The 54,590-nt window shown below is 67.7% G+C and carries 62 protein-coding genes and 1 pseudogene (2 of these 63 only partly in view); 18 read left to right on the forward strand and 45 right to left on the reverse strand.

The window, feature by feature from the left end:
- Positions 1-727, forward strand: the 3' portion of a protein-coding gene (locus OJF58_RS02890) for an ABC transporter ATP-binding protein (protein ID WP_300781568.1). 254 nt of this gene lie to the left of the window's left edge; the window shows 727 of its 981 coding nt (coding positions 255-981); its start codon lies beyond the left edge, outside the window; the stop codon is at positions 725-727.
- Between the two features lie 39 nt (positions 728-766).
- On the opposite strand, the gene OJF58_RS02895 is transcribed toward OJF58_RS02890, so the two are convergent.
- A complete protein-coding gene (locus OJF58_RS02895; protein ID WP_300781569.1) occupies positions 767-2,758 on the reverse strand; it encodes a protein-L-isoaspartate(D-aspartate) O-methyltransferase in 1,992 nt (663 codons plus the stop codon).
- Positions 2,759-2,898: 140 nt separating this feature from the next.
- Here OJF58_RS02895 and OJF58_RS02900 point away from each other — a divergent pair, with 140 nt between their 5' ends.
- Genes OJF58_RS02900 through OJF58_RS02910 form a run of 3 tightly spaced genes read left to right on the forward strand, consistent with a single transcriptional unit; the run spans position 2,899 to position 6,850 of the window.
- The gene (locus OJF58_RS02900; protein WP_300781570.1) at positions 2,899-4,161 is read left to right on the forward strand and encodes a cytochrome c; all 1,263 of its coding nucleotides are present in this window, start codon (positions 2,899-2,901) and stop codon (positions 4,159-4,161) included.
- Positions 4,158-4,643 (forward strand): (2Fe-2S)-binding protein, encoded by a 486-nt coding sequence (locus OJF58_RS02905; RefSeq protein ID WP_300781571.1) that lies wholly within the window; start codon positions 4,158-4,160, stop codon positions 4,641-4,643. The genes OJF58_RS02900 and OJF58_RS02905 overlap by 4 nt, the downstream gene beginning before the upstream one ends.
- Complete coding sequence (locus tag OJF58_RS02910) at positions 4,640-6,850, forward strand: molybdopterin cofactor-binding domain-containing protein (RefSeq protein WP_300781572.1); 2,211 nt, start codon at positions 4,640-4,642, stop codon at positions 6,848-6,850. The genes OJF58_RS02905 and OJF58_RS02910 overlap by 4 nt, the downstream gene beginning before the upstream one ends.
- A 3-nt stretch (positions 6,851-6,853) precedes the next feature.
- On the opposite strand, the gene OJF58_RS02915 is transcribed toward OJF58_RS02910, so the two are convergent.
- Entirely contained in the window at positions 6,854-7,135 is a 282-nt protein-coding gene (locus OJF58_RS02915; RefSeq protein ID WP_300781573.1) for a hypothetical protein, read from the reverse strand.
- A 132-nt stretch (positions 7,136-7,267) separates the two neighbouring features.
- Between OJF58_RS02915 and cyoA the strand changes: the two genes are divergently transcribed.
- Genes cyoA through OJF58_RS02940 form a run of 5 tightly spaced genes read left to right on the forward strand, consistent with a single transcriptional unit; the run spans position 7,268 to position 11,263 of the window.
- Entirely contained in the window at positions 7,268-8,062 is a 795-nt protein-coding gene (gene cyoA, locus OJF58_RS02920; protein WP_300781574.1) for a ubiquinol oxidase subunit II, read from the forward strand.
- 1 nt (position 8,063) lies between these two features.
- The gene (gene cyoB, locus OJF58_RS02925) at positions 8,064-10,043 is read left to right on the forward strand and encodes a cytochrome o ubiquinol oxidase subunit I (RefSeq protein WP_300781575.1); all 1,980 of its coding nucleotides are present in this window, start codon (positions 8,064-8,066) and stop codon (positions 10,041-10,043) included.
- A complete protein-coding gene (cyoC, locus tag OJF58_RS02930; protein ID WP_300781576.1) occupies positions 10,040-10,675 on the forward strand; it encodes a cytochrome o ubiquinol oxidase subunit III in 636 nt (211 codons plus the stop codon). Before cyoB ends, cyoC begins: the two co-directional genes overlap by 4 nt.
- Complete coding sequence (gene cyoD / locus OJF58_RS02935) at positions 10,668-11,054, forward strand: cytochrome o ubiquinol oxidase subunit IV (protein ID WP_300781577.1); 387 nt, start codon at positions 10,668-10,670, stop codon at positions 11,052-11,054. The genes cyoC and cyoD overlap by 8 nt, the downstream gene beginning before the upstream one ends.
- Positions 11,055-11,074: 20 nt before the next feature.
- Positions 11,075-11,263 (forward strand): hypothetical protein, encoded by a 189-nt coding sequence (locus OJF58_RS02940; RefSeq protein ID WP_300781578.1) that lies wholly within the window; start codon positions 11,075-11,077, stop codon positions 11,261-11,263.
- Here OJF58_RS02940 and OJF58_RS02945 read toward each other — a convergent pair.
- Positions 11,256-11,987: a 3-oxoacyl-ACP reductase family protein gene (locus tag OJF58_RS02945; protein WP_300781579.1), complete on the reverse strand. Its 732-nt coding sequence runs from the start codon at positions 11,985-11,987 to the stop codon at positions 11,256-11,258. The two genes, OJF58_RS02940 and OJF58_RS02945, sit on opposite strands and share 8 nt — an antisense overlap.
- Before the next feature lie 71 nt (positions 11,988-12,058).
- On the opposite strand from OJF58_RS02945, the gene OJF58_RS02950 reads away from it, so the two are divergent.
- The gene (locus OJF58_RS02950) at positions 12,059-13,297 is read left to right on the forward strand and encodes an LLM class flavin-dependent oxidoreductase (RefSeq protein WP_300781580.1); all 1,239 of its coding nucleotides are present in this window, start codon (positions 12,059-12,061) and stop codon (positions 13,295-13,297) included.
- A 32-nt stretch (positions 13,298-13,329) separates the two neighbouring features.
- Positions 13,330-13,827, forward strand: a complete 498-nt coding sequence (locus tag OJF58_RS02955; protein ID WP_300785147.1) for a gluconokinase — start codon at positions 13,330-13,332, stop codon at positions 13,825-13,827.
- 2 nt (positions 13,828-13,829) lie between these two features.
- Here the strand turns inward: OJF58_RS02955 and OJF58_RS02960 are convergent, their stop codons facing one another.
- The 3 genes from OJF58_RS02960 to mtnN all read right to left on the reverse strand — a co-directional run bounded on the left by OJF58_RS02960 (position 13,830) and on the right by mtnN (position 16,014).
- Positions 13,830-14,255 (reverse strand): hypothetical protein, encoded by a 426-nt coding sequence (locus OJF58_RS02960; protein WP_300781581.1) that lies wholly within the window; start codon positions 14,253-14,255, stop codon positions 13,830-13,832.
- Between the two features lie 137 nt (positions 14,256-14,392).
- Entirely contained in the window at positions 14,393-15,244 is an 852-nt protein-coding gene (locus OJF58_RS02965) for an SDR family oxidoreductase (RefSeq protein WP_300781582.1), read from the reverse strand.
- A gap of 11 nt (positions 15,245-15,255) precedes the next feature.
- Positions 15,256-16,014, reverse strand: a complete 759-nt coding sequence (gene mtnN / locus OJF58_RS02970) for a 5'-methylthioadenosine/S-adenosylhomocysteine nucleosidase (RefSeq protein WP_300781583.1) — start codon at positions 16,012-16,014, stop codon at positions 15,256-15,258.
- A 44-nt stretch (positions 16,015-16,058) separates the two neighbouring features.
- Between mtnN and cysQ the strand changes: the two genes are divergently transcribed.
- From cysQ to OJF58_RS02990, 4 genes are read left to right on the forward strand one after another with little or no spacing between them, the layout of a single operon-like run.
- Complete coding sequence (cysQ, locus tag OJF58_RS02975) at positions 16,059-16,853, forward strand: 3'(2'),5'-bisphosphate nucleotidase CysQ (protein ID WP_300781584.1); 795 nt, start codon at positions 16,059-16,061, stop codon at positions 16,851-16,853.
- Positions 16,850-17,827: an L-threonylcarbamoyladenylate synthase gene (locus tag OJF58_RS02980; RefSeq protein ID WP_300781585.1), complete on the forward strand. Its 978-nt coding sequence runs from the start codon at positions 16,850-16,852 to the stop codon at positions 17,825-17,827. Before cysQ ends, OJF58_RS02980 begins: the two co-directional genes overlap by 4 nt.
- A 23-nt stretch (positions 17,828-17,850) precedes the next feature.
- The gene (locus tag OJF58_RS02985) at positions 17,851-19,320 is read left to right on the forward strand and encodes an FAD-binding oxidoreductase (RefSeq protein WP_300781586.1); all 1,470 of its coding nucleotides are present in this window, start codon (positions 17,851-17,853) and stop codon (positions 19,318-19,320) included.
- On the forward strand, positions 19,317-20,759 hold the full coding sequence (locus tag OJF58_RS02990; protein ID WP_300781587.1) for an FAD-binding oxidoreductase: 1,443 nt from the start codon (positions 19,317-19,319) through the stop codon (positions 20,757-20,759). The genes OJF58_RS02985 and OJF58_RS02990 overlap by 4 nt, the downstream gene beginning before the upstream one ends.
- Before the next feature lie 3 nt (positions 20,760-20,762).
- On the opposite strand, the gene OJF58_RS02995 is transcribed toward OJF58_RS02990, so the two are convergent.
- The 6 genes from OJF58_RS02995 to OJF58_RS03020 all read right to left on the reverse strand — a co-directional run bounded on the left by OJF58_RS02995 (position 20,763) and on the right by OJF58_RS03020 (position 26,141).
- Positions 20,763-21,050 (reverse strand): hypothetical protein, encoded by a 288-nt coding sequence (locus OJF58_RS02995; protein WP_300781588.1) that lies wholly within the window; start codon positions 21,048-21,050, stop codon positions 20,763-20,765.
- Positions 21,047-21,916, reverse strand: coding sequence for an isocitrate lyase/PEP mutase family protein (locus OJF58_RS03000; protein WP_300781589.1), 870 nt, complete (start codon positions 21,914-21,916; stop codon positions 21,047-21,049). The genes OJF58_RS02995 and OJF58_RS03000 overlap by 4 nt, the downstream gene beginning before the upstream one ends.
- Before the next feature lie 135 nt (positions 21,917-22,051).
- On the reverse strand, positions 22,052-22,609 hold the full coding sequence (locus tag OJF58_RS03005; protein ID WP_300781590.1) for a glycine zipper domain-containing protein: 558 nt from the start codon (positions 22,607-22,609) through the stop codon (positions 22,052-22,054).
- The gene (locus OJF58_RS03010) at positions 22,606-24,447 is read right to left on the reverse strand and encodes a protein kinase (RefSeq protein ID WP_300781591.1); all 1,842 of its coding nucleotides are present in this window, start codon (positions 24,445-24,447) and stop codon (positions 22,606-22,608) included. The genes OJF58_RS03005 and OJF58_RS03010 overlap by 4 nt, the downstream gene beginning before the upstream one ends.
- Before the next feature lie 15 nt (positions 24,448-24,462).
- Entirely contained in the window at positions 24,463-25,359 is an 897-nt protein-coding gene (locus tag OJF58_RS03015) for an adenylate/guanylate cyclase domain-containing protein (RefSeq protein WP_300781592.1), read from the reverse strand.
- Positions 25,360-25,367: 8 nt separating this feature from the next.
- Positions 25,368-26,141: an enoyl-CoA hydratase/isomerase family protein gene (locus OJF58_RS03020; protein ID WP_300781593.1), complete on the reverse strand. Its 774-nt coding sequence runs from the start codon at positions 26,139-26,141 to the stop codon at positions 25,368-25,370.
- Between the two features lie 76 nt (positions 26,142-26,217).
- On the opposite strand from OJF58_RS03020, the gene OJF58_RS03025 reads away from it, so the two are divergent.
- Together OJF58_RS03025 and OJF58_RS03030 are read left to right on the forward strand one after the other, a co-directional pair.
- The gene (locus tag OJF58_RS03025) at positions 26,218-28,008 is read left to right on the forward strand and encodes an acyl-CoA dehydrogenase (protein ID WP_300781594.1); all 1,791 of its coding nucleotides are present in this window, start codon (positions 26,218-26,220) and stop codon (positions 28,006-28,008) included.
- A gap of 83 nt (positions 28,009-28,091) precedes the next feature.
- Positions 28,092-29,273 (forward strand): cytochrome P450, encoded by a 1,182-nt coding sequence (locus OJF58_RS03030; protein WP_300785148.1) that lies wholly within the window; start codon positions 28,092-28,094, stop codon positions 29,271-29,273.
- Positions 29,274-29,476: 203 nt separating this feature from the next.
- On the opposite strand, the gene rplQ is transcribed toward OJF58_RS03030, so the two are convergent.
- The 31 genes from rplQ to rpsL form a co-directional block, all read right to left on the reverse strand.
- Complete coding sequence (gene rplQ, locus OJF58_RS03035; protein WP_300781595.1) at positions 29,477-29,902, reverse strand: 50S ribosomal protein L17; 426 nt, start codon at positions 29,900-29,902, stop codon at positions 29,477-29,479.
- A 21-nt stretch (positions 29,903-29,923) separates the two neighbouring features.
- Positions 29,924-30,940: a DNA-directed RNA polymerase subunit alpha gene (locus OJF58_RS03040; RefSeq protein WP_300781596.1), complete on the reverse strand. Its 1,017-nt coding sequence runs from the start codon at positions 30,938-30,940 to the stop codon at positions 29,924-29,926.
- A gap of 113 nt (positions 30,941-31,053) precedes the next feature.
- Complete coding sequence (gene rpsK, locus OJF58_RS03045) at positions 31,054-31,470, reverse strand: 30S ribosomal protein S11 (RefSeq protein WP_300781597.1); 417 nt, start codon at positions 31,468-31,470, stop codon at positions 31,054-31,056.
- Positions 31,471-31,488: 18 nt separating this feature from the next.
- Entirely contained in the window at positions 31,489-31,866 is a 378-nt protein-coding gene (gene rpsM, locus OJF58_RS03050; RefSeq protein WP_300781598.1) for a 30S ribosomal protein S13, read from the reverse strand.
- A 121-nt stretch (positions 31,867-31,987) separates the two neighbouring features.
- On the reverse strand, positions 31,988-32,638 hold the full coding sequence (locus OJF58_RS03055) for an adenylate kinase (RefSeq protein ID WP_300781599.1): 651 nt from the start codon (positions 32,636-32,638) through the stop codon (positions 31,988-31,990).
- 10 nt (positions 32,639-32,648) lie between these two features.
- On the reverse strand, positions 32,649-33,995 hold the full coding sequence (gene secY / locus OJF58_RS03060; RefSeq protein WP_300781600.1) for a preprotein translocase subunit SecY: 1,347 nt from the start codon (positions 33,993-33,995) through the stop codon (positions 32,649-32,651).
- 71 nt (positions 33,996-34,066) lie between these two features.
- Positions 34,067-34,546 carry a 50S ribosomal protein L15 gene (gene rplO / locus OJF58_RS03065; RefSeq protein ID WP_300781601.1) on the reverse strand — a complete coding sequence of 160 codons (480 nt, stop codon included), beginning with the start codon at positions 34,544-34,546 and terminating at the stop codon, positions 34,067-34,069.
- 28 nt (positions 34,547-34,574) lie between these two features.
- On the reverse strand, positions 34,575-34,769 hold the full coding sequence (gene rpmD / locus OJF58_RS03070) for a 50S ribosomal protein L30 (RefSeq protein WP_300781602.1): 195 nt from the start codon (positions 34,767-34,769) through the stop codon (positions 34,575-34,577).
- A gap of 11 nt (positions 34,770-34,780) precedes the next feature.
- Positions 34,781-35,362 (reverse strand): 30S ribosomal protein S5, encoded by a 582-nt coding sequence (gene rpsE / locus OJF58_RS03075; RefSeq protein ID WP_300781603.1) that lies wholly within the window; start codon positions 35,360-35,362, stop codon positions 34,781-34,783.
- A 15-nt stretch (positions 35,363-35,377) separates the two neighbouring features.
- Positions 35,378-35,740, reverse strand: a complete 363-nt coding sequence (gene rplR / locus OJF58_RS03080; RefSeq protein ID WP_300781604.1) for a 50S ribosomal protein L18 — start codon at positions 35,738-35,740, stop codon at positions 35,378-35,380.
- 11 nt (positions 35,741-35,751) lie between these two features.
- Positions 35,752-36,285: a 50S ribosomal protein L6 gene (rplF, locus tag OJF58_RS03085; protein WP_300781605.1), complete on the reverse strand. Its 534-nt coding sequence runs from the start codon at positions 36,283-36,285 to the stop codon at positions 35,752-35,754.
- A gap of 2 nt (positions 36,286-36,287) precedes the next feature.
- The gene (gene rpsH / locus OJF58_RS03090) at positions 36,288-36,686 is read right to left on the reverse strand and encodes a 30S ribosomal protein S8 (protein WP_300781606.1); all 399 of its coding nucleotides are present in this window, start codon (positions 36,684-36,686) and stop codon (positions 36,288-36,290) included.
- A gap of 16 nt (positions 36,687-36,702) precedes the next feature.
- Positions 36,703-37,008, reverse strand: a complete 306-nt coding sequence (gene rpsN / locus OJF58_RS03095) for a 30S ribosomal protein S14 (protein WP_300781607.1) — start codon at positions 37,006-37,008, stop codon at positions 36,703-36,705.
- A gap of 15 nt (positions 37,009-37,023) precedes the next feature.
- Positions 37,024-37,566 carry a 50S ribosomal protein L5 gene (gene rplE, locus OJF58_RS03100; RefSeq protein WP_300781608.1) on the reverse strand — a complete coding sequence of 181 codons (543 nt, stop codon included), beginning with the start codon at positions 37,564-37,566 and terminating at the stop codon, positions 37,024-37,026.
- Between the two features lie 11 nt (positions 37,567-37,577).
- Positions 37,578-37,901, reverse strand: coding sequence for a 50S ribosomal protein L24 (gene rplX / locus OJF58_RS03105; RefSeq protein WP_300781609.1), 324 nt, complete (start codon positions 37,899-37,901; stop codon positions 37,578-37,580).
- Between the two features lie 3 nt (positions 37,902-37,904).
- Positions 37,905-38,273: a 50S ribosomal protein L14 gene (gene rplN / locus OJF58_RS03110; protein ID WP_300781610.1), complete on the reverse strand. Its 369-nt coding sequence runs from the start codon at positions 38,271-38,273 to the stop codon at positions 37,905-37,907.
- A 17-nt stretch (positions 38,274-38,290) separates the two neighbouring features.
- A complete protein-coding gene (gene rpsQ, locus OJF58_RS03115; protein WP_300781611.1) occupies positions 38,291-38,539 on the reverse strand; it encodes a 30S ribosomal protein S17 in 249 nt (82 codons plus the stop codon).
- Between the two features lie 10 nt (positions 38,540-38,549).
- Positions 38,550-38,741: a 50S ribosomal protein L29 gene (gene rpmC, locus OJF58_RS03120; RefSeq protein ID WP_300781612.1), complete on the reverse strand. Its 192-nt coding sequence runs from the start codon at positions 38,739-38,741 to the stop codon at positions 38,550-38,552.
- Between the two features lie 11 nt (positions 38,742-38,752).
- Positions 38,753-39,172, reverse strand: coding sequence for a 50S ribosomal protein L16 (rplP, locus tag OJF58_RS03125; RefSeq protein ID WP_300781613.1), 420 nt, complete (start codon positions 39,170-39,172; stop codon positions 38,753-38,755).
- 6 nt (positions 39,173-39,178) lie between these two features.
- A complete protein-coding gene (rpsC, locus tag OJF58_RS03130; protein ID WP_300781614.1) occupies positions 39,179-39,898 on the reverse strand; it encodes a 30S ribosomal protein S3 in 720 nt (239 codons plus the stop codon).
- The gene (gene rplV / locus OJF58_RS03135; protein ID WP_300781615.1) at positions 39,898-40,284 is read right to left on the reverse strand and encodes a 50S ribosomal protein L22; all 387 of its coding nucleotides are present in this window, start codon (positions 40,282-40,284) and stop codon (positions 39,898-39,900) included. Before rplV ends, rpsC begins: the two co-directional genes overlap by 1 nt.
- A gap of 6 nt (positions 40,285-40,290) precedes the next feature.
- Positions 40,291-40,569 carry a 30S ribosomal protein S19 gene (gene rpsS, locus OJF58_RS03140; protein WP_300781616.1) on the reverse strand — a complete coding sequence of 93 codons (279 nt, stop codon included), beginning with the start codon at positions 40,567-40,569 and terminating at the stop codon, positions 40,291-40,293.
- A gap of 23 nt (positions 40,570-40,592) precedes the next feature.
- Complete coding sequence (rplB, locus tag OJF58_RS03145) at positions 40,593-41,423, reverse strand: 50S ribosomal protein L2 (RefSeq protein ID WP_300781617.1); 831 nt, start codon at positions 41,421-41,423, stop codon at positions 40,593-40,595.
- 16 nt (positions 41,424-41,439) lie between these two features.
- Positions 41,440-41,760 (reverse strand): 50S ribosomal protein L23, encoded by a 321-nt coding sequence (locus OJF58_RS03150; RefSeq protein WP_300781618.1) that lies wholly within the window; start codon positions 41,758-41,760, stop codon positions 41,440-41,442.
- The gene (gene rplD, locus OJF58_RS03155; RefSeq protein WP_300781619.1) at positions 41,757-42,377 is read right to left on the reverse strand and encodes a 50S ribosomal protein L4; all 621 of its coding nucleotides are present in this window, start codon (positions 42,375-42,377) and stop codon (positions 41,757-41,759) included. Before rplD ends, OJF58_RS03150 begins: the two co-directional genes overlap by 4 nt.
- A 10-nt stretch (positions 42,378-42,387) precedes the next feature.
- Entirely contained in the window at positions 42,388-43,113 is a 726-nt protein-coding gene (rplC, locus tag OJF58_RS03160; protein ID WP_300781620.1) for a 50S ribosomal protein L3, read from the reverse strand.
- A gap of 37 nt (positions 43,114-43,150) precedes the next feature.
- Positions 43,151-43,465: a 30S ribosomal protein S10 gene (rpsJ, locus tag OJF58_RS03165; protein WP_020695005.1), complete on the reverse strand. Its 315-nt coding sequence runs from the start codon at positions 43,463-43,465 to the stop codon at positions 43,151-43,153.
- Positions 43,466-43,492: 27 nt separating this feature from the next.
- Positions 43,493-44,683, reverse strand: a complete 1,191-nt coding sequence (tuf, locus tag OJF58_RS03170; RefSeq protein ID WP_300781621.1) for an elongation factor Tu — start codon at positions 44,681-44,683, stop codon at positions 43,493-43,495.
- Between the two features lie 35 nt (positions 44,684-44,718).
- Complete coding sequence (fusA, locus tag OJF58_RS03175) at positions 44,719-46,824, reverse strand: elongation factor G (protein ID WP_300781622.1); 2,106 nt, start codon at positions 46,822-46,824, stop codon at positions 44,719-44,721.
- A 36-nt stretch (positions 46,825-46,860) separates the two neighbouring features.
- Positions 46,861-47,331 carry a 30S ribosomal protein S7 gene (gene rpsG, locus OJF58_RS03180; RefSeq protein WP_300781623.1) on the reverse strand — a complete coding sequence of 157 codons (471 nt, stop codon included), beginning with the start codon at positions 47,329-47,331 and terminating at the stop codon, positions 46,861-46,863.
- A 14-nt stretch (positions 47,332-47,345) separates the two neighbouring features.
- Complete coding sequence (gene rpsL, locus OJF58_RS03185) at positions 47,346-47,717, reverse strand: 30S ribosomal protein S12 (RefSeq protein ID WP_296387760.1); 372 nt, start codon at positions 47,715-47,717, stop codon at positions 47,346-47,348.
- Positions 47,718-48,300: 583 nt separating this feature from the next.
- Here rpsL and OJF58_RS03190 point away from each other — a divergent pair.
- Positions 48,301-48,876, forward strand: coding sequence for a GNAT family N-acetyltransferase (locus OJF58_RS03190; RefSeq protein ID WP_300781624.1), 576 nt, complete (start codon positions 48,301-48,303; stop codon positions 48,874-48,876).
- A 104-nt stretch (positions 48,877-48,980) separates the two neighbouring features.
- Here the strand turns inward: OJF58_RS03190 and ltrA are convergent, their stop codons facing one another.
- Both ltrA and rpoC read right to left on the reverse strand, forming a co-directional pair.
- The gene (ltrA, locus tag OJF58_RS03195; RefSeq protein WP_300778228.1) at positions 48,981-50,234 is read right to left on the reverse strand and encodes a group II intron reverse transcriptase/maturase; all 1,254 of its coding nucleotides are present in this window, start codon (positions 50,232-50,234) and stop codon (positions 48,981-48,983) included.
- A 756-nt stretch (positions 50,235-50,990) separates the two neighbouring features.
- Positions 50,991-54,590 (reverse strand): annotated as a pseudogene (gene rpoC / locus OJF58_RS03200) (DNA-directed RNA polymerase subunit beta') (its annotated part continues 483 nt past the right edge of the window); the annotation flags it as partial.

Consider the following 54,590-nt stretch of genomic DNA (forward strand, 5'->3'; position numbering starts at 1 on the left):
CGAGGCGCTGCGGCTCATGCGCCGCCGCCTGCAGCTCATCTTCCAGGATCCGATCGCCTCGCTCAATCCCAGGCGCTGCATCGGCGACATCGTGGCCGAGCCGCTGATCATCGCCGGCGTCGCCGACCGGGCCGAGCGCGAGCGGCGCGTGCGCGAGGTCCTGGCGGCGGTCGGCCTCGATCCGGACGTCGTCTGGCGCCGCCTGCCGCACGAATTCTCCGGCGGCCAGTGCCAGCGCGTCTGCATCGCCCGCGCGCTGATCCTCGAGCCCGAGCTCGTGATCTGCGACGAGCCCGTGTCGGCGCTCGACGTGTCGATCCGGGCCCAGATCCTCAATCTGCTCGAGGAGATGAAGCGACGCTACGGACTGACGCTCCTTTTCATCGCGCACGACCTCGCCGTGGTGAAGGCCGTCAGCGACCGCATCGCAGTGATGTATCTCGGCCGGCTGTGCGAGATCGGGCCGACCGAGCGGGTCTTCGGCCGCCCGGCTCATCCTTACACCTCACTGCTCCTGGAAGCGATCCCGCTGCCGGATCCGACGGTTGCGCCGGCGACCAACGTCGCGGCCGGAGAGCCGCCCTCGCCGCTCGATCCGCCGTCCGGCTGCCGCTTCCGCACCCGTTGCCCGCGCGCCGACGCGATCTGCGCCGAGAAGGTGCCCACGCTGCGCCCCGTCGCCGGCGGGCAGATGGCCGCCTGTCACCATCCTTTGACCGAGGGTTAGTCGGGAACGACTCTGCGCACGTCGGCTGGCCGCCAGGCGTCAGACGCCGTAGGGCCAGGTGTCCGGAACGCCCGGGCCGGCGCTCGCCGCCAGCGGCTCGACCGCGTTCGTCCGATCGAACCAGACATAGGCGTCGAGCTGTCCCGGCAGCTCGACATGTGCATAGTGGCTCTGCAGCTCGGTCTCGGGGCGATAGATCACGCCGATGAAGCGCTCCAGCCGTTCCGCGCTCAGGCGGTCCCGCAGCTCACCCGCGATGTCGCCCAACATCAGCACGCCGCGGCCGATCCGGCCGTCGTGGAACTGGCGCTCGATGCTGTCGGGCCGCGACGGCCTCACTTCCATCACTTCCATCGGCCCGCCCCAGCCGTGTGCAGCCGCCACGGTGCCCGCATGGGTGCCGAAGCCGATCAGCGCGACCTGATCGCCGAAGCGCTCGCGGCAAAGCTGCCCGAGATTGAGCTCGTCGCGCACGCGGCCCATGTCGGTGAAGCGGGCATCGCCGATATGCGAATTGTGCGCCCACACGACCGCCTTCGAGCGCGGGCCGCGATGCTCCAGCAGCCGCAGCAGCGTGTCGAACATATGCCGGTCGCGCAGGTTCCAGCTTTCGGCGCCGCCATAGTACATCGCACGGTAGTAGCGCTCGGCGGTGGCCACGAGCTGCGCGTTCTGCACCGTGTCGAAGAAGCGGTCGTCCTTCGCGGCGCGATCGAGGCGGGTGGACAGGAGATCGGCGAGCGTCGCGACCACTGCCGCCTCGCAGTCACGATAGCCCTGGCTCAGCACCGCCCGGCCGTAGGCGGCCGGATCGCCCTGCCAGGGCGTCAAGCAGCCATAGCGCTCGCGCGCGATGCGCGCGGCGTCCCGATCGGTGCGATCGAGATAGTTCAGCACGGCCTCGATCGAGTCGGACAGGCTGTAGATGTCGAGGCCGTGGAAGCCGATCCTCTTCTCCTCGACATAGGGCAGGTTGTAGTCGCGCAGCCAGCCAATAAAGGCCTCGACTTCCTTGTTGCGCCACATCCAAGTGGGAAAGCGCCGGAAGGCCGGACGATCGCCGGCCGGCTGCGGCAGATGTCGGACATGCCGGTCGAGCGCCGCCGCATCCGGCCAGTCGGCTTCGACCGCGACCATCTCGAAGCCGTGGCGCTCGATCAGCCGACGCGTGATCCGGGCGCGGGCGCGGTAGAACTCCCGCGTGCCATGGCTCGCCTCGCCCAGCAGCACGATCCGCCGCCCAGCAAAGCGGTCGAAGATCTCGGCGAAAGCGGGATCGGCCGGATCGGGCAGGGCCTGCGTGGCGTCGGCAATCAAGGCCGGCAGGGAATGCGTCGTCGCCGGCGGCGGGTCCGCGATGCGCCCGTCGTCTCCCTCGTCGACGCTGCCGGCGGCCCAGCCTTCCGCGCCGATCAGCGGCACGAACATGACCTTCTCCAACGTCTCCTGCTCGAAGCTCGTCTTCCCCGTGCGGGTCACGCGGATCAGATGCTGCCGGCTGCGCGTCTCCCCGACCGGGATGACCAGCCGCCCGCCGATCGCGAGCTGGCGCCGCAGCGCTTCGGGAACGCGCGGCCCGCCGGCCGAAGCGATGATCACGTCGAAGGGTGCCGCTTCCGGCCAGCCCAGCGTGCCGTCGCCGGCCCGGACATCGACATTGCCATAGCCCAGCGACCGCAGCCGGCTCTCCGCCAGTTGCGCCAGCGCCGCGTGGCGCTCGATGGCGTAGACGCGGGCGGCGAGTTCGGCAAAAACGGCAGCGGCGTAGCCGGAGCCTGCGCCGACTTCCAGCACGCGATCGCCCGAGGCGATTTCCGCCGCCTCGGCCATGCGCGCCACGATGTAGGGTTGCGACATGGTCTGGCCTTCCTCGATCGGAAGCGCCGTGTCCTCATAAGCGAATTCGCGCATCGCCTCCGGCAGGAAGGCTTCCCGCTCGACCTTGCGCATGGCGGCCAGCACGCGCGGATCGCGGATGCCGCGACGCTCGATCTGACGGCGGACCATCCGTTCCGAGTTGGTGACGGCCATGCAGGGGCAACGACGATCTTTCTGCCGGGTTGCAGCCTTCCCGCGGGCCGCCATCAATTGGACAAATCCTGAGGCTTGAAATCCGACGCGGGGAGACGCTACTCCCGGCCCGACCTGAACTGCCCTAATGGAGCTGGAACTTGACTCGAGGCGGTTGGCTCCTTGCGGCGATCGCGCTGGGGCTTGTCGCAATCACGGCAGCGGCGGCGCTGCTGATCTGGGAGCCGGCCCTGCCGCCGATCCCGCCGCCTGCCGCCACGAGCTTCGACCACACGACGGTTCTGCATGGCGAGGCGCTTGCCCATCTCGGCAATTGCAGGACTTGCCACACCGCCCCCGGCGGACAGCCTTTCGCCGGCGGCCGGGCGCTGCGGACGCCCTTCGGCACGATCTACACCACCAACATCACCCCCGACCCCGAGACCGGCATCGGGCGCTGGTCGGCTGCTGCCTTCGCGCGCGCGATGCGCGAGGGCGTGTCGCGGGACGGCCGCTTTCTCTACCCGGCCTTCCCCTACGACCATTTCGCGCGCGTAAGCGACAGCGAACTCGATGCGCTTTACGCCTTCCTGATGACCCGCCCGGCGGCGCCGGCAAAGACCGCGGAAAATCGACTCGACTGGCCGTTCGGATATCGGCCGCTTCTCGCGATCTGGAACCTTCTCTTTCTATCGAGCGAGCCGACCGGAGATGGCGATCGCGGACGCTCTCTCGCCGAAGGGCTGGCGCACTGCGGTGCCTGCCATACGCCGCGCAATCGGTGGGGAGCGGAGATCAGCGGGCGCGCCTACGACGGGGCCTGGACCGAAGGCTGGTACGCACCGCCGCTCAATGCCCGGTCGCCGGCGGTGCGGCCCTGGACCGCCGACGAGCTGTTCATCTACCTGCGCACCGGCGTCGGCCGAACGCACGCGGCGGCGGCCGGGCCAATGAGGAATGTGACGCGCGAATTGGCCGCGGCGCCGGAGGCCGACGTGCGGGCGATCGCCGCCTACTTTGCCGGCCTGATGGCCGATGCACCCGCGGCGAAAGGCGACGCAATGCTGCAAGACAGGCAAGACCACGCCGATCAGGCGCACGCCGAAGGTGCGATCCTGTTTGCCGGCGCATGCGCTGCCTGCCACGAGACCGGGGCGCCCCTGATGCAGCAGGGACGGCCGCCGCTCGGCTGGACGACCTCGCTGCAGGAGAAGACACCGCACAACACGCTTCACGTGATCGTCCAGGGTCTCACGCCGCCTCCCGGCCGGGCCGGCCCGTCGATGCCCGGCTTCGGCAACGATTTCAGCGACCGCCAGCTCGGCGAGATCGCCGCCTACCTGCGGGCCCGCTACACCGATCTGCCGCCGTGGCAGGACCTCGACGCAGCGGTCGCCGACGTGCGCAAGGCAGCCGGCGAATGATCGGCCTCAGCGTGAACGGGATCGCACACTCCCTCGATGTCGACCCCGACACGCCGCTGCTCTACGTGCTGCGCGACGAGCTCGGGCTGAACGGCGCCAAGTTCGGCTGCGGTCTCGGCCAGTGCGGCGCCTGCACCGTCCTGGTCGACGACCGTCCGGCCTTTTCCTGTCTGCTGCCGGTCGCAGCCCTTGAGGGCCGCAAGGTGCGCACGATCGAGGGTCTGGGAACGCCCGACAAGCCGGGGGCTCTCCCGGCTGCGTTCGAAGCCGAGCAGGCTGCCCAGTGCGGCTACTGCATCGCCGGCATGATCATGCGCGCGCACGCCCTGCTCGAGCGCAACAACCGCCCGACCGAGGCCGAGCTGCGCGGCCATCTCGCGCCCAATCTCTGTCGCTGCGGCACCCATATGCGGATCCTGCGTGCGGTGAGGCGGGCCGCCGTTGCCATGGGCGGCGGGGTCAAGGAGGAAACCGCGCTGTGACCGGCCTCACGCGACGGACCCTGCTGGCCAATGGCGGCCTCGCGGTCGCCTTCGCAAGCGCGCCGCGCGGGCAGGCGCAGGAGCTTGGCGATTCCGCCAGGCTGCCGGGCGATCTCGACCGATATCCCTTCCTCGATTCCTGGATACGCATCGATCCGGCAGGCAATATCACCGTATTCACCGGCAAGGCGGAACTGGGCCAGGGGCTGAAGACGGCCCTGGTGCAGATCGTCGCCGACGAGCTCAGCGTGTCGCCGGCCGCCATCATGCTCATCACTGCCGACACCGGCCGCACGCCCGACGAGGGTGTCACCGCGGGAAGCCATTCGATGCAGAACAGCGGCATGGCGCTCCGCAACGCCGCGGCGAACGTACGCGTGCAGCTCACGCAAGCGGCGGCCTGGCGATTCGCGACCTCGATCGATCAGGTCGAGTTGCAGGACGGCAGGGCCTACGGACCCCGCAGCCAGCATCTCGGCTATGGCGATCTGGCGGCCGGCTTGTCGCTGCACGTGATGGCGAAGCCCGATGTGCCGCGGCGCACCAAAGGCCGCCGCCTGATCGGGGAGAACGTGCCGCGGATAGACCTTCCGGCCAAGGTGAGCGGCGGCGCCGCCTACGTGCAGGACATCCGTGCCCCCAACATGCTGCATGCCCGCGTCGTTCGCGGCCCGAGCGACGGCACGCAACTGAAACAGGCGGACATCGACGCCGCGGCCAAGATGCCCGGCATCGTACGCGTCGTGCGCGAGGGGCGCTTCCTGGCAGTGATCGCCGCCAAGGAGTGGCACGCCGTCAAAGCCTTGCGCCGGCTGCAGGCGGCGGGATGGGAAAGGCGCGGCGTCCCGCTCCCTCCCGCGGATCTGCGCGAGGCGATCCGTGGCTTGCCTGCCCGGGAGATCCCGATCTTCGCCTATCCGGGCCCGCCCGCGCCCGCCGACGCGCGGCTGCTGAAGGCGCGCTACAGCCGTCCCTTCCTGATGCACGGCTCGATCGGGCCGTCGTGCGCCGTCGCGCTGTGGCAGGACGACGGTCTCATGGTCTGGACGCACAGCCAGGGCGTTTCGCCGTTGCGCAAATCTTTGGCGGAGCTGCTGCACCTGCCGTTGGACAAGGTCCGCTGCATCCATGTCGAGGGCTCGGGCTGCTATGGCCACAATGGCGCCGACGACGTTGCCGCCGACGCGGCCCTTGCAGCGCGCGCCGTCCCGGGCCGGCCGGTGCGCCTGCAATGGACCCGCGAGCAGGAGCATGGCTGGGAGCCGCTGGGCTCGGCCATGGTGGTCGAGCTGCAGGGCGCGCTGGGCGCGGACGGCCGCATCGTGAGTTGGCGGCACGATGTCTGGAGCCATGCGCACAACGGCCGGCCGACCAGCGCCGGCGGCCTTCTGGCCGGCGCCGAGCTCGAGCCGGCCTTTGCGCCGCAGACGCCAAAGCCGATTCCCATGCCGGAAGGCGGCGGCGACCGTAACGCCAATCCGATCTATGCCCTTCCGAACGCGCGCGGCGTCTATCATTTCGTCGAGCGGGCGTCGGTGCGCGTCTCCGCGCTGCGCTCCCTCGGCGCGCACATGAACGTGTTCGCCATCGAAAGTTTCATGGACGAGCTGGCGGCAGCGGCAGGCATGGACCCGGTCGATCTTCGACTCATCCATCTGACGGACGAGCGTGCGCGAAAGGTCGTCGAGACCGCCGCCAACCGCTTCGGCTGGAAGCGGCGCACGAAGCGCGCCCGCCCCGGCCGTGGCTGCGGCTTCGGCTTCGCCCGCTACAAGAACCTCGGCGCCTACTGCGCGGTCGCCCTCGAGATCGAGGTCGAGCCCGATACCGGCGCGGTCGAAGTACGGCGCGCCGTCGCCGCGGTCGACAGCGGCGAAGCGGTCAGTCCCGACGGCATCCGCAACCAGATCGAGGGCGCGATCATCCAGTCGTTGAGCTGGAGCCTGCTGGAGTCCGTCACGTTCGATACCAGCCATCGCACGAGCTTCGACTGGAGCGCCTATCCCATCCTGCGCTTCCCGGGCGTGCCGGCCGCGATCGACGTCCATGTCGTCGACCGGCCGGGCGAGCCGTTCCTCGGCACGGGGGAAGCCGGTCAGGGACCGACGGCGGCGGCGCTCGCCAATGCGATCGCCGACGCGCTCGGCCATCGCCTGCGCGACATGCCGTTCACGCCCGACCGCATCAGGGCCGCCCTTCGAAGCTGAGAGTCAGTCGAGCCAGGAGGTGTCGCGCGATTTTCGACCGTAGTGCCGTTCGCCCTCGGCCGACGGCGCGGTCTCCTCGGATCTCGCCGACGTTTCCTTCGGCCGGCGCTGCGGCGCGCTCGCGAGCACCTCGCGCCCCAGGGCAGTGATCTTCCATCCCTGCGGCGTCTCGTCGATCAGCTTGTAGAGGGCAAGGCGGCCGCGCAACGGCGGATCGAGCCCGCGATCCGGCCCGAAGGCCGCCAACTGCTCGAGTGCCGCCCGTTCGTCGTCCATCAGAGCCATGGCAACCATAGCCGAAGAAACGGTTGTACTGATTTCCGGTTGCGACGCTTTGATGCGAAGCGCAGTCTGAAAGCGAACGATCGGGAACCCGCTCCAGCCGGACGCGTTACACCCGGTTTGCGAGGAGGGGCCTTGGACTCGATCTGGCCTTGGCATGTCGGCGTGCTGGATCCGCAGGGCCCGATCGGCAAGGCGGAGCGGCTGATCCTGCTGAACGCCACCTCGATCATGCTCGCGGTGATCGTCCCGGTCATCGTCCTGACCATTGCTTTCGCCTGGTGGTTTCGCGCGAGCAACCGCCGCGCGCGCTACCTGCCCGACTGGTCGTATTCGGGACCGATCGAGCTGGTGGTGTGGTCGATTCCCGCCCTCGTCGTGCTGTTCCTGGGCGGCGCCGGATGGATCAGCTCGCACGAGCTCGATCCGCCGCGACCGATCGCCTCGTCGGAGCCACCGCTCGAGATCCAGGTCGTGTCGCTCGACTGGAAGTGGCTCTTCATCTACCCCGGTGAAGGTGTGGCGACGGTGAACCGGCTGGTCGTTCCCGTGGAGAGACCGCTGCACTTCAGCGTCACCTCGGCGACGGTGATGAACAGCTTCTTCGTGCCGCAGCTCGGCAGCCAAATCTACGCCATGGCGGGCATGACGACGCAGCTCAACCTCCAGGCCGACAGGCCGGGCACCTTTCCCGGCCTCAGCGCCCAGTTCAGCGGCGATGGTTTCTCCGACATGCGCTTCGACGTTCTCGCCGTGCCGGCCGACCGCTTCGCGGCCTGGCTTGCCGAGGCGCACGCCGGAAAGGACAAGCTGGACGAGGCAAGCTACGCCGCGCTCGCCCGGCCCGGCATCGTCCGCCAGCCGATGACCTACGCGACCGTTGCGCCGCGGATGTTCCAGGCCATCATCGGGGAAGCGACAGGCCAGTAGCATGCTGGGCAAGCTTTCCTGGGACGCCATTCCGTTCGACAAGCCCATCCCGATGGCGGCATCGGTGATGATGATGGTCGCCATCGCGGCGGTCCTGCTCACGGTCGTCCTCAAGGGCTGGTGGCCATATCTCTGGCGCGAATGGATCACCAGCGTCGACCACAAGCGCATCGGCGTCATGTACGGCGTGCTCGCCCTCGTGATGCTGCTGCGCGGCTTCACCGATGCGATGATGATGCGCCTGCAGCAAGCCTTCGCCGCCGGCAACTCGCAGGGCTACCTGCCGCCCGACCATTTCGACCAGATCTTCTCGGCGCACGGCACGATCATGATCTTCTTCGTCGCCATGCCGTTCATGATCGGCCTCATGAACTTCGTCGTGCCGCTCCAGCTCGGCGTGCGCGACGTCGCCTTTCCGGTGCTGAACTCGGTCAGCTTCTGGCTGACCGCCGCCGGCGCGCTGCTTGTCAACATGTCGCTTGCCGTCGGCGAGTTCGCGAAGACCGGCTGGCTCGTCTATCCGCCCCTCTCGGAGCTCGCCTACTCGCCCGGCGTCGGCGTCGACTACTATCTCTGGGCATTGCAGATCTCGGGCGCCGGCTCGCTGCTGACCGGCATCAACTTCACCACGACCATCCTGAAGCTGCGCGCGCCCGGCATGGGCTATGGCCGCATGCCGGTGTTCTGCTGGACGGCGCTGGCCTCGAACCTCCTGATCGTCGCCGCCTTTCCGATCCTGACGGCGACCCTCGCCATGCTGCTGCTCGACCGCTACCTCGGCTTCCATTTCTTCACCAACACGGCCGGCGGCAACATGATGATGTACGTCAACCTCATCTGGGCGTGGGGCCATCCCGAAGTCTATATCCTGATCCTGCCGGCATTCGGCGTTTACTCGGCGGTGATCTCGACCTTTTCCGGCAAGCCGCTGTTCGGCTACCGCTCCATGATCGTCGCCACCATGGCGATCTGCATGCTCTCCTTCATGGTGTGGCTGCATCACTTCTTCACCATGGGCGCGGGCGGCGACGTGAACGGCTTCTTCGGCATCATGACCATGATCATCGCCGTGCCGACCGGCGTGAAGGTCTTCAACTGGCTCTTCACTTTCTATGGCGGCCGCGTGCGCTTCGCCTCGCCGCTGCTCTGGGCGCTGGGCTTCATCTGCACTTTCGTGATCGGCGGCATGACCGGCGTTCTGCTGGCCGTGCCGCCGGCCGACTTCGTTCTGCACAACAGCCTGTTCCTGATCGCGCACTTCCACAACGTCATCATCGGCGGCGTGCTGTTCGGCGCCTTCGCGGGATACGCCTACTGGTTCCCCAAGGCCTTCGGCTTCACGCTCGACGAGCGGTGGGGCAAGGCGGCGTTCTGGTGCTGGCTGATCGGCTTCTACCTGGCCTTCATGCCGCTCTATGCGCTGGGCCTGATGGGCGCCACGCGGCGCATGCAGCACTACCCCGAGACCGACTGGCAACCGATGTTCGTGATCGCCCTGGTCGGAGCGGTCGTCATCCTGGCCGGCATCGCCTGCATCATCGTGCAGCTCGTCGTCAGCATCCGCACGCGCGAGACGCGCCGCGACCGCACCGGCGATCCCTGGAACGGACGCACGCTCGAATGGTCGACGTCCTCGCCGCCGCCGGCCTGGAACTTCTCGGTCCTGCCACGGGTCGAGGGCGTGGACGCCTATTGGCATATGAAGCAGGCCGGCCGCGGGACAACCGGGCCGCAGGCGTCGCGCCGCTGGCGGCCGGTCGCCCTGCCCCGACCGACGCCGGTGGGATTCTTCGTCTCGTTCTTTTCCGTGATCGCGGGCTTCTCCCTGGTCTGGCACATCTGGTGGCTGGCGATCGTCGGATTGATCGGCATGGCGGCGTCGGCGCTGACCCACGCCTGGCGCATCCACGGCGAGATCGAGATTCCCGCCGACGTGATCGCCGCGGCCGAACAGGCGCGCGAGCGCGAGGCGTCGGCATGAGCGTCGTCGACACCCTCACGACGCCGGTCGACAGCAAGACCGGAATTCCGCTGTCCGAGCGCGGCCCGGCGCCCGTGGAGATCGTGGTCGGCTTCGGCTTCTGGCTGTTCCTCCTCAGCGACATCGTGATCTTCTCGGCGCTGTTCGCGACCTACGCCGTCCTTGCCGGCCGCACCGCGGGCGGCCCCGACGGCCTCCATCTGTTCAATCGCGGCCATGTCCTGATCGAGACCTTCTGCCTGCTGTTCTCGAGCTTCGCCTGCGGCCTCTGCAGCCTCGCCATCGAGCGCCGTTCCACGGCCGCGACCTATCTGTGGGCCGCCGCCACCTTCGTCCTCGGCGCGGCGTTCATAGGGCTGGAGCTGTCGGAGTTCCTGCGCATGGGGGCCGAAGGCGCGGGACCGACGCGCAGCGCCTTCCTCTCTGCCTTCTTCACCCTGGTGGGCACGCATGGGCTGCACGTCACGTTGGGGCTCTGCTGGCTGGTGGTGATGATGGCGCAGGTGGCGACGCTGGGGTTCCGGCCGGTGGTCGTGCGAAGGCTTCTTTGCTTCACGCTGTTCTGGCATGCGCTCGACATCGTCTGGATCGGCGTCTTCACCATCGTCTATCTGGGAGCAGGCTATGTCTGACCCGCACCAGCAGCAGGCCGCGGCGCACGATCATGCGCCGGGCGGCGCCCGGACGAGCCGTGGCGGCCTGCGTGCCTATCTGGCGGGCCTGGGCTTCGCGATCGTCCTCACCGCGGCTTCCTTCTGGGTGGCCGACACGCAGACGGTATGGAAACCCGCGGTGCCGGTCCTGCTCGCCGCGCTGGCGATTGGCCAGATGGGCGTGCATGTGGTGTTCTTCTTCCACATCTCGAGCGGCCCCGACGACACCAACAATTTCCTGGCGCTGGCCTTCGGCATCTTCGTCGTCGCCCTGATCGTGTTCGGCTCGATGCTGATCATGACCAATCTCGACGCCAACATGACGCCGATGGAGCATATGCTGCAGACTCGGCACTAGCGGCCGCAGGAGTCCATGCCATGCGCAAGATGGTCCAGATCGCGCCGACCAGCCTGAATGCCCTCGAGATCCTCGAATCCGACACGGGCAAGAGCTTCCAGGAGCTCATGGACGAAGCCGTCGCCGACCTCCTGAAGAAATACAAGCGGCCGGTGGCGATGCGCGAGATGTTCGAGAAGAGCGCCGCGCGCGCCCGCCGGACTAAATGAACGACATGCCGCCGCTCAAGGCGACGGTCTGGCCGGTCATGTAGGCGTTGCCCACGAGCATGAGGACGATCTGCGCGCACTCCTCGGGGGTGCCGAAGCGCCCCAGGGGAATGCGCGCGGGCGACGAAGCGAGGCCCGATCGTACCATGTCGGTCTCGATCAGGGACGGCGCCACCGCATTCACCGTGATGCCGTCCTTCACCAGCCGCGCCGCATAGCCGCGCGTCAGCCCCTCCAGGCCCGCCTTCGAGGCGTTGTAGTGAGGGCCGATGCCGCCTGCACCGCGGGCCGCGCCCGACGAGATGTTGACGATCCGGCCCCATCCTCGGGCGCGCATCTCGGGAACGACGGCCTGCGTGCAAAGGAACGCCGACTTCAGGTTCACGGCGATTGTCTGATCGAACACGTCCTCCGTGAGCTCGTCGATGGTCCGGATGAGGCCGATCCCGGCGTTGTTGACCAGCACGTCGATCGCGCCGAGCTCGCGTCGTACGGCGGCCACCATCGCCGCGACCTCGGTGCTGCTGGACACATCCGCACGAACCGCCATCGCCCTGCCGCCCGCCTTGCGGATCGTCTCGACGACCGACTGGGCAGCCGCCGCATTGTCCCGGAAATTGACCGCGACTGCAGCGCCCGCTTCGGCCAGCGAAATCGCAATCGCGCGTCCGATGCCGCGCGAGCCGCCCGTGATCAACGCCGTCCGCCCGCTGACCTCCGCCATTTTCGCCTCCCTCTATCGACCGATCCGGTTGGACATGTTAGGCGAATGAACGACCGTTCAGGGAGGTTCTTATGCATCGGCTTGGTTTCGGCGCCTTTCTCGCCCCGCATCATCCCATCGGCGAGCACCCGATGCTGCAGTTCCGCCGGGACATCAAATTCGTCCAGCATCTGGACGAACTGGGCTACGACGAATTCTGGTGCGGCGAGCACCATTCCTCCGGCTGGGAGATGATCGCCTCGCCCGAGATGTTCCTGGCCGCCGCCGGCGAGCACACCAAGCGCATCAAGCTCGCCACCGGCGTCGTCTCCCTGCCCTACCATCATCCCTACAACGTGGCGCAGCGCATGGTGCAGCTCGACCACATGACCGGCGGCCGGGCGATCTTCGGCTCGGGACCGGGCGCGCTGCCGTCCGACGCCCATACGCTCGGGATCGATCCGATGGTCCAGCGCGATCGGCAGGACGAGGCCATCGGCATCATCCGGCGCCTGTTCCGGGGCGAGCGCGTGACCGCCAAAAGCGACTGGTTCACGCTGCAAGACGCGGCGCTGCAGCTTCTCCCGCTGCAGGAGGAGATGCCGTTCGCCGTCGCCTCGCAGATCAGCCCGTCCGGCATGACGCTGGCCGGCAAGCATGGCATCGGCATCATCTCGCTGGGCTCGATGTCGACCGAAGGCCTGACCGCCCTGCCGACGCAATGGGGCTTCGCCGAGGAGGCAGCCAGAAAACACGGCCAGACCGTCGATCGCCGCAACTGGCGGGTGCTCCTCAACTGGCACATCGCCGAAACCCGCGACAAGGCGATCGAGGAAGCCCGGCACGGCCTGATGCGCTGGCACAACGAGTACGTCCACGGCACCCTGCAGCGGCCGGGCTCGACACCTTTCAGATCGCCCGACGACGCGATCGAGCAGACGGCTTTCGCCTCGGGATCGGCCGCCGTGATCGGCACGCCCGACGACCTCGTGAAGATGATCCGGTCGGTGTACGAGAAGAGCGGCGGCTTCGGCACGGTCGTCGGCTTCGTCCACGACTGGGCCAATATCGAGAACACGTTCAGGAGCTGGGATCTCGTCGCCCGATACGTCGTGCCCGAGGTCAACGGCTACGTCGCCAAGCTTCGCCAGTCGCAGAAGTTCCTGATCGAGAATCGCGGCGTGTTCGAGCGCGCCAACCAGGCGGTCATGGCCAAGATCATGGAGAACAAGTCGGCGGCCGAAGCGCTCAAGGTCACGGCCTCTCCGCGCGTCGCCGCCGCCTCGGCCCAGGTCCCCGACTTCGAGAAGGCGCGCCAGCGCGCGAAGTAGAAGCGGCGAGCTCGGAGCCCCGCTTGGCCATCGTGGTGGTGATGGGCGTCTCGGGATCGGGCAAGACCACGATCGCGATCCTGCTGGCCGACGCCCTGCACTGCCAGTTCCTGGAGGGCGACGATCTGCATCCGCAGTCGAACGTCGAGAAGATGCGCGGCGGCACGCCGCTCACCGACGCCGACCGCCTGCCCTGGCTGCACAGGATCGCCGGGAAGATCGACGACTGGCGCTCGCGCCGCGAATCGGGCGTGCTGACCTGCTCGGCGCTGAAGCGCAGCTATCGCGACATCGTCATCGGCGACCGCAAGGACGTGACGCTGGTCTATCTCCACGGGTCATGGGAACTCATCCACCAGCGGATGGCGGCGCGCCGCAAGCATTTCATGCCAGCCGCATTGCTCGACAGCCAGTTCGCGACGCTGGAGGAACCGGGGCCCGACGAAAATCCGATCGTCGTCGACGTCAGCGGCCAACCGGCCGAGATCGCGGCCGAGATCGTGCGGCAGCTCGAGGCCCGCGCCGTCTGAACCTACGAGCTTCGCGGCGGCGCGAGCATGATTCCGCTTTCGCGGCAGAGGGTCTCGACATCGCTGCGCTGCGGCTCGAACGCGCCGATCTCGACCACGATGAACTCGGACGGCGTGGGCGTGCTCCTCATCGCGCCGATGAAAGGCGCCATGCCCACATAGGCCCCCGCCGAATTGCGGCCGTTCACGGCGCCGCAGACCGTGATCCAGCCGTGCTTGTTCCTGGTCGCCCGCAACTCGCTGAAGGAGGCGGTCCGCGGGTCCTTCATCCATTTGAGGACGGCGGAGATGACGGCCTCCTGCTGGCGCTCGTCGAGCTTCAGGGGGACGCCAGCCTCGATCGGCGTTCCGACAGGCGGCTGGGGATAGCTGCGATACGGCTCCGGAAGGCTGACCGGGCGGTAGGACGGATCAGCCGTCGTTTGCACACAACCAGCCAACATCGCGCCCACCGCGAGCAACAGGTGCCCACGCATCGATCCGAACTCCCCCTTCCGTCAGAACAGGTTAGGCCGGCGCGCGGATTTAATCCACAGGTTCCGCAATCTGCTTCATAGAGCGCGAATCAAGTTGGTGCTTCATCCACACCGAAGGCCTGTCGCATGGCCTTCACCCCTTCTTGGTGGGGCGTCCACATCCGGCCGCCGACCAGGCCGCCGTCGACCACCAGATCGTGGCCGTTGACGAAGCTCGACTCGTCGGAGGCGAGGAATACCGCGGCGTAGGCGATATCGTCGGTCCTGCCGGCGCGCGGGATCGGCTGGTTCTTCGCCATGCCGGTCTTCATCGCCTCGGCGTAGCCGTCGGCCTTGTCGGGCGGCAGGCCCAGCGCCTTGGCGAAGATGCCGGTGGCGATGCCGCCCGGCGAGATCGAGTTCACCCGCACGTTCTTCTCGCCGAGCTGCATGGCGGCGCAGACCGTGAGGTGGTTCACGGCGGCCTTGGCCGCGCCATAGATCATCGACGTCGAGTAGCCGGCCCGACGCGCGGCGACGCTGCCGTTGTTGATGATGCTGCCCGAGCCCTGCTTCATCATGACGGGTGCGGCGTGCTTCATGCCGAGCATCACCGAACGCACGAGCGTCGCCATCGCCGCATCGAAGCCCTCGACGGGAACGGTCTCGATGCCCCCTACCGGCGCGGGGCCGCCGGCATTGTTGAAGAGGCAATCGAGCCGCCCCCACCTGGCGAGGCACGTCTCGATCATCGCCCTCACGTCGGCTTCCTGCGTGGCGTCGGCTTTCACGAACAGGCACCTGTCCTCGCCCAGCGCCTGCTCGAGCGACCGCCCGAGTTCCTCGCGCCGGCCCGTCGCTACCACCCTGGCGCCCTCCTGCACGAAGATTTCGACCGTGCGCCGACCGATGCCGCTGGTCGCTCCCGTGACGATGGCGACCTTGCCGTCGAGCCTGCCCATGACCTTTCTCCCTAGATGGCCGGCGCCAGTCTGTGCGCCACCAGCGATGCGTTGCGTGCGGCGATCGGCAGAAACGCCCCGAAGTCGAGATGGCTCTCCGCGCCCGCGAGATCGCTGAGGCAACGGATATTGACCAGCGGCAGGCCGCCGAAGCGCTCCGCGACCTGCGCCACGGCACCGCCCTCCATCTCGCACGCTTGCGCGCCGTAGGCACCGTGCAGGCGCTTGCGCGTGCGCTCGCTGTTGACGAAGCAGTCGCCGGTGGCGATCGGCCCGAAGCTGACGCGCGGCAAGCGCTGGCCCGCGCCGACATCGGCCGGCAGCGCCTCGAACCTCACGCCCGCAACGGCGTCCTTCAGGCGCTCGACGAGGTCGGCTGGAACGTCGTAGCCATGGGCATCGTCGAAGCCCGGCAGCGGCGGCTTTCCCGGCTGATAGGTCTTGAAGCCCGCCTCCAGCTCGGCGCCGTAGTCGTACTGCAGGTTACGCGTGCCGACGACGACATCGCCCACGCCCAGAGCGGGATCGAGACCGCCCGCGACGCCGCAGAACATCAGCGCCGCACATGGAAAACGATCGAGCATCAATGCCGCGGCGACGCCGGCATTGACCTTTCCCATCCCGCATTCGACGAAGACCGCCGCGCGACCGGCAATGTGGCCCCTGAGATAGGACAACCCGCCGATGGTGGTCCGGCCGCCGGAATCGTCGGCCAGATGCGCGAGTTCCTCGGGCATCGCCGAAAGGACGCCCAAAAGCCTGTTTGCCATGGGCGAATGGGTTATAAGGTCGCCGCCATCAAAGCAACTCCGCCGTGACTTCGCCCCTCTCCCCCTTGCAGACCCTGCGTGACGCCTGCACCGGCTTCGCCCGCGACGCCGCGCGGGAGATCATGCGCATCTATGCCGGCGATCTCGGTGAACGGACCAAGGCCGACAAGAGCCCGGTGACCGACGCCGACCACGCCGCCGAGGCCGTCATCCTGGCGGGCTTGCGCGACCTGACGCCGGACATGCCGGTGGTGGCCGAGGAGGAGATGGCGGCGGGTCGCGTGCCGAAGCTCGATGGCGGCCCCTTCTGGCTGGTCGATCCGCTCGACGGGACCAAGGAATTCATCAAGAGGAACGGCGAGTTCACGGTGAACATCGCCCTGATCGAGAGCGGCCGGCCGATCCTCGGCATCGTGCTCGCGCCCGCCAGCGAGACGCTGTGGCGCGGGGCGATGGAGCTGGGGGCCGACAAGAGCGAGAAAGGGTCCCGCTTCGCGCGCATCGCCACGCGCGTGCCGCCGGCCGAAGGCCTCACCGCCTTTGCCAGCCGAAGCCATGCCATCTACAGCGATCTCGACATCTGGTTTCGCACCAACGGCCTCATCGTGGCCGAGCGCAAGCAGGCGGGCTCGTCGCTCAAGTTCTGCCTGATCGCCGAGGGCCGGGCCGATATCTATCCCCGTTTCGGCCCGACCAACGAATGGGACACCGCCGCCGGCCAGGCGGTCCTCGAGGCGGCAGGCGGCGAGGTCGTGACCACCGACGGCAAGCCGCTGCTCTACGGCAAGCCGGGCTTCGCCAATCCGCACTTCATCGCCCGCGGCAAGCCTGTGCGATGAAGATCGTCGCGCCGACGGCGAGCTCGATCGAGGACGCCGTGCGTCTCCTGCGCAAGGGCGGCCTCGTCGCCTTCCCGACCGAGACCGTGTACGGGCTGGGTGGCGATGCCACCAACGAGCGCGCCGTCGTGGCCATCTTCGAGGCCAAGGGCCGGCCGCGGTTCAATCCGCTGATCGCGCATGTGCCCGGCGCCGCGGACGCACAGCGCTTCGTGCGATGGAGCGCCGCCGCCGAGCGGCTTGCCGCCGCGTTCTGGCCCGGCCCGTTGACCTTCGTCCTGCCGCGGGCCGAGCGGTCGCCGATCGCCCTGCTGGCGACGGCGGGCCTCGACACGGTGGCCATCCGCGCGCCGGCGCATCCCGTGGCGCAGGCCTTGATCCGCGCCGCCGGCCTGCCGCTCGCCGCTCCATCGGCCAATCGCAGCGGCGCCGTCAGCCCGACGCGCGCCGAGCATGTCGCCGAGTCGCTGGGCGAGCGCGTGTCGCTGATCCTGGATGGCGGCCCTTGCGCAGTCGGCGTGGAATCCACCGTGCTCGATCTCACGGGCGCGACACCTGTGCTGTTGCGACCGGGCGGGGCGACACGCGAGGCGATCGAGGCCGTCATTGGCCCGATTGCCCTCTCCACCGCACTGCCGATGGGCGACGCCGCCCGCTCCTCGCCGGGCCAGCTCGAGAGCCATTATGCGCCGTCACGCCCGGTGCGGCTGGAAGCGACCACCGTCTCGGCCGACGAAGCACTTCTCGCTTTCGGGCCTCATCCGCCCGCCGGCGCGGTGATGACCCGCAATCTCAGCCCGACCGGCGATCTCGCCGAGGCCGCCGCCAATCTGTTCGCGCATATGCGCGCGCTCGACCGGCCGGAAGTCGGCCGCATCGCGGTCATGCCCGTTCCGCATACGGGACTGGGGCTTGCGATCAACGACAGGCTGCGCCGGGCGGCCGCGGATGACGGCGCAAAGCGCCAGGGCTAAGCTCGTGGACCAAGAGAGGAACGATGCCCGACACCGCCATTCCCGCCATTCCGACGGTCCCCGTGACGCCGGCAATTGTCGACTCCCTGCGCGCCATCGTGGGCGACAAGGGCCTGATCCTCGACGAGCAGGGCAAACAGCCGTTCGTGACCGACTGGCGCGGCTCGCTCGTCGGCACGGCGGCCGTGGTGGTGCGGCCGGCCAATACCGAAGAAGTATCCCGGGTGGTGAAGCTCTGCCATGACAACGGCATCGCCATCGTGCCCCAAGGCGGCAATACAGGCCTGATGGGCGGCGCCACGCCGTGGCCCACGCATCAGGGCATCCTGCTGTCGCTCGGCCGCATGAACCACGTGCTGAGCGTCGATCCGGTCGGCTACGCCATGACGGTCGAGGCGGGCTGCGTGCTGCAGACCTTGCAGGAGACGGCGGCCAGCCACGATCGCTTCTTTCCGCTCAGCCTCGGCGCGCAGGGCTCGTGCATGATCGGCGGCAACCTCTCGACCAATGCGGGCGGCGTGCAGGTGCTGCGCTACGGCAATGCCCGCAACCTCGTGCTGGGCCTCGAGGTGGTGCTGCCCAACGGCGACGTCTGGGACGGTCTGCGCTCGCTCAAGAAGGACAATACCGGCTACGATCTCAAGCATCTGTTCATGGGCGCCGAAGGCACGCTCGGCATCATCACCAAGGCGGTGCTGAAGCTCTGGCCCGCACCCAAGGACATCTGCACCGCCTGGCTCGCGGTCCGCGATCCGCAGGCGGCGGTCGAGATCCTGTCGGAAGCCCATGCGGCGTCGGAGGACAATGTCGGCTCGTGCGAGCTGATGAGCCGCACCTGCACCGACATGGTGCTGCGCCACGTTCCCGGCACGCAGGATCCGCTGAAGGCCGAGACGCCGTGGTATCTCCTGCTCGAATGGTCGTCGTCGCGGCCGCGCCAGGACGGCGCCGAGGGCATGTCGGAGAAGATGGAGCAGTTCCTCGCCGACCAGATGGAGGGGGGCCGCATCCTCGACGCCGTGATCGCGCAGACGGAGGCGCAGTCGCGCAACATGTGGCGCATCCGCGAGGGCGTCGCCGAGGCCTCGCGCGCCGAGGGGCCGGGCCTCAGCTACGACATCTCTGTATCGGTCTCCCGGATCCCCGTTTTCATCGACAGGGGCATCAAGGCCGCCCTCGACATCCTGCCGACCATCCGTCCCTATCCGCTGGGCCATATCGGCGACGGCAACATCCACTTCTCGTTCATGGGCCCCAAGGGCATGGACCGCGAGACGCTTCGGCAGTATTCGCCGGCCATCACACGGGCGGTGAACGACCTCGTCACCTCGATGGCGGGATCGATCTCGGCCGAGCACGGCATCGGCATCGAGAAGCTCGACGAGCTGGCCCACTACCGGTCGAGGATCGAGCTCGACATCATGCGCACGATCAAGCGCGCGCTCGATCCGAAGAACATCATGAATCCCGGCAAGGTCCTGCGCCTCTCATGAGCTTCGACGCGTCCGCTTTCGTCGCCAAGCTGCGATCCATTGTCGGCGACAAAGGGCTGATCGTCGACGAGCACGGCAAGCGCCCCTACCTGAGCGACTGGCGCGAGAACTATCTCGGCGCGGCGCTCGCCGTGGTGCGCCCCGTCTCGACCGAGGAGGTGGCGGCGATCGTCAGGCTCTGCGCCGCCGAGGCGGTCGCGGTGGTTCCCCAGGGCGGCAATACGGGGCTGGTCGGCGGCGGCGTTCCGCCCGAGACGGGGCGCGCGGTCGTGCTGTCGCTCACGCGCATGAACCGCATCCTCGAGGTCGACACCATCGGCTATACGATGACCGCCGAGGCGGGCGTCGTGCTGAAAACCATCCAGGAGACCGCGGCGGCGCACGACCGACTCTTTCCGCTGAGCCTCGCCGCCGAGGGAAGCTGCACCATCGGCGGCAACCTGTCGACCAATGCCGGCGGCGTACAGGTGCTGCACTACGGCAATGCGCGCCAGCTCGTGCTCGGCCTCGAGGTGGTGACACCGGCCGGCGAGATCTGGAACGGACTGCGGGCGCTCAAGAAGGACAATACCGGCTACGACCTGCGCGATCTCTATCTCGGCGCCGAGGGAACGCTCGGCATCATCACCAAGGCGGTGCTGAAGCTGTGGCCGAAGCCCCGAGACATCGCGACCTCCTGGGTCGCCGTTCCCTCGCCCGACGCGGCGGTTGCGCTGCTGAGCGGCGCGCATGCCGCCTCCGAGGACAACGTGACCTCCTGCGAGCTGATGAGCCGCCAGGGCATCGACTTCGTGCTGAAACATATCCCCGGCGCCGCCGATCCTCTGGCGGAGAGGCACGATTGGTACGTGCTGCTCGAATGGTCGTCGGCCCGCGCCCGTCGCGAGGGCGGCAACGAAGGCAGTCTCGGCGCCAAGATGGAGGCCTATCTGGGCGAGGCGATGGAAAAGGGCCTCGTGCTCGATGCCGCGATCGCCCAGAACGAGAGCCAGGCGCGCGCCTTCTGGGCGCTGCGCGAGAACCATTCAGAAGCGCAGAAGAAAGAAGGCCCGTCGATCAAGCACGACATCTCCGTCGCCGTGGGCAAGATGCCGGCCTTCATGAAAGAAGGCCTGGCTGCGATGCGGAAGGCGTTGCCGGAGGGCCGGCCCGTTCCGTTCGGCCATGTCGGCGACGGCAACATGCATTTCAACTGCCAGGCCCCCGCCGGCTGGGACAAGGTGCGCTTCATGAAGCATGGCGAGGCCATCAGCAGCGCCGTCTACGACGTTGTCGTGCGGTATGGCGGCTCGATCTCGGCCGAGCACGGCATCGGGCGATTGAAGCTCGACGAGCTGGCGCACTACCGCAGCAAGATCGAGCTCGACACGATGCGCACTCTCAAACGCACACTCGATCCGCAGAACATCATGAATCCCGGCAAGATCGTGCAGATCTGACCGCTATTGTCGCTCGTCCTGTCGACGGTCGACGATTTCGTAGGAGACATCGGTCACCCTGGCGCGCGGCCGGTCGGGCGGGCCGGCCCGTTCGCGGTCGTCGAGGAGCGACCGCAGCCACTGCTTCGCCTTCAGCGCGAAAATGACCAGCAGCGCGATTGCGGCGACGCCCGCGATCACCGCGAAGCCCAGCACCGCCAGCACGACGAAGCCGATCAGGCCGAGAACGGCCTGCAGCCAGACGCGCGCCGGCAGGCGGGCGAGAAGCTCGAAAAGCTGACGTGCGTTCAAAACTGCGCCCACTTCTTCTCGAAGTCCCACACCTCGGGAAACCCCATGAGCTCGTGCATGCCACGATATTGCGGCACCTTCATGTCGACGCTGGTGCCTTTTTCCTTGAGATATTGCCACGCCTCGCGCATCGCCTCGGCGGCGACGCTGAAGCCCAGTCCAGGATAGATCGCGAGATCGAAGCCCCATTCCTTGAGCCGGGCCGTCGCCACGCGCGGCGTCTTGCCGAACTCGACCATGTTGGCGAGCAGCGGCTTCTCCACCTCCCGGCCGATGCGTTCGAGCTCCGCCTCGCTCTCCGGCGATTCCACGAAGATGATGTCGGCCCCCGCCTCTTCGTACAGTCTGGCACGGCGCAGCGCCTCGTCGAGGCCGAGCGCGGTGCGGGCGTCGGTGCGGGCCACGATCAGCGTCGCGGGATCGCGTCGCGCCTCGACCGCCACCCTGATCTTGAGCACCATATCCTCGGCCGGCACGACGCGGCGGCCCGGCGTATGGCCGCACTTCTTGGGCATCTCCTGGTCCTCGATCTGGATCGCCGCGACCCCCGCCGCCTCGTAGCCACGCACCGTGCGCTGGACGTTCAGGAGCCCGCCGTAGCCCGTGTCGGCGTCGGCGATCAGGGGCGTCTCGATCACCGAGCAGATCATCTCGGCGCGGCCGACCATGTCCGAGTAGGTGGCGAGGCCGGCGTCGGGCAGACCGAGCATCGAGGCCGTGGCGCCGTATCCGGTCATGTAGAGCGCGGAAAAGCCCATGCGGTCGGCGACGCGGGCCGAGATCCCGTCATAGACGCCGGGCGCCAGGATGAATTCGCCCTTCGCCAGCCGCGCACGCAGGGCGGCTGCCTTCGCATTTCCAGCCATCGGACTATCCTCTCGCTATGCCAGCGCCCATTGCGCATTGGCCGGCCGTTGGTGGCAAGCCCCAAGCAGACGGAGCGCCCGAAGGCGCTCCGATCACGGGCGGCCTGAACGCCGCTATCGCATCCGGGTCAGGTCTCAGACCGAAACCGGCTTCAGCTCGCTCGAACCCGATGCCTGGCAGAAGGTCGTCGTCTCGCGCGTGGTCTGGCCGTTCTTGGTGGCCGTCAGCTCGATCGGCCGGCAGGTGCCGCCGTCCGGACGCGTGGTTTTGGGGCCGACCGGCTTGGCCGCCACCACGGTTGGCGGCGGTGGCGGTGAAGACGAGTTGGTCCGCGCCGGCTCGACCGTGTACACCGTGGCCTCGTCGGTCTCCGAGGCGTAGGCGCGCTGTGTCGCCTCCGCCAAGCGCCGCCGCTCCTGGTCGTCGAGCGCGCGGCCGACCAGATTGCCGGCGAGGGCGCCGACCAGCGCGCCGCCCACCGCGCCGCCGACACTGCCGAAGGCCAGACCACCCACCGTGCCGCCCAGCGCCGCCCCCAGCACGGTTCCGGTCGTCTGGTTGGACGGCTGGGAATCGTTGCCGGTCATGCAGCCGGCGGCGACGGCGCAGGCGATCATCAGTCCCGCGACGCGCGCGATAAATCTCGGCCGGATTCCGCTGCCGGAAGCCGTACCGCACACTATCCCCGTCATTTTGAGCATCTCCGTTTGTATTCTGTTACTTTCACTCTACCCCAAAGGGACTGCCCGCGGCTACGCGCCTCGTCTTCGGCGTCGGCGTAGGCACGCGGGGCATCGCAAGATGCCAGCACCAGACCATTGCGGACGAGGGCCAATGCGAGGTCGCTCCGCTCCGAATCCGGCACATCGGCCAGCGGCTTCTTGGCGTTCAAGGGCGTGATCAGGCAGCGATAGAGGGGCGTGCCGTCGGTCAGGCGGTCGGTCTGACGGCATTTCAGGTGCCGCTCCTGCTTGGCGAGGGCGTCGACCGCGAGCTGGCGCAGGGCGGGCACATCGACGATGTCCACTCCTTGCAGCCTGATCTCGCCGGGATGGTCCTTGAGGCCGATCATCATCAACGTCTTGCCGAAATGATCGAAATCGCCGGCGACGAACTCGATCGCCTTGCGCGCGGCCTCGATCGCTTCGCGGCGCGCCTCGGCCTCCTGCTCCGCCTTCGCCTTGGCCGCCTCCTCCGCCTGGTGCTGTGCGGCGAGCTCCGCCTCGATCTTCTGTCGCGTCTCCTCCTCGATCCGCTTGCGCTCGGCGGCCTGCGCCTCCTCCTGGCGCTTGCGCTCCGCCGCTTCCTGCTCGGCCTTCTGCCGCTGCTCGGCCTCGGCCCGGAGCTTCGCGGCTTCCTGCTCGGCCTGCTTGCGCGCCGCTTCCGCCTGCTGCGCGGCCACGCGCGCCCTGACCGTCTCGGGATCGGGGCCGCGCATGGCGACAGCGTAATATCCGCCTCCGGCCAGCAGCAGCACCACGACCGCGGCGACCGCCGCCCACAGCCCCGCCCGGCCTTTCGCCGGCGGGTCCGCCGCCGATGTCCCGAGCGTGGAGACGTGGCGCGGCGGTGGCCCCGGCGGGCTCATGACCACCGTGGCGTCGCCGGCCGGTGCGGCATTGAGACCGAGCAAAGGTCGCCAGCTCGCGATGCTCTGCGGGCGGTCCCGCGCCGCCACTGCCAGGCCGGCATCGATGCCGGCCAGCAGTCCCGGCGCGAAGCCGGCCGGCCTGAGCTGGGCCAGCGGCTCGTAGGCATCGTTCAGCAAGCGGTCGAAGCTGCTGAGCGGAGGCTTGCCCGTGATCGCGTGGTAGAGCGTCGCCGACAGGCCGTAGATGTCCGTCGCCGGTCCCTGCTTGGCCGAGGTCATCTGCTCCGGCGCCGCGTAGGCCGGCGTGAAGATCGCGGTCATGGCCGTCGTGCGGCCTGCCATCGCCGCACGCGAGGCGCCGAAGTCGATCAGAGTCGGATTGCCGGCGGCGTCGAGCAGAATGTTGGCCGGCTTGATGTCACGATGGAGGAAGCCCGCCTCGTGCACCTGCTGCAGCCCGTCGAGCAAGGGCCAGACGATGCGGTCGACCTCGTCGGCCGCCAGCGTGCCAGCGTGCTTCAGGCGATCCTCCAGTGTCTCGCCGCTCAGCAGCTCCATGACAATGTAGGCGGTGCCGTTGGCCTCCAGGAAGTCGAACACGTGGACGATCGCCGGGGCGCGATGCAGCGTGGCCAGCGTCCGGCCCTCCGACACGAAGCGTTCGCGCCCCCAGCCGAAGTCGTCGGCCAGCTTGGTGGTCCGCGGCACGACCGTGGATCCGTCCTGCCGCATGGCCAGCGCCGACGGCAGATATTCCTTGATCGCGACCTCGCGCCCGAGCTGCACGTCGCGCGCCCGATAGGTGATGCCGAAGCCGCCTTGCCCGAGAACGGAAACGATCTCGTAGCGCCCGATCGTCTGTCCGGGGACCAGCGCCGCGAAATCGACCTCCGGCGGCTGAACGGCCCGCTGATCGACGGTATTGCTCGGGTTGGTCATCTTCGGTCGACGGTTCTAGACCTGCCGGATCGACAATTCCACGTCGCCGACCCGCAGCCGGCTGCCGGTCTGCAAGGCCACCGGCATCCCCGCGGGCGCAACCGTGCCGTTCACCGCCGTGCCGTTGGTCGAGCCGAGGTCTTCCACCTGCAGGGCGTCGCCGTTGATCATCAGTCGCGCATGGCGGCGCGACACGGTCGGATGGGGGATCACCAGCTCGCACTGATCGGCGGCGCGGCCGAGCACCATGCCCGTGCCCAGCGTCACGAGCTTGTCGAGCGCGACATCGAAGGAATATTTCTGTCCCGCTGAATTGGTGCCTTCGAAACGCAGCGTGACCTGCGGCAGAAGGCGGGTCGTCGTCTTCGCCGATTCGTTCATCCTGCCCGCGGCGGCACTGCGAACGTGGAAGATCTGGATCGGCCGGCTGACGTTCTTGAGCTGATGCTCGCCGCCATCGACGAAGGCGTAATCGATCCTGAGCTGGGTGACGTCGCGGACCGCGCGCGACACGGCGATGCCGCCCGGATCGGCGATCGCCTGGATGCGCGCGGCGAGGTTGACGCCGTCGCCGAAGATGTTCTGGTCTTCCTCGTCGATGATCACCTCGCCGAGATGCACGCCGATGCGGAACAGCATGCGCTGGTTCTCGGTCAGCGCCTCGTTGAAGCGCGCCATGCGCTCCTGGATGTCGATCGCGGCGGCCAGCGCGCCGACGGCCGAGCTGAACTCCGCGAGCATGGCGTCGCCGGCCGTGCCCACCAGCCGTCCGCCGCCGGCCTCGATGGCCGGCTTCCAGACTTCCGCCTGGGCGGACTTCAGATGGCGGAAGGTGCGGGTCTCGGCGCCTTCCATCATCCGCGTGAAGCCGGCGAGATCGGCATGGACGATGGCGGCGAGGCGGCGCTGCATGACGGATCCTATCTTCCCTTGAAGGCCGGCGCCCGGCGCTCGCGCAGCGCCGTCAGGCCTTCGCGCAGGTCCTCCGACGTCTGGCACTCGTGAATCCCTTCGCGGATGCGGCCGATGTCGGGCTCGGCCTGGGCGAACTGCTCGATCGCCCGCTTCATGTTCGACATCGACAAAGGCGCGAGGCCGGCGAGCCGACCGGCGATCTCGTCGACCCTGGAGCGGAATTCCGCCCGTTCGACCAGCCAGTCGAGGTAGCCGACGCGCAGCAGGTCCTCGTCGGTGAAGTCCTCCGACAGCAGGAACGCCCGCTTGGCGAAGCTCGGGCTCACCTTCTGGGTGTAGCGGCGCAAGCCGCTGGGATAGTAGTGCAGGCCAAAGCGCGCGGCCGGCATGAAGAACCGCATGCCCTTGACGCCCAGCCGGAAATCGCAGGCCAGCGCCATGTCGGTGGCTCCGCCATAGACGCCGCCGTTCAGGGCGCACAGCGTGGGCATGCGCATGGCCTCGAGCCGATCCATGACGGTCTCGAAGCTGTCGCGGCCATCGGACGGACGGGCGCCTTTGCCCGACGGGATCGAGCCCAGATCGTAGCCGGAGCAGAAGGTCTTCTCTCCTGCGCCGGTCAGCACCGTCACCCGCACATCGGGATCGGCATCGGCGGCTTCGATCGCCTCGCGCAGCCTGCCGAGGCCGGCCGTGTCCAGGCGATTGTGCTTGGCAGGGTCGTTGAGCGTGATGGTGGCGCGCTGGCCATCGATTGTAAGCAAAACAGGATCGGTCATGTCGGCCCAAGGATACCCGACCCGGTCGCCAAAGGCGACTGAGCGCGCCATAGTGCGGCGGGAGGAAAAGACCCCGATGACCTATATCGCGCCCCTTGCCGACATGCGTTTCGCGTTGCGCGAAGTGGCAGGACTTGGCCAGGTTGCCCATCTGCCGGGCTACGAGCATGCCAGCGACGACACGATAGACGCCGTGCTGGAGGAGGCCGCCAAGCTTGCCGGCAACGGTCTCGCACCGCTCAACCGCGAGGGCGACAAGGCGGGCGCACGGCTGGAGAACGGAGTGGTGCGCACGGCCCCCGGCTTCGCCAGGATTTACAAGGAGTTCGTCGACGGCGGCTGGAATTCGCTGCCCTTCGACCCCGAGTTCGGCGGTCAGGGCATGCCCTGGTTGCTTGCCACCAGCGTCCAGGAGATGTGGCAGGCCGCCAACATGGGCTTCGGCCTGGTTCTGCTGCTGAACCAGGGGGCGATCGACGCCATCCATCATCACGGGTCGGCCGAGCAGAAGGCCACCTTCCTGCCCAGGATGATCTCCGGCGAATGGACGGGGACCATGAACCTCACCGAGCCGCAGGCAGGCTCCGACCTCGGGCAACTCAAGACGCGGGCGGTGAAGGACGGGGACCACTATCTGGTCACGGGCCAGAAGATCTTCATCACCTACGGCGAGCACGACCTGACCGAGAACATCGTGCATCTCGTGCTGGCGCGCACGCCCGACGCGCCGGCCGGCGTGCGCGGCATCTCGCTCTTCATCGTCCCGAAGTTCCTGGTCGGGCCGGACGGCAAGCCCGGCAGGCGCAACGATCTGCGCTGCGTGTCGCTCGAGCACAAGCTCGGCATCCACGCGAGCCCCACCTGCGTGATGTCCTACGGCGACGATGGCGGCGCGGTGGGCTATCTGGTGGGCGAGGAAGGCCGCGGCCTTTCCTACATGTTCACCATGATGAACAACGCCCGCCTCTCGGTCGGCATCCAGGGCCTCGCCATCGCCGAGCGGGCCTACCAGCAGGCGGCCGAGTTCGCGCGTACGCGGGTGCAGTCGAAGGACGACGCCAGCGCCGACGCCAGGTCCGTCCCGATCGTGCATCACGCCGACGTGCGCCGCATGCTGATGACCATGCGCGCCCAGATCGAGGCGATGCGGGCGCTGGGCTACTACACCGCAGCGGGGATCGACGGCGCGCTGAAGCATCCCGACAAGGAGGCGGCGCGCCGGACGCAGGATCGCGTCGATCTCCTGATCCCGATCGTGAAGGCCTGGTTCACCGATCTCGGCAACGAGATCGCCTCCCTGGGTGTGCAGATCCACGGCGGCATGGGCTTCATCGAGGAGACCGGCGCGGCGCAGCATCTGCGCGACGCGCGCATCCTGCCGATCTACGAAGGCACCAACGGCATCCAGGCGCGCGACCTGGTGGGCCGCAAGGTCGCCAAGGATGGCGGCGAGACCATGCTGGGGCTGGTGAGCGAGATGCGGGCGCTGGCGCAGGAAATGTCCGCCATGCCCGGTGACGATCTGGCGGCGATCCGGACCGGCCTGCAGGCGGCGGCCGATGCCGTGGAGGACGCCACCAAGTGGGTGGCCCAGTCGGTGAAGGCCGACCTCGTCGGCGCGCTCGCCGGCTCGGTGCCCTTCCTGCGGCTGGCCGGGACGGCCCTGGGCGGCTGGCTGCTCGCCCGGGGAGCGCTGGTGGCCACGCAAAAGCTCGCCGCCCGCGAGGGCGATCCGGCGTTCCTGGAAGCCAAGCTGGTAACGGCGCGCTTCTATGCCGACGTGGTCCTGCCGCCGGCACTCGCCCAGCTCGGCCCTCTGAAGGCCGCCGGCCGGACGGTGTTCGCCCTGAAGGAGGATCAATTCTGAGCCAGGGTCTGATCGAGCTGCCCGAGGACGAGGCCCGGGCTTTCGCCCGGCGCTTCGACCTTGCCGCGCTCGAGCCGGCCTTCCTGGAGGATCCCTTCCCCTGTTACCATGCACTGCGCCGTCATGCGCCGGTGAAGCATCTGCCCGACGGCAGCGTCTTCCTTTCCCGCTATGCCGATGTCGCGGTCTGCTACCGCGATCCGCGCATGAGCTCCGACAAGAAGGCGGAGTTCGGCCCCAAGTTCGGCGTCGCGAGCCCGCTCTACCGCCATCACACGACCAGCCTGGTGTTCAACGACCCACCGTTGCACACCCGGGTGCGCAAGCTTCTGGCGGCGGCCTTCACGCCGCGGGCGCTTGCCGCGCTGCAGCCGCGCATCGAGGCCGTGGTCGATGGCCTGCTGGACGCGCATGCCGGGCGGGGCCGCATGGACCTCGTCGAGGACTTCGCCTTCCGCCTGCCGGTCGAGGTGATTTGCGACATGCTGGGCGTGCCCAAGGGCGAGCGCGCCCCGTTCCGCCGCTATTCCCTCGCCATCCTCGGCGCCCTGGAGCCGGTCGCCGGACCGGAGCGGCAGGCCGCCGGCAATGCCGCCGTCGCCGAATTCTCCGCCTATCTGGAGGATCTCGTGGCCGAGCGGCGCAAGCGGCCGGCCGACGAGCATGACATCGACATCCTCGGCACGCTGATCCATGGCGAGGTCGATGGCGAACGGCTGACGTTGGAGGAGCTGGTGCAGAACTGCATCTTCCTCCTGAACGCCGGGCACGAGACGACCACCAACCTGATCGGCAACACGATCGACGCCCTGTTGCGCTTCCCCGGCGAGTTGCGGCGCCTCGAGGCCGATCCGGGCCTGCTGAAGACCTGCGTCGAGGAGGGCCTGCGCTTCGAGAGCTCCAACCAGCTCGGCAATCGCCGTCTGTCGGCCGATCTCGAGCTGGGCGGCGAGCGGCTGGCCGCGGGTACCTACATTCATATCGGCATCGGCGCCGCCAACCGCGATCCGGCGCAGTTTCCCGACCCCGACCGCTTCGATGCCGGCCGCGAGCCCAATCGTCACGTCGCTTTCGGCGCGGGCGTGCATATGTGCCTCGGTGCCGTGCTCGCCCGCCTGGAGGGCACGATCGCCATCGGCCGTCTGGTGCGCCGGTTCGGGGGCTTGGCACGCGACGGCGCCTTCGAGCGCGGCGGCCGCGCCCGCTTCCGTGGCTTCAACCGCTATCCCATCGCGTGGCAGCGGGTCCGGGGCACGACGCGGTAGCGAGAAGATTGCGCCACTGGAGTGGCGCGCTCCGATGAACGCCCGGGGGATCGCGCCACCAACGAGAAGCAAGATCAGGCGCCAAGCCTTACCAAAAGCGCTTGTCCATTCCCGAGGATCTGCCCCTGACGTGGTGGTGCATTCAAAAGAAAACGCCCGGTCGCAAAACGACCGGGCGTCTTGAATTCGACGAGGAAGAAGACCTACGCCGCTTCCTTCTGCTCGTTGTCGGCGTCGGCCGACGGACCCGAATCCTGGCCCTTGGCGGAGGTGTCGCGCTCGACGAACTCGATCACCGCCATCGGGGCGGCGTCGCCGAAGCGGTAGCCGGCCTTCAGCACCCGCAGATAGCCGCCGTTGCGACTGGCGTAGCGCGGCCCGAGCGTCGTGAAGAGCTTGTCGGCGACGTAGGGATCGCGCAGGAAGCCGATCGCCTGACGGCGTGCATGCAGGCCGCCCTTCTTGCCGAGCGTGACCAGCTTCTCGACGATCGGCCGCAGGTCCTTCGCCTTGTGCAGCGTGGTCGTGATCTGCTCGTGCTTGATCAGCGCGCCGGCGAGATTCATGAACATCGCCTTGCGATGCTCCGCCGTGCGGTGGAATTTCCGGCCGCGATTTCCGTGACGCATGACTGTGGTCCCCTTGCCGGCCTAGTACGGCTCTTCCAGCCGCTTGGCCATTTCCTCGATGTTGTCCGGCGGCCAGCCCGGGATCTCCATGCCCAGGTGGAGGCCCATGCCGGCCAGCACTTCCTTGATCTCGTTCAACGACTTGCGGCCGAAGTTCGGCGTGCGCAGCATCTCCGCCTCGGTCTTCTGCACGAGATCGCCGATATAGATGATGTTGTCGTTCTTCAGGCAGTTGGCCGACCGGACCGACAGCTCGAGCTCGTCGACCTTGCGCAGGAGGTTGCGGTTGAACGGGAAGTCGTCCGGCTGCTCCTCCTTGCGGACCTCGCGCGGCTCCTCGAAGTTGATGAAGAGCTGGAGCTGGTCCTGCAGGATGCGCGCGGCCAGCGCGACGGCGTCGGCCGGCAGCGTGGTGCCGTTGGTCTCCACCGTCATCGACAGCTTGTCGTAGTCGGTCACCTGGCCGACGCGGCTGTTCTCGACCTTGTAGGAGACGCGCTTTACCGGGCTGAACACCGAGTCGACCGGGATCAGGCCGATCGGCGCGTCCTCGGCGCGGTTGGCCGCCGCCGGGATGTAGCCCTTGCCGGTGGCGACGGTCAGCTCCATCGAGATCGAGGCGCCATCGTCCAGCGTGCAGATCAGGTGCTTGGGATCCATGATCTGGACGTCGCCCGGCAACTCGATCATGCCGGCGGTCACCTCGCCGGGCCCGACCGCGCGCAGATAGAGGCGCTGCGGGCGGTCGCCCTGCATCTTCACCGCCATGGCCTTGATGTTGAGGACGATGTCCACCACGTCCTCGCGGACGCCGGGGATGGAGGAGAATTCGTGCAGCACGTTGTCGATCTTGATCGACGTCACGGCCGCACCCTGGAGCGATGACAGCAACACGCGGCGCAGCGCGTTGCCAAGCGTCAGGCCGAAGCCGCGCTCGAGCGGCTCGGCGACGATCGTCGCCACGCGGCTCGGATCGACGCCCGCTTCGGTGACAAGCTTCTCCGGCTTGATGAGATCTTGCCAGTTCTTCTGAAGCACGGGGGCTACCTCTCTAGACCGGTTGGATCACGCGAGCCCCAGGGCCCGCGTCACATTCAGAACAGCGCGGCGCAGGAAGCGCGCCGCCGCTCGCACTCAGACGCGACGACGCCTCATACCCGACGACGCTTCGGCGGGCGGCAGCCATTGTGCGGGATCGGCGTCACGTCGCGGATCGCGGTGACGGCGAGGCCGACGGCCTGCAGCGCACGCAGCGCGGACTCGCGGCCGGAGCCGGGGCCGCGCACCTCGATCTCGAGCGTGCGCATGCCGTGCTCCATCGCCTTGCGGCCGGCATTCTCGGCCGCCATCTGCGCGGCGAACGGCGTCGACTTGCGCGAGCCCTTGAAGCCCTGCTGGCCCGACGACGACCAGGCGATGGTGTTGCCCTGGGCGTCGGTGATGGTGACGATCGTGTTGTTGAACGAGGCGTTCACGTGTGCGACGCCGGCGATGATGTTCTTGCGTTCCTTGCGGCGGGGACGCGCGGCAGGAGCGGCGCCACTGGCGGCGGCGGCAGACTTGGCCATGATGCGGATCCCTTCGCTCTACTTGGTGACTTTCTTCTTGCCGGCGATCGGCTTGGCCGGGCCCTTGCGGGTGCGTGCGTTGGTGTGGGTGCGCTGGCCGCGCACCGGCAGGCCGCGGCGATGCCTGAGCCCGCGATAGCAGGCTAGATCCATCAGGCGCTTGATGTTCATCGCCACTTCGCGCCGCAGGTCGCCCTCGACGGTATAGTCGCGATCGATCGCCTCGCGGATGCGAATCACCTCGTCGTCGGTGAGCGTATTGACGCGCCGCGACTGGTCGATTCCCACTTTCCCCAGAATTTCCCTGGCTTTCGCCTGGCCAATCCCGTGGATGTACTGCAGCCCGATCACCACCCGCTTGGCGGTCGGAATGTTGACGCCGGCTATACGAGCCAAAGTTCCAACTCCTTCAAAGACTTACGGCGCGCTCATGCGCGCCCGTACGACGTTCCGCTGGCTCCGGAAAAGCGCGCGATTATATGTACCCGCACCCCCGAGTCAACGGATCTCGAACTTGTCAAGTCCCCGCCAGGACGGCGCGGATCTGACGGTAAACCTCGTCCATGCCGGCCATCCCGTCGACCTTCCGCAGCACCTGGCGGGCGCCGTAGTAGGGCAGGAGCGGCTCGGTCTGGGCGCGATAGGCGGCCATCCGGGTCTTCATGGTCTCGGCATTGTCGTCCTTGCGGCGGGTGAACTCGCGCGATCCACAGACATCGCAGACGCCCTCGACCTTCGGCCGCTTGAACTTGTCGTGGTAGCCCGCGCCGCATTTGGCGCAGGTGAAGCGGCCGACGACGCGCTCGGTCAGCGCCTTCTCGTCGACCTCCATCTCGATCACTCGGTCGAGCTTCTTGCCCGCCTTGGCCAGCATCCGGTCGAGCGCCTCGGCCTGCGCCTCGGTGCGCGGGAAACCATCCAGGATGAAGCCCTTGGCGCAATCGGGCTGGCCGATCCGGTCCTCGATCAGGCCGACCATCAGGTCGTCGGGCACGAGCTGGCCCTTGTCCATGATGCCCTTGGCCTTGCGGCCGAGCTCGCTGCCCGAGGCCACCGCCGCCCGCAGCATGTCGCCGGTCGAAAGCTGCACCATGCCGAGATCGCCCTGAAGACGCTGTGCCTGCGTGCCCTTGCCGGCTCCCGGCGGCCCGAGAAGAATGATGTTCATCGTCTTCCCCTCATCGACCGCGGCCGCGCAGCCGCGCTTTCTTGATGAGGCCCTCGTATTGATGGGCGAGCAGGTGCGCCTGGATCTGGGTCACGGTGTCGAGCGTCACCGAGACCACGATCAGGAGGCTGGTGCCGCCGAAATAGAACGGAACGCCGCCGCGCGCGATCAGCAGCTCCGGCAGGATGCAGACCGCCGAGAGATAGAGGGCGCCGATCAGCGTCAGCCGATTGAGGATGTACTCGAGATATTCGGCGGTGTTCTTGCCCGGCCGGATGCCCGGCACGAAACCGCCGTTCTTCTTGAGGTTCTCCGCCGTGTCGGCCGGGTTGAAGACGACCGTCGTATAGAAGAAGCAGAAGAAGACGATCAGCCCGACATAGGCCGCCAGGTAGAGCGGCGTGCCGTGGCCGAGGTAGGTCGCGATCCACTGGGTGATGCCAGGCTCGCCGGTATTGCCCTGGAACGACGCGATCGTCGCTGGGAAGAGCAGCAGGGAGGAGGCGAAGATCGGCGGGATCACGCCCGACGTGTTGATCTTGAGCGGCAGGTGCGACGCCTCGCCGCCGTACATGCGGTTGCCGACCTGGCGCTTAGGATACTGCACCACGATCCGCCGCTGCGCCGTCTCCATGAACACCACGACGGCCACGACCACGACCACGCCGACCATGAGGCCGATGATGAACAGCGCCGACAGCGCGCCGGTACGGCCGAGCTCGAGGGTCTGCGCCAGCGCATTGGGCAAGGCCGCCACGATGCCCGCGAAGATGATCAGGGACACGCCGTTGCCCACGCCGCGCGCCGTGATCTGCTCGCCGAGCCACATCAGGAGCAGTGTGCCGCCGACCAGGGTCACGATGGTCACGAACCGGAAGAAGAGGCCCGGATCGTGCACGACCGGCCCGGCGCTGGCCACCTGCCCCTCTAGGCCGACCGCGATCCCGTAGGCCTGGAAGGCGGCCAGGAACACCGTCCCGTACCGCGTGTACTGGTTGATCTTCTTGCGGCCGGCCTCGCCCTCCTTCTTCAGCGCCTCGAGCGACGGCACGACGGTCGTCAGGATCTGCATGATGATCGAGGCCGAGATGTACGGCATGATCGACAGCGCCAGGATCGACATGCGGCCGATCGAGCCGCCGGAGAACACGTCCAGCATGCCGGCGATGCCGCCGGCCTGGCGGTGGAAGATTTCGGCCAGGGCGGCGGGATCGACGCCCGGCACGGGAATGTAGGCGCCGATGCGGAAGACGATGAGAGCGCCCACGGTGAACCACAGGCGCTTCTTCAGCTCGGTCGCCTTACCGATCGCGCCCCAGTTCAGATTGGATGCGAGTTGCTCGGCGGCGGATGCCATGGACCCTCACGCGTGGACGTCGACGACACGAAGAGGCGAAGCCGGAGCCCGCCCCTTGACGAAATCGGACCTCAGGCCGCCTCGGCGGCGGGCTTGGGCGGCAATTCGACCTTGCCGCCCGCCCGCTCGACGGCGGCGATCGCCGAGGCCGAGGCGCCGGCGACCTTGATCTCTATCTTGGACGTGATCCCGCCCTTGCCAAGCAGGCGCACCCCGTCCGCGGCGTTCTTGAACAGGCCGGCGGCCTGCAGGGCGGCGCTGTCGATCGGCTTGGCGGCATCGAGCCGGTTGGCGTCGATCGCCTTCTGCAGCGCCCCGAGATTGACGATCCGCCACACCTTCTGGTGCGGCGGCCGGAAGCCCCGCTTGGGCAGGCGCCGATGCAGCGGCATCTGGCCGCCCTCGAAGCCCTTGATGGCCACGCCGGTGCGCGACTTCTGGCCCTTCACGCCGCGTCCCGCCGTCTTGCCCTTGCCCGAGCCGATGCCACGGCCCACCCGAAGGCGGGCCCGGCGGGCGCCCTCGTTGTCGGCGATTTCGTTCAGCTTCATCTCTCTGCCCTCCGCGCCCGGCCTCCGCTCAGCGCGCCTCCTCGTCGACATGCACCAGATGGCGCACCTTGTTGATCATGCCGCGCACCGCCGGCGTGTCGTCGAGCACGCTCTGGCGATGGCGCTTGTTCAGCCCCAGCCCGATCAGCGTCGCCCGCTGGTCGTCGGTGCGGCCGATCGCGCTGCCGGTCTGGGTGATCCTGATCTTCTTGCCGTCGGCCATGATCCCTCTCCTCAGGCGGCGGCCTCGGCGGCCGGCTCGCCGTCGCGACGGCCGAGCAGGTCGCCCACCTTCTTGCCGCGACGGTTCGCCACCATGCGCGGCGAGTTGAGCTGCTCGAGCGCGGCGAAGGTCGCCTTGATCATGTTGTGCGGGTTGGAGGTGCCGACCGACTTGGCGACGATGTCCTTGATGCCGAGCGTCTCGAACACCGCGCGCATCGGACCGCCGGCGATGATGCCGGTACCGGCCGGTGCCGCACGCAGCGTCACCTTGCCGGCGCCGAAGCGGCCGCGCACGTCGTGGTGCAGCGTGCGGCCGTCGCGCAGCGGCACGCGGACCAGGGCGCGCTTGGCGGCCTCGGTCGCCTTGCGGATCGCTTCCGGCACCTCGCGCGCCTTGCCGGCGCCGTGGCCGACGCGACCGCGCTGGTCGCCGACGACCACGATGGCGGCGAAGGCGAAGCGGCGGCCGCCCTTCACCACCTTGGCCACGCGGTTGATCGTGACCAGCTTGTCGGTCAGTTCATTTTCCTCGTCGCGGTCGCGGCCCCGCTCGCGCGAAGAGCGGCCGGAGCCACCGGGTGAACGAGCCATTGTGCTAACTCCCGATCAGAACGACAGACCGCCCTCGCGGGCGGCATTGGCGAGCGCCGCGACGCGGCCGTGATACATGTAGCCGCCGCGGTCGAACACGACTTCCTTGACGCCGGCGGCGATGGCCCGCTCGGCGATCAGCTTGCCGACCTCGGCCGCCGCCGACTTGTCGGCGCCGGTCTTGAGCTTGCCCTTGAGGCTCTGCTCGAGCGACGAGGCGGCCGCCAGCGTGGCGCCCTTCCGGTCGTCGATGACCTGGGCATAGATGTGCCGGCCCGAGCGGAACACGCTGAGGCGCGGGCGGCCGCCGCCGGCCTGGCGCAGCGCGTGGCGCGTGCGTCGCTGGCGACGGGCGAAGAGAGCTTTGTTGTCGGCCATGGTGGATCGCCTTACTTCTTCTTGCCTTCCTTGCGCCGGATCGTCTCGGTCGAATACTTGATGCCCTTGCCCTTGTACGGCTCGGGCGGACGCAGGCTGCGGATCTCCGACGCGATCTGCCCGACCCGCTGGCGGTCGGCGCCGCTGATCTCGATCTCGGTCGGCTTCACGGCCTTGATCTGGATGCCGGGCGGGATCGGAACCTCGACGTCGTGACTGAAGCCGAGCTGCAGCTTCAGGTTCTTGGCATCGGCCTGGGCGCGGTAGCCGACGCCGTTGATCTCGAGGTTGATGGTGAAGCCGTCCGACACGCCACGCACCATGTTGCTGGCGAGATTGCGGGCCGTGCCCCACTGCATGCGCGCGCGGCGGCTGTCGCTGCGCGGCTTGAAGGTGAGGCCTTCGCTGGTCTTGGCGACCTCGACGTCGTCGTGCACGACGAGCGAGAGCTCGCCGCGCTTGCCCTTGACCTTGAGGGCCTGGCCCTGGAGGTCGACGGTGACGCCGCTCGGGATCGGGACGGGATGCTTGCCGATGCGCGACATGATCAGAACACCTTGCACAGGACCTCGCCGCCGACATTGGCGGCGCGCGCCTCGGCGTCGGACATGACGCCGCGCGGCGTGGACAGGATCGAGATGCCGAGGCCGTTGAAGTGGCGCGGCAGCTCGCGGATCTTCGAATAGACCCGGCGGCCCGGTGTCGAGACGCGCCGGATGTCGCGGATGACCGGACGGCCGTTGTCGTACTTGAGCTCGATGCGGAGCTCCTTCACGCCCGGGCGCAGCTCCTCCTCGAACCAGCCGCGGATATAACCCTCGCGCTGCAGCACGTCGAGCACGTTCGACCGCATGCGCGAGGCCGGCACGGTCACGCTGTCGAGGCGCGCGGACTGGCCGTTGCGGATGCGGGTCAGCAAATCACCGACAGGATCTGTCATCGCCATGGTCTACGGTCCCCCGTTACCAGCTCGACTTCACGACGCCGGGCAACGCGCCCAGCGAGGCGAGCTCCCGCAGCGCCAGCCGCGACAGCTTGAATTTGCGATAGACCGAGCGTGGCCGGCCCGTGAGCTCGCACCGATTGCGGATGCGCGTCGGCGAGGAGTTGCGCGGCAGCTCGGCGAGCTTGAGCCGCGCGCCGAAGCGCTCCTCCGGCGTCAGCTTGTCGTCCACCGCCATCGCCTTCAGCGTGGCGCGCCTGGCGGCATACTTCTTCGCCAGCTTCGCCCGCCGCTTGTTCTTCTCCACTGCACTCGTCTTGGCCATCTAGGGTCTCCGGCCTCAGTTCACGAACGGAAAGTCGAACCCGCGAAGAAGCGCTCTCGCTTCCGCGTCGGTCTTCGCCGTCGTGCAGATGATGATGTCCATGCCGCGCACCTGGTCGACCTTGTCGTAGTCGATTTCCGGGAACACGATCTGCTCCTTGAGCCCCATCGCGTAGTTGCCGTTGCCGTCGAACGACTTGCCGTTCAGGCCGCGGAAGTCGCGCACGCGGGGCAGCGCGATGTTGATCAGACGGTCGATGAACTCGTACATGCGGTCGCGCCGCAGCGTGACCTTGGCGCCGATCGCCATGCCCTCGCGCAGCTTGAAGGTCGCGATCGACTTGCGCGATTTGGTGATGACCGGCTTCTGCCCGGTGATCGCCGCGAGGTCGGCCGCGGCGCCGTCGACGGCCTTGCGGTCGTTGACCGCCTCGCCGACGCCCATGTTGATGACGACCTTCTCGAGCTTCGGCACCTCGAAGGGGTTCTTGTAGGAGAACTCCTTCGTGAGCGCCTCCCGGACGGTCCTGGCGTAGTGTTCTTGCAGTCGCGCGGGCATGGCCCGTTCTCCTAGCGGTCGATTGTTTCGCCGGAGGCGCGCGCGAAGCGCACTTTCCGGCCGTCTTCGAGGAACTTGAAGCCGACCTTGGTCGGCTTGTCGGACTTGGGATCCAGCAGGGCCACGTTCGAGACGTGGATCGCGGCCTCGCGTTCGATGATGCCGCCGGCGCCGGTGCGGTCCGGCTTGGTGTGGCGCTTGATGACGTTCACGCCCGACACCACCACGCGCTGCTCGGCCGGCAGCACGCGCAACACGTCGCCCACCTTGCCCTTGCTGCGGCCGGCGACGACCTTCACCCTGTCGCCCTTGCGGATCTTGAGCTTGACGGTCATGGCCTAGAGGACCTCCGGTGCAAGCGAGATGATCTTCATGAACTTCTTGGCACGCAGTTCGCGCGTCACGGGTCCGAAGATGCGGGTGCCGATCGGCTCGTCCTGCTTGCTGATCAGGACCGCGGCGTTGCGGTCGAAGCGGATGGCGCTGCCGTCGGGACGGCGCAGCGCGAACGAGGTGCGCACCACGACGGCGCGGTGCACCTCGCCCTTCTTCACGCGGCCGCGCGGGATGGCGTCCTTCACCGATACGACGATGACGTCGCCCACGCTGGCATACTTGCGGCGCGAGCCGCCCAGCACCTTGATGCACTGGACTCGACGGGCGCCCGAATTGTCGGCGACCTCGAGGTTGGTACGCATCTGGATCATGTCTGCCTGCCCCGCGCCTAAGCCTTCGCGCCTTCGACCAGAACTTCCCAGCTCTTGGTCTTCGACAGCGGCCGGCACTCGCGGATGCGCACGCTCTCGCCGATCTTGCCCTTGAAGGCGTTGGTCTCGTCGTGCGCGTGATACTTCTTCGATCGGCGGATGAACTTCTTGTAGATCGGGTGCTGAACGCGCCGCTCGACCCTGACGACGATGGTCTTGTCCATCTTGTCGCTGACGATGACGCCTTCGAGAATTCGCTTCGGCATTGACGACTCCTTAACCCGCGGCCTTCTCGCCCAGCACCGTCTTGATGCGGGCGATGTCGCGGCGGACCTGGCGCACGCGGCCGGTCTTGCCGAGCTGGCCGCTGGCTTTCTGGAAGCGCAGGTTGAACGCCTCCTTGCGCAGGTTGCCCAGCTCCTCCTTGAGCTGGTCCGTGGTCCTGGGACGCAGATCGCTGGCCTTCATGGCTTTCTCCCTCAACCCTCGGCGCCGACGCGGCTCACGAACCGCGTCTTGATCGGCAGCTTGGCGGCGGCGAGCTCGAGCGCCTCGCGGGCGATCTTGACCGGCACGCCGTCGAGCTCGAACAGGATGCGGCCGGGCTTCACGCGGGCGGCCCAGAACTCGGGCGCGCCCTTGCCGGAGCCCATGCGGACCTCGGCCGGCTTCTTCGACACCGGCACGTCCGGGAACACGCGGATCCAGACGCGGCCGGCGCGCTTCATGTGGCGGGTGATGGCGCGGCGGGCGGCCTCGATCTGGCGTGCGGTGATGCGGTCGGGCTCCATCGCCTTCAGGCCGAACGAGCCGAAGTCGAGGTTGAACCCGCCCTTGGCGGCGCCGCTGATGCGGCCCTTGAAGGCCTTGCGGTACTTGGTGCGCTTGGGTTGCAGCATGATGCCTTACGCGTCCCTCTGCTCGGTGCGCTCGACGCGCGCCGGCGTGCGTTGCGGCGCGGCTTCCTCGGCGCGCTTGTCGTGCGCCATCGGGTCGTGCGCCATGATCTCGCCCTTGAACACCCACACCTTGACGCCGCAGGTGCCGAAGGTGGTGAAGGCCGTGGCGGTCCCGTAGTCGATGTCGGCGCGCAGCGTGTGCAGCGGCACCCGGCCCTCGCGGTACCATTCCATGCGGGCGATCTCGGCACCGCCCAGGCGACCCGAGCAGTTGATGCGGATGCCCTGGGCGCCGAGCCGCATGGCCGACTGCACGGCGCGCTTCATGGCGCGGCGGAAGGCGACGCGGCGCTCGAGCTGCTGGGCGATGTTCTCGGCAATCAGCGTGGCGTCGATCTCCGGCTTGCGGATCTCGACGATGTTCAGCGCCACCTCACCCTTGGTCATCCTGGCGAGATCGCCGCGCAGCTTCTCGATGTCGGCACCCTTCTTGCCGATCACCACGCCCGGCCGCGCCGTATGGATGGTCACGCGGGCGCGCTTGGCCGGCCGCTCGATGACGATCTTGGCCACGCCCGCCTGGGCCAGCCGCTCGCGCAGCATCTTGCGGATGTGGATGTCCTCGTGGAGCATCGACGAGTATTCGCCGCCCTCGGCATACCAGCGCGAATCCCAAGTCCGGTTGATGCCAAGACGCAGGCCGATCGGATTGACCTTCTGACCCATTACCTGTCCTCCGTCTCGGGCCGCTCGCGCACCACGATCGTGAGATGGCTGAACGGCTTGACGATGCCCGCCGCCCGACCGCGGCCGCGGGTCTGGAATCGCTTCATGACCAGGCCCTTGCCGACCGACGCCTCGGCCACGATCAGACGGTCGACATCGAGATTGTGGTTGTTCTCGGCGTTGGCGATGGCCGAGTTCAGCGCCTTCCTCACGTCCTGCGCGATGCGCTTCTTGGAGAAGGTGAGCTCGTTGATGGCCGACGAGGCCTTCTTGCCGCGGATCGTGGCGGCCACGAGGTCGAGCTTGCGCGGGCTGACGCGGATGGTGCGCAGCACGGCCTTGGCCTCGTTGTCCGCCTCGCGGCGGGGAGCGGATGGCTTGCTCATCGCGCGTTACTCCTTGGCGACCTTCTTGTCGCCCGAGTGGCCGGTGTAGGTGCGGGTCGGTGAGAACTCGCCCAGCTTGTGTCCGACCATCTCCTCGGTGACGTTCACCGGGATGAACTTCTTGCCGTTGTAGACGCCAAAGGTGAGCCCGACGAACTGCGGCAGGATCGTCGAGCGGCGCGACCAGGTCCTGATCACGTCGCTGCGCACGCTCTGGCGTGCCTTCTCGGCCTTCTTGATCAGGCTGCCCTCGACAAAGGGACCTTTCCAAACGGAACGTGCCACTTGATTGCCTCCTCGCCCTGCCGTCAGCGGCTTGCGTGACGGCGGCGGATGATGAACTTGTCCGTCGCCTTGTTCTTGCGTGTCTTCTTGCCCTTGGTCGGCTTGCCCCATGGCGTCACTGGATGGCGGCCGCCCGAGGTCTTGCCTTCGCCGCCGCCATGCGGATGGTCGACCGGGTTCATCGCCACGCCGCGCACCACCGGGCGCCGGCCGAGCCATCGCGTGCGGCCCGCCTTGCCGACGACCGTGTTCTGGTTGTCCGGGTTGGACACCGCGCCCACCGTCGCCAGGCATTCGCCCGGAACGAGGCGCAGCTCGCCCGAGTTCAGCTTGATCTGCGCGTAGCCGGCGTCCTTGCCGACGAGCTGGGCGTAGGTGCCGGCGGAGCGGGCGAGCTGCCCGCCGCGGCCGCGCTTCAGCTCGACATTGTGCACGATCGTGCCGACCGGCATGTTCGACAGCGGCATGGCGTTGCCCGGCTTGATGTCGACGCGCTCGCCCGACACCACCTGGTCGCCTGCCTTGAGGCGCTGCGGCGCCAGGATGTAGGCGAGCTCGCCGTCGGCGTACTTGATCAGGGCGATGAAGGCCGACCGGTTGGGGTCGTACTCCAGCCGCTCCACCGTCGCCGCCACATCGAACTTGCGACGCTTGAAGTCGACGAGGCGCAGGCGCCGCTTGTGGCCGCCGCCGCGATGATTGGCGGTGATGCGGCCGTGGTTGTTGCGCCCGCCCGTCTCGGCCTTGCCGCTCGTCAGCGCCTTGACCGGCTTGCCCTTCCACAGGCCGGCACGGTCGACGATCACGAGCTGCCGCATCGACGGCGTGATCGGCTTGAAACTCTTGAGAGCCATTTCTCGTTTCCCCGTCCTACAGGCCCGTGGTCACGTCGATCTTTTGACCTTCGGCCAGCGAGACGATCGCTTTCTTCCAGTCACTCCGCATGCCCGGACGGCCGCGGAAAACCTTGGCCTTGCCCTTGACCGTGACGGTGTTCACCGCCTTGACCTTGACCTTGAACAGGCCTTCGACGGCCTGCTTGATCTCGGGCTTGGTGGCGTCCATCGAGACGCGGAACGTCACCTGGCTGTGCTCGGAGCCGTTGGTCGTCTTCTCGGTGATGAGCGGCGCGCGGATCACTTCGTACATGCGCGCGCGCGACACCGTTGCGGGCTTGGTCCTCGCGCTCATTGCAGGCGCTCCTCGAGATGCTTGACCGCATCCTTGGTCAGCACGAGCGTGTCGCGCCGCAGGATGTCGTAGACGTTCGCACCTTGCTGCGGCAGCACGTCGACATGGGCGATGTTGGCGGCGGCGCGGGCGAAGTTGGTATCGACCTCGGCACCGGCGATGACCAGCACGCTCGACAGGCCAAGCTTGCCGAGATGGCCCTTGAGCCTGGCCGTCTTCGGCTCCGGCAGCACGGCATTCTCGAGCACGATCAGCTTGCCGTCGGCCGCCTTGGCCGAGAGCGCGGTGCGCAGCGCGAGCTTGCGCACCTTCTTCGGCAGGTCGGTCGCGTGGCTGCGCACCACCGGCCCGAACGCCTTGCCGCCGCCGCGGAACTGCGGCGCCGCCTCGTTGCCGTGGCGGGCGCGACCGGTGCCCTTCTGCGAGTACATCTTCTTGGCCGTCGCCGTGACCTCGGAGCGACCCTTGGTCTTGTGCGTGCCCTGCTGGCGGCGCGAGAGCTGCCACACCACGCAGCGCTGCAGGATGTCCTTGCGCACGGGTGCGGCGAACACCGCGTCGGCGAGGTCGATCTCGCCGGCACTGCCGCCATCGATGGTCTTGACCGCGATCTTCATGATCTGATCCTCAGGCCTGCGGCGCCGCGTCGGCCGCCGGCGCCTCGGGCGCCTGGGCGGCGGCCTTGCGCAGGCCGGCCGGGTAAGGGGCTTCCTTGGGACGCGCGCGCTTGGCGGCGTCCTTCACGATGATGTAGCCGCCGGCAGGGCCCGGAACGGCGCCGGAGACCAGCAGCAGGCCCTTCTCGTCGTCGGCGGCGACGACCTTGAGGTTCTGCGTGGTGACGCGCTCGTGGCCGTAGTGGCCCGCCATCTTCTTGCCGGGGAAGGTGCGGCCGGGATCCTGGCGGTTGCCGGTCGAGCCGTGGCTGCGATGCGAGATCGAGACGCCGTGGCTGGCCTCGAGGCCGCCGAAGTTCCAGCGCACCATCGAGCCGGTGAAGCCGCGGCCGATCGTGGTGCCGACGACATCGACGAACTGGCCGGGCACGAAGTGGCTCGGCACCAGCTCGGCGCCGACCTCCAGCACCGCGTCCTTGGCGACGCGGAACTCGACGAGCTTCTTCTTGGGCTCGACCTTGGCCTTGGCGAAGTGACCGCGCATCGGCTGCGTCACGTTCTTCACCTTGGCCTTGCCGTAGCCGAGCTGCACCGCCGTGTACTTGTCCTTCTCTTCCGAGCGGACGGCGACAACCTGCAGCTGATCCACCTTCAGAACGGTCACCGGCACATGTTCCCCGGCGTCGTTGAAGACGCGGGTCATGCCGACCTTCTGGGCGACGAGACCGCAACGCATGGTCCTGTTCCTCTTCCCTGTCCCCGCCGCGCGACCGTCAGGCGCCCAGCTTGATCTCGACGTCGACGCCGGAGGCGAGGTCGAGCTTCATCAGCGCGTCCACCGTCTGCGGCGTCGGATCGACGATGTCGAGCACGCGCTTGTGCGTGCGCACCTCGAACTGCTCGCGCGACTTCTTGTCGATGTGCGGCGAGCGATTGACCGTGAACCGCTCGATGCGGGTCGGCAGAGGGATCGGCCCCCGCACCTGCGCGCCCGTCCGCTTCGCGGTGCTGACGATCTCGCTCGTCGACGTGTCGAGCACGCGATGATCGAAGGCTTTGAGCCGGATGCGGATGTTGGTGCTGTCCATGATCTGCTCGCCTGCGCGCCGGTTCGGTTACTTGACGATTTTGGTGACGACGCCGGCGCCGACGGTTCGGCCGCCCTCGCGGATGGCGAAGCGCAGGCCCTCGTCCATGGCGATCGGCTGGATCAGCTCGACCGTCATGCGCGCATTGTCGCCCGGCATCACCATCTCCGTCCCCGCCGGCAGCGTCACCACCCCCGTCACGTCGGTCGTGCGGAAGTAGAACTGCGGCCGGTAGTTGGTGAAGAACGGCGTGTGACGGCCCCCCTCCTCCTTGGTCAGGATGTACGCCTCCGCCTCGAAGTTGGTGTGCGGCGTGATCGACCCCGGCTTGGCCAGAACCTGGCCCCGCTCCACGTCCTCCCGCCCGATGCCGCGCAGCAGCGCTCCGATATTGTCCCCCGCCTCGCCCTGGTCCAGGAGCTTGCGGAACATCTCCACCCCCGTCACCACCGTCTTGGCCGTCGCCTTCAGACCGACGATCTCGATCTCCTCGCCCACCTTGATCACGCCCCGCTCGACCCGGCCCGTCACCACCGTGCCCCGGCCCGAGATCGAGAACACGTCCTCGATCGGCATCAAAAACGGCTTGTCCTTGTCCCGCGTCGGCTGCGGAATGTAGCGGTCCACCTCCGCCATCAGCTTCAGCACCGCCTGCTCGCCCTGCTCCGGGTTCTTGTCCTCCAGCGCCATCAGCGCCGAGCCCCGGATCACCGGGATGTCGTCCCCCGGAAACTGGTAGCTCTTCAGAAGCTCCCGAACCTCCAGCTCCACCAGGTCCAGCAACTCCGGGTCGTCCACCATGTCGACCTTGTTCATGAAAACCACCAGCGCCGGCACACCCACCTGACGCGCCAGAAGGATGTGCTCGCGCGTCTGCGGCATCGGGCCGTCCGCCGCGCTCACCACCAGGATCGCCCCGTCCATCTGCGCCGCACCCGTGATCATGTTCTTCACGTAGTCCGCATGCCCAGGGCAATCCACGTGCGCGTAGTGCCGGTTCTGCGTCTCGTACTCAACATGCGCCGTCGAGATCGTGATCCCACGCTCCCGCTCCTCCGGCGCCTTGTCGATCTGGTCGTACGCCGTGAACGTCGCTCCCCCAGTCTTCGCCAGGATCTTCGTGATCGCCGCCGTCAGCGACGTCTTCCCATGATCCACATGACCGATCGTCCCAATGTTGCAGTGCGGCTTCGTCCGCTCAAACTTCGCCTTCGTCATGGTGGTGTTCCTTGCCTGTCGATCTAAACGGTTACTCAGCCAGCGAGCTTGGCCACGACTTCATCCGCCACTGCCTGCGGCACCGGCGCGTAATGGTCGAAAGTCATGGTGTAGGCGGCGCGTCCCTGGGTCATCGAACGCAGGGTGTTCACGTAGCCGAACATGTTGGCGAGCGGCACCATGGCGTTGATGACCTGCGCATTGCCGCGGGCTTCCATGCCCTGGATCTGGCCGCGGCGGCTGTTCAGGTCGCCGATGCAGTCGCCCATGTAGTCTTCCGGCGTCACCACCTCGACCTTCATGATCGGCTCGAGGAGCTTGCACTGCGCCTTCTGCAGCCCTTCCTTGAAGGCCGCACGGGCGGCGATCTCGAAGGCGAGCACGCTCGAATCGACATCGTGATAGGCGCCATCGATCAGGGTGGCCTTGAAGTCGATCACCGGGAAGCCCGCCAGCACGCCCGACTCGCGCGACGCCTCGAGCCCCTTCTCGACGCCCGGGATGAACTCCTTCGGCACCGCGCCGCCCACGATCTTGCTCTCGAAGCTGTAGCCCGAGCCCGGCTCGCCCGGCTCGAACACGAGCTTGACGCGCGCGAACTGGCCCGAGCCGCCCGACTGCTTCTTGTGGGTGTAGTCGATCTCGGAGCGACGCCCCAGCGTCTCGCGATAGGCGACCTGCGGCGCGCCGACATTGGCATCGACCTTGTAGGTCCGCTTCAGGATGTCGACCTTGATCTCGAGATGGAGCTCGCCCATGCCCTTGATGACGGTCTGTCCCGTCTCGGGGTCGGTCGAGACGCGGAAGGTCGGATCCTCCTGCACGAGCCGGCCCAGCGCCTGGCCCATCTTCTCCTGGTCTGCCTTCGACTTCGGTTCGATGGCCAGTTCGATGACCGGATCGGGGAAATCCATCCTCTCGAGCACCACCGGATTCTCGGGTGTGCAAAGCGTGTCGCCGGTGGTGACGGTCTTGAGACCGGCCAGCGCGATGATGTCGCCCGCCCGCGCCTCCTTCACGTCCTCGCGATTGTTGGCGTGCATCAGCAGCATGCGGCCGATGCGTTCCTTCCTGTCCTTCGTGCTGTTCAGCACCCCGGTGCCCGACTCGAGCACGCCCGAATAGACGCGGGCGAAGGTGAGCGAGCCCACGAAGGGGTCGGTCATGATCTTGAACGCGAGCGCGGACAGCGGCGCCTCGTCGCTCGACGGCAGCGAGATCGCCTCATCGGTGCCCATCTTCACGCCCTTGACGTCGGGCACGTCGGTCGGCGCCGGCAGGTAGTTGACCACCGCGTCGAGCATGGGCTGAACGCCCTTGTTCTTGAACGACGAACCGCACAGCACCGGCACGAAGGCATAGGAGATCGTGCCCTTGCGGATGCACTTGATCAGCGTGTCGTAGTCGGGCTCCTCGCCGCCCAGGTACTTCTCGAGCGCCGCGTCGTCCTGCTCGACGGCCATCTCGATCAGCCTGGTGCGGTAGTCGGCTGCCTGCTCCTTGAGGTCGGCCGGCACGTCGACGATTTCGAACTTCGCGCCCAGCGTCTCTTCCAGCCAGATGATCGCCTTGTTGGACGCCAGGTCGACGATGCCCTTGAAATCGGATTCGACGCCGATCGGAAGCTGGGTCACGAGCGGCTTGCTGCCGAGGCGATCCTTGATCATGTCGACGGTGCGCCAGTAGTTGGCGCCGGTGCGGTCCATCTTGTTGACGAAGCAGATGCGCGGCACGCCGTACTTGTCGGCCTGCCGCCACACCGTCTCCGACTGCGGCTCGACGCCGGCGACCGAATCGAACACGCACACCGCGCCGTCGAGCACGCGCAGGCTGCGCTCGACCTCGATGGTGAAGTCGACGTGGCCCGGCGTATCGATGATGTTGATGCGATAGCTCGGACCGGCGAACGGGCCACCCTCGTTCTTCCAGAAGCAGGTGGTTGCCGCCGAGGTGATGGTGATGCCGCGTTCCTGCTCCTGCTCCATCCAGTCCATCGTCGCGGCGCCGTCGTGGACCTCGCCGATCTTATGCGACTTGCCGGTGTAGTAGAGGATGCGCTCGGTCGTCGTCGTCTTGCCGGCATCGATGTGGGCCATGATGCCGATGTTGCGGTACTGCGCGATGGGGGTTGTGCGAGCCATGGTGAGGGCTTTCTGCGTGGAGGGGGGCCGGAACGCCTACCAGCGGTAGTGCGCGAATGCCTTGTTGGCATCGGCCATCTTGTGGGTGTCCTCGCGCTTCTTCACCGCGTTGCCGCGGCGATTGAAGGCGTCGAGCAATTCGGCCGAGAGCTTCTCGGTCATGCTATGGCCCGACCGGTCGCGAGCGGCCTGGATGATCCAGCGGATGGCGAGCGCCTGGCGACGCTCCGGCCGCACCTCGACCGGCACCTGGTAGGTGGCGCCGCCGACGCGGCGCGAGCGGACCTCGACCGCGGGCTTCACGTTCTCCAGCGCCTCGTGAAAGGCCGGGATCGGGTCCTGCTTGAGCTTGGTCTCGATCTGGTCGAGGGCGCCGTAGACGACACGCTCGGCGACCGACTTCTTGCCACGCTCCATCAGCGTGTTCATGAACTTGCTGAGCACGACATCGCCGAACTTGGCGTCCGGCAGAACCTCGCGTTTCTCGGCTGCGCGACGACGGGACATGTCTGCCTCCCCGCCTACTTCGGACGCTTGGCGCCGTACTTCGACCGGCGCTGCTTGCGGTCCTTGACGCCCTGGGTGTCGAGGGTGCCGCGGATGATGTGGTAGCGCACGCCCGGGAGGTCCTTCACGCGGCCGCCGCGGATCATGACCACCGAGTGCTCCTGCAGGTTATGCCCTTCGCCCGGGATGTAGCTCACCACCTCGTAGGCATTGGTGAGGCGCACCTTCGCCACCTTGCGCAGCGCCGAGTTCGGCTTCTTGGGCGTGGTGGTGTAGACGCGCGTGCACACGCCGCGCTTCTGCGGGCAGGCCTGCAGCGCCGGCACCTTGTTACGCGAGGTGAGCGGGCGGCGGCCCTTGGCAATCAGCTGGTTGATGGTCGGCATCGACTTCCGGTTTCCTTAACGCCGTCTCGGGTCCGCCCAATTGGGCCATCGGCGCAAAGCGAATGCGCGGGCATAGCGGCAAGAGCGCAGCCCCGCGCGAAAGGCAACCTTGCGGCCAGATGGCCTTACTTGTAGCGGTCCTCGACGTCAGGCTGCGTCTAGGCTTTGCGGCCTACTACCAGCCCCCCGGCGAGGTGGCGCGCTTATATGGCCATGCCTGCGCAGCGTCAAGCGCTGCGCCGCGCTTTTCTCTTTGATTTTGCTGGCTATTCCCCGGCCGTGACGGCGGCGGCGGTTCCTGACACGCTGTCCGGACACGGCGCAAGATTCTATCAATCTACTTGTGGTGGGCGCGCGCGTCATGGGGCCCCAAGTTTACTTCGGGCGGCGCGTCGGCTATGTCGGCATCCATGCTGCGCCGCGCTCCGCGTACGAACGTCACCGCCAAAGCTCCTTTGGGGGCGGGGGGAGTCGTGCGCGGTCGTCCGATCGAGAGCTGACCTGAAAAACCCGACCCCGCCGCGAGGCCGGGGTCGCAAGCGCAGCGGGTCCCGCCTCCGGCAGAGGGAAGCGAGACCGACCAATGCCGTCCCTGCCCATGCCTCCGACCCCGATCCTGCAGACGCCGCGGCTCGTCCTGCGCCCGGTGCGCAGCAAGGATGCTCCGGTGATCCAGCGCCTCTTTCCGCAATGGGACGTGGTGCGCTGGCTCGATGCCCGGATCCCCTGGCCCTATCCGCCCGACGGCGCCGCCGCATTCATCGCCGGCTGCCTCGACGAGATGGCGCGCGGCGAGAAGTCCCATTGGGCGATCGTCCCGAAGTCGGGCCCGGCGGACCTCATCGGCCTGATCGGGCTCTGGCCGGACGACGGCGTCAGCCGCAACCAGCGCGGCTTCTGGCTCGATCCGGCCTTCCATCGCCGCGGCCTGATGACCGAGGCGGCGGGCTGCATCACCGACTATGCCTTCGGCGCGCTGGGCTGGCCGCATCTCTGGCTCAGCAACGCGCTCGACAACCATGGCTCGCGCCGGATCAAGGAAAAGGAAGGCGCGCGGCTGGTCGATCTCATGATCGGCCGATATGTCGGCGGCGAATCATCGCAAATGGTGTGGCTGCTGACGCGCGACGAGTGGGCGGCGCGCCGGACAAAAAACTGAAGCCGTCGCGCGCCGATCCGGCGCCAGCCGAATCGGGTAGGGAGAGGCTTCACAGCCTCCCCCTCCCACACCACCGTACGTACGGTTCCGTATACGGCGGTTCGTCAAGCGCGGGTGAGGCGATGATGCAGTTGCTGGAGCGACGGCAGGCCGAGGGTGGCGAAGAAGGCGGCACGATAGGCGTTGTTCATGTGGCTGGCCCCGGCATTCCACCAGGGGCCGCGTCCGTTGGTGGCGGACTGCCACGCCCGAGCCTGATCGATGCCGCGCTGCATCAGTCGCTTGGCGCGTGTACGCGGACGCTTCCACTGCCGCCACAGCAGGCCGCGCAGCTTGCGCCGCAGCCAGCCATCGAGGTCCTCGAAGGCCCCCTTTGCCTGCGCCAGCCGGAAGTATTGCATCCAGCCACGCAGGATTGGAGCGAGGTCCTCGACGGTCCGGGCCAGGGTTCGTCCGCGTCCTTGGCGTAGCGTCATCCTGAGCTTGTTCCGCAGCCGGCCCACACTCTTGGCCGCCACCCGAAGGCGCGGCTGCTTGTGGGACGTCACGGTGTATCCCAGGAACGTTCGTACCCAAGGACGGTCAACCGCGCTCTTGGCGCTGTTGACCTTCAGCCGCAGTCGTTCGGCAAGGAACCGTGTGATCGACGCCATCACCCGCTCGCCGGCTGCCTTCGTCCGCACGTAGATGTTGCAGTCGTCGGCGTAGCGGCAGAAGGCATGGCCCCGTCGCTCGAGTTCCTTGTCGAGATCGTCGAGCAGGATGTTCGACAGCAACGGGGATAAAGGCCCACCTTGCGGCGTGCCTTCGGTCCGTACCGTCGTCAACCCGCCCGTCATCAACCCAGCCTGCAAGTAGCGGCGGATCAGCCGCAATACCCGCTTGTCCTCGACCCGGCGTGCCACCCGTGCCATCAGCACGTCGTGGTTCACCCGGTCGAAGAACTTCTCCAGGTCGAGGTCGACCACAAAGCGTCGGCCATCGGCCATGTGCGCCCGCGCGGCAAGCACCGCGTCGTGCGCGCTGCGCCCCGGACGGAAGCCGTACGAGGACGCTGAGAAGCCCGGATCGAACAGCGGCATCAGCACCTGATGCATCGCCTGCTGGATCAGCCGATCCAGGACCGTCGGGATGCCCAGTTGGCGCATCCCGCCGCCGGGCTTGGGGAGTTCGACCCCACGCACCGGCTTGGGCCTGTATCGATCGTCCAACAGTTCCTCTCTGACGCGCGGCCAGTGCTCCTTCAGGTGCGGCGCCAACTGCTCCACAGTCATCCGATCGATGCCTGCGGCGCCCTTGTTCGTCATCACCCGATGGTAGGCCGCCATCATGTTCTCTCGGCTGACGATCTTCTCCATCAGCCGCATCTCCTCCTCCGGATGGGAAGGTCGCGGTCTTGCCGTGGTGGTTGACGCACCCGTCCCCTGCTCTCGCGGCTGCCGGCCGCTACCCTCGGGGCGGGCATGGCGCATCTCAGCGCTATCGCCTGCGTCTGTTGTCACCATCGAAAGACCGACCTCCCTCCGGCACTTGATGTTCGGCCCTTTGTCGACCCGGTTCGCCGACTACTACGGCCTCTGCTGACTCCTGCCGCCCCATCCCGCCGCCTCGCAGCGCCGGTAGCACACCTGTTGCCAGGGGCAAGACGGCAGATCTCCCAGGGTAATGCGCGTGACCTTCGTGCCATCTACCTGGCGCATCTACGCCCGCCCCTTCCGGGTGATATTCGGGCTTCGGGCTTCTTGGCTCCCTCGCCCAGAGGCGGACGCCTCATATGCGCTTCCTGTTCGTCAGGCCGGCACTTTGCCTGCAGCTTCCTTCAGACCCCATCTCACGATGACGCCCTTGCCGTTCGGCTAACGGTTCCCATCACCAGGGCCCGTGAAGGACTTCCACCTCCAAGTCTTCGACCGGATACCAACTCGGTCAAATCGTGCCCTCGCACCTACGCGCCATGCCTGGCGCACCAAAAAAGGCCGTCGTCTTGCGACGACGGCCTCGAATGTCTGTGGCGCCCGCGGTCAGTCGGCCGCGCGCTCGGCCTGCTCCAGGGTCGGCACCGGCTCGTCCTCGCCGTCGGCACCGGCCGCGAGGATCGCCCGGTCGCGCTGGGCCGCGATCGCCTTCAGCCGGTTCACGACGCCGCCGGTTCCGGCCGGGATGAGCCGGCCCACGATCACGTTCTCCTTCAGGCCCTGCAGGTTGTCGATGCGGCCGGAGACGGCCGCCTCGGTGAGCACGCGCGTGGTCTCCTGGAAGGAGGCCGCCGAGATGAACGACTTGGTCTGCAGGCTCGCCTTGGTGATACCGAGCAGCACCGGGTCGGACTTCGCGGGCCGCAGCTTCTCGGCCACGAGCTTGGCGTTCTCGATCTCGAACTCGCTCTTGTCGACCTGCTCGCCGACCAGGAAAGTCGAATCGCCGGCGTCGGTGATCTCGACCTTCTGCAGCATCTGGCGCGCGATCACCTCGATGTGCTTGTCGTTGATCTTCACGCCCTGCAGCCGATAGACCTCCTGGATCTCGTTCACGAGGTATTCGGCCAGCTTCTCGATGCCCAGAACGCGCAGGATGTCGTGCGGCACCGGGTTGCCGTCGATCAGGAGATCGCCGCGCTCGACGTAGTCGCCCTCCTGGACGGCGATGCGCTTGCCCTTCGGGATCAGGTACTCGACAGGCTCCGCGCCCTCGCCCTCGGGGACGATCAGGATGCGGCGCTTGTTCTTGTAGTCCTTGCCGAACTCGATCCGGCCGGCGACGTCGCAGATGATCGCGAAGTCCTTCGGCTTGCGCGCCTCGAACAGCTCGGCCACGCGCGGCAGGCCGCCCGTGATGTCGCGGTTCTTGCCGCCCTCGCGCGGGATGCGCGCCAGGATGTCGCCGGCATGGACCTCCTGGCCGTTCTCGACCGACAGCACCGAGTCGATCGAGAGCAGGTAGCGGGCCTCCTGCCCGTTCGCCAGCATCACCGGGTTGCCTTCGGCGTCGTGGATGGCGATGCGTGGACGCAGGTCGCCGCCGCGCGGCTGGCCCTTCCAGTCGACGACGACGCGGTTGGAGATGCCGGTCGAATCGTCGATCACCTCGCGCATCGACACGCCCTCGACGAGGTCGACATAGACCGCCTTGCCCGCCTTCTCGGTGATGATCGGCAAGGTGTACGGATCCCATTCCGCGAGCTTCTGGCCCTTGGCGACGGGGGCGTCGTTGTCGACCAGCAGGCGCGCGCCGTAGGGCACGCGGTGCTTGGCGCGCTCGCGCTCGGCGCCGTCGATCAGCACCAGCTCGGTATTGCGGCCCATCACCACCGGCATGCCCTGGCTGTTCACGACGATGTTGCGGTTGCGCACCTCGATGCGGCCGTCGTGGCTCGCCTCGATGCTCGACTGCTCGGCGCCACGCTGCGCGGCGCCGCCGATGTGGAAGGTGCGCATCGTGAGCTGCGTGCCCGGCTCGCCGATCGACTGGGCGGCGATGACGCCCACCGCCTCGCCGATATTGACCGGCGTGCCGCGGGCGAGATCGCGCCCGTAGCACTTGGCGCAGACGCCCGTCTTGGTGTCGCAGGTCAGCACCGAGCGGATGCGGATCTCCTCGATGCCGGCCTTGTCGATCTGCTCGACCTTGACCTCGTCGATCAGCTCGCCGGCCTTGGCGATCACGGTGCCGTTCAGGGGGTCGACCACGTCGTCGAGCGCAGTGCGACCCAGCACCCGCTCGGAGAGCGGCTCGATCACGTCGCCGCCGTCGACGACGGCGCGCATGGTGAGACCGCGATTGGTGCCGCAGTCGTCCTCGAAGATGATGCAGTCCTGCGCCACGTCGACGAGACGGCGGGTCAGGTAGCCCGAGTTCGCCGTCTTGAGCGCGGTGTCGGCCAGGCCCTTGCGCGCGCCGTGGGTGGAGTTGAAGTACTCCAGCACGCTGAGCCCTTCCTTGAAGTTCGAGATGATCGGCGTCTCGATGATCTCGCCCGAGGGCTTGGTCATGAGGCCGCGCATGCCGGCGAGCTGCTTCATCTGCGTGGTCGATCCGCGCGCACCGGAGTGCGCCATCATCCACACCGAGTTCACCGGCCGGCCGGGCCTGGGCGTCGAGATGCCCTTCATCATTTCCTCGGCCACGCGGTCCGAGCAGCGCGACCAGGCATCCACCACCTTGTTGTACTTCTCGCCCGAGGTGATCAGGCCGTCCTGGTACTGCTGCTCGTACTCCTTGACCTCCTTCTGCGTCTGGCCAACGAGCTTCTCCTTGGCGGCCGGAATGACGAGGTCGTCCTTGCCGAAGGAAATGCCGGCGCGGCAGGCGTGGTAGAAGCCCAGCCCCATCAGCCGGTCGGCGAAGATCACCGTCTCCTTCTGGCCGCAGTGGCGGTAGACCGAGTCGATGACGTTCTGCAGGTCCTTCTTGGTGAGCAGACGGTTGATCAGCGAGAATGGCAGATTGGGGTGCCGGGGCAGGATCTGCGCCAGCAGGATGCGGCCCGGCGTGGTCTCGACCACGCGCGAGGCGAGCTCGCCCTTGTCGTCGTAGGCCTCGAGCCGCGCCTTGATCCTGGCGTGCATCGAAAGCGTGCGGCTGTGCAGGGCATGCTCGAGCTCGCCGATGTCGGAGAACAGCGAGCCCTCGCCCGGCTCGCCCTCGCGCTCGAGCGTGATGTAGTAGATGCCGAGCACGATGTCCTGGCTGGGCACGATGATCGGCTTGCCGGACGCGGGGCTCAGGATGTTGTTGGTCGACATCATGAGCACGCGCGCCTCGAGCTGGGCCTCCAGCGAGAGCGGCACGTGGACCGCCATCTGGTCGCCGTCGAAGTCGGCATTGAAGGCGGTGCAGACCAGCGGATGGAGCTGGATCGCCTTGCCCTCGATCAGCACCGGCTCGAACGCCTGGATGCCGAGGCGGTGCAGCGTCGGCGCGCGGTTGAGCAGCACCGGATGCTCGCGGATCACCTCCTCGAGGATGTCCCAGACCTCGGGCCGCTCCTTCTCGACCATGCGCTTGGCGGCCTTGATGGTGTTGGCCATGCCGTAGTTCTGCAGGCGCGAGTAGATGAACGGCTTGAACAGCTCGAGCGCCATCTTCTTCGGCAGGCCGCACTGGTGCAGCTTGAGCTCGGGGCCGACCACGATCACCGAGCGGCCCGAGTAGTCGACGCGCTTGCCAAGCAGGTTCTGGCGGAACCGGCCCTGCTTGCCCTTCAGCATGTCGGAGAGCGACTTCAACGGCCGCTTGTTGGCGCCGGTGATGACGCGCCCGCGGCGGCCGTTGTCGAACAGGGCGTCGACCGACTCCTGCAGCATGCGCTTCTCGTTGCGCACGATGATGTCGGGCGCGCGCAGCTCGATCAGCCGCTTCAGGCGGTTGTTGCGGTTGATGACGCGGCGGTAGAGGTCGTTCAGGTCCGAGGTCGCGAACCGGCCGCCGTCGAGCGGCACCAGCGGGCGCAGCTCGGGCGGGATCACCGGCACCAGCTCGAGGATCATCCACTCCGGCCGGGCGCCGGATTCGATGAAATTCTCGACCAGCTTCAGCCGCTTCACGAGCTTCTTGCGCTTGGCCTCGGAGGTGGTCTCGCGCAGCTCCTCGCGCAGGCGCGGCCTTTCCTCGTTGAGGTCGATCGCCTGCAGCATGGCGCGGATCGCCTCGGCGCCTATGTCGGCGCGGAACGCGTCGTCGCCGTACTCGTCGAGCGCGTTGAGATACTGTTCCTC

The sequence above is a fragment of the Enhydrobacter sp. genome (genome assembly GCF_030246845.1).
In the GTDB taxonomy this organism is placed as follows: domain Bacteria; phylum Pseudomonadota; class Alphaproteobacteria; order Reyranellales; family Reyranellaceae; genus Reyranella.

Coding starts and splice junctions, on each gene's coding strand:
- rplB (WP_300781617.1), bottom strand. CDS start 41,423: ATGGCTCTCAAGAGTTTCAAGCCGATCACGCCGTCGATGCGGCAGCTC.
- rplN (WP_300781610.1), bottom strand. CDS start 38,273: ATGATCCAGATGCGTACCAACCTCGAGGTCGCCGACAATTCGGGCGCC.
- rpsL (WP_296387760.1), bottom strand. CDS start 47,717: ATGCCGACCATCAACCAGCTGATTGCCAAGGGCCGCCGCCCGCTCACC.
- rplX (WP_300781609.1), bottom strand. CDS start 37,901: ATGACCGTCAAGCTCAAGATCCGCAAGGGCGACAGGGTGAAGGTCGTC.
- OJF58_RS03000 (WP_300781589.1), bottom strand. CDS start 21,916: ATGGCTGGAAATGCGAAGGCAGCCGCCCTGCGTGCGCGGCTGGCGAAG.
- OJF58_RS03015 (WP_300781592.1), bottom strand. CDS start 25,359: ATGCAGCGCCGCCTCGCCGCCATCGTCCATGCCGATCTCGCCGGCTTC.
- OJF58_RS02905 (WP_300781571.1), top strand. CDS start 4,158: ATGATCGGCCTCAGCGTGAACGGGATCGCACACTCCCTCGATGTCGAC.
- secY (WP_300781600.1), bottom strand. CDS start 33,995: ATGGCATCCGCCGCCGAGCAACTCGCATCCAATCTGAACTGGGGCGCG.
- OJF58_RS02965 (WP_300781582.1), bottom strand. CDS start 15,244: ATGGGCAGGCTCGACGGCAAGGTCGCCATCGTCACGGGAGCGACCAGC.
- OJF58_RS02940 (WP_300781578.1), top strand. CDS start 11,075: ATGCGCAAGATGGTCCAGATCGCGCCGACCAGCCTGAATGCCCTCGAG.
- rpmD (WP_300781602.1), bottom strand. CDS start 34,769: ATGGCCGACGGCAAGAAGATCAGGATCACCCAGACCGGCAGCGCGATC.
- OJF58_RS02945 (WP_300781579.1), bottom strand. CDS start 11,987: ATGGCGGAGGTCAGCGGGCGGACGGCGTTGATCACGGGCGGCTCGCGC.
- rplF (WP_300781605.1), bottom strand. CDS start 36,285: ATGTCGCGCATCGGCAAGCATCCCGTCCCGATCCCGAGCGGCGTCACC.
- rpsQ (WP_300781611.1), bottom strand. CDS start 38,539: ATGCCGAAGCGAATTCTCGAAGGCGTCATCGTCAGCGACAAGATGGAC.
- rpsJ (WP_020695005.1), bottom strand. CDS start 43,465: ATGGACAGCACCAACATCCGCATCCGGCTCAAAGCCTTCGATCATCGC.
- OJF58_RS03020 (WP_300781593.1), bottom strand. CDS start 26,141: ATGACCGATCCTGTTTTGCTTACAATCGATGGCCAGCGCGCCACCATC.
- mtnN (WP_300781583.1), bottom strand. CDS start 16,014: ATGGCAAACAGGCTTTTGGGCGTCCTTTCGGCGATGCCCGAGGAACTC.
- rplD (WP_300781619.1), bottom strand. CDS start 42,377: ATGAAGATCGCGGTCAAGACCATCGATGGCGGCAGTGCCGGCGAGATC.
- OJF58_RS03150 (WP_300781618.1), bottom strand. CDS start 41,760: ATGAGCGCGAGGACCAAGCCCGCAACGGTGTCGCGCGCGCGCATGTAC.
- rplP (WP_300781613.1), bottom strand. CDS start 39,172: ATGCTGCAACCCAAGCGCACCAAGTACCGCAAGGCCTTCAAGGGCCGC.
- rpsN (WP_300781607.1), bottom strand. CDS start 37,008: ATGGCCAAGACGAGTGCAGTGGAGAAGAACAAGCGGCGGGCGAAGCTG.
- rpsC (WP_300781614.1), bottom strand. CDS start 39,898: ATGGGTCAGAAGGTCAATCCGATCGGCCTGCGTCTTGGCATCAACCGG.
- rpsH (WP_300781606.1), bottom strand. CDS start 36,686: ATGGCGATGACAGATCCTGTCGGTGATTTGCTGACCCGCATCCGCAAC.
- rpmC (WP_300781612.1), bottom strand. CDS start 38,741: ATGAAGGCCAGCGATCTGCGTCCCAGGACCACGGACCAGCTCAAGGAG.
- cyoD (WP_300781577.1), top strand. CDS start 10,668: ATGTCTGACCCGCACCAGCAGCAGGCCGCGGCGCACGATCATGCGCCG.
- rplR (WP_300781604.1), bottom strand. CDS start 35,740: ATGGCCGACAACAAAGCTCTCTTCGCCCGTCGCCAGCGACGCACGCGC.
- ltrA (WP_300778228.1), bottom strand. CDS start 50,234: ATGGAGAAGATCGTCAGCCGAGAGAACATGATGGCGGCCTACCATCGG.
- rplE (WP_300781608.1), bottom strand. CDS start 37,566: ATGCCCGCGCGACTGCAAGAACACTACGCCAGGACCGTCCGGGAGGCG.
- rplV (WP_300781615.1), bottom strand. CDS start 40,284: ATGAGCAAGCCATCCGCTCCCCGCCGCGAGGCGGACAACGAGGCCAAG.
- cyoC (WP_300781576.1), top strand. CDS start 10,040: ATGAGCGTCGTCGACACCCTCACGACGCCGGTCGACAGCAAGACCGGA.
- rpsE (WP_300781603.1), bottom strand. CDS start 35,362: ATGGCTCGTTCACCCGGTGGCTCCGGCCGCTCTTCGCGCGAGCGGGGC.
- OJF58_RS03025 (WP_300781594.1), top strand. CDS start 26,218: ATGACCTATATCGCGCCCCTTGCCGACATGCGTTTCGCGTTGCGCGAA.
- cyoB (WP_300781575.1), top strand. CDS start 8,064: ATGCTGGGCAAGCTTTCCTGGGACGCCATTCCGTTCGACAAGCCCATC.
- OJF58_RS03190 (WP_300781624.1), top strand. CDS start 48,301: ATGCCGTCCCTGCCCATGCCTCCGACCCCGATCCTGCAGACGCCGCGG.
- fusA (WP_300781622.1), bottom strand. CDS start 46,824: ATGGCTCGCACAACCCCCATCGCGCAGTACCGCAACATCGGCATCATG.
- OJF58_RS02990 (WP_300781587.1), top strand. CDS start 19,317: ATGAGCTTCGACGCGTCCGCTTTCGTCGCCAAGCTGCGATCCATTGTC.
- rpsG (WP_300781623.1), bottom strand. CDS start 47,331: ATGTCCCGTCGTCGCGCAGCCGAGAAACGCGAGGTTCTGCCGGACGCC.
- OJF58_RS02915 (WP_300781573.1), bottom strand. CDS start 7,135: ATGGCTCTGATGGACGACGAACGGGCGGCACTCGAGCAGTTGGCGGCC.
- OJF58_RS03005 (WP_300781590.1), bottom strand. CDS start 22,609: ATGACGGGGATAGTGTGCGGTACGGCTTCCGGCAGCGGAATCCGGCCG.
- tuf (WP_300781621.1), bottom strand. CDS start 44,683: ATGACGAAGGCGAAGTTTGAGCGGACGAAGCCGCACTGCAACATTGGG.
- OJF58_RS03055 (WP_300781599.1), bottom strand. CDS start 32,638: ATGAACATCATTCTTCTCGGGCCGCCGGGAGCCGGCAAGGGCACGCAG.
- rpsK (WP_300781597.1), bottom strand. CDS start 31,470: ATGGCCAAGTCTGCCGCCGCCGCCAGTGGCGCCGCTCCTGCCGCGCGT.
- OJF58_RS03010 (WP_300781591.1), bottom strand. CDS start 24,447: ATGACCAACCCGAGCAATACCGTCGATCAGCGGGCCGTTCAGCCGCCG.
- OJF58_RS02980 (WP_300781585.1), top strand. CDS start 16,850: ATGAAGATCGTCGCGCCGACGGCGAGCTCGATCGAGGACGCCGTGCGT.
- rplQ (WP_300781595.1), bottom strand. CDS start 29,902: ATGCGTCACGGAAATCGCGGCCGGAAATTCCACCGCACGGCGGAGCAT.
- rplO (WP_300781601.1), bottom strand. CDS start 34,546: ATGAAGCTGAACGAAATCGCCGACAACGAGGGCGCCCGCCGGGCCCGC.
- OJF58_RS02950 (WP_300781580.1), top strand. CDS start 12,059: ATGCATCGGCTTGGTTTCGGCGCCTTTCTCGCCCCGCATCATCCCATC.
- OJF58_RS02895 (WP_300781569.1), bottom strand. CDS start 2,758: ATGGCCGTCACCAACTCGGAACGGATGGTCCGCCGTCAGATCGAGCGT.
- rplC (WP_300781620.1), bottom strand. CDS start 43,113: ATGCGTTGCGGTCTCGTCGCCCAGAAGGTCGGCATGACCCGCGTCTTC.
- OJF58_RS02985 (WP_300781586.1), top strand. CDS start 17,851: ATGCCCGACACCGCCATTCCCGCCATTCCGACGGTCCCCGTGACGCCG.